Below are 57671 nucleotides of genomic sequence, written 5' to 3' on the forward strand. Positions count from 1 at the left end.
TCCAGCTTCCTTCAGATTCTGCCTCACGACAGACACCCTTGCTCTTGGCTAACGGTAGGCGTTCGCCAGCCCCCGTTCGGGACTTTCACCCTAGAGATGACGCCCATGCTGGGCGTACAACAAAACGCGCACCGATACGAATATCGCTGCGCGTCATCTTACTCTACATACATCTCTTAACAAGGTTGTTCTACCTTAAAACAGTCCTGACAAACCCCATACACTTCCATCCGATGTCCACGAATGTGGAATCCGGTCCGTGATGCCGCCGTTTGCTCTACTTCATCAAGAGCAGGCATCGAGAAGTCAGCAATCTTGCCGCATTTCTCACAAATCGCATGGTAATGATCCGATATATCCGCATCAAAGCGACTGGAGCTATCACCATAAGTTAATTCACGAACAAGTCCCGCCTCAATGAACATCTTGAGATTGTTGTACACCGTTGCTACGCTCATGCTCGGAAACTTAGGCTCAAGCGCTCGGTATATTTCATCTGCAGTTGGATGGGTCATGGCGTCCATCAAAAATGCCAAGATTGCATGACGCTGCGGTGTAATACGCACACCAGACTCTTTAAGATGTTCCAAAGCATGTTCAACCCGCGTCTTCATCCTGACCACCATCCTTTCCCTTATCCTCTTGCACTAGGTTCATTCATCTACATTATAACAATTCTCATCAAATAATTGATTTACATCCATTGTACGACTAATATTTTTCTTTTGTCAATCGCCAATTATGTCAGATGAAACATTCATGGCAAACTATCCCTTGTGCTGTAACAGGATAGAGCCAGACGCCCTTACTCTCAAACCAACTCCACCTTCACCAACGCTGCCAATAACAGCGGACTCCTCAGTACCTAGAAATGAATAGTTCGTCATGATACTCCCTTGAAGCGAATGCAGATCAACATCCATATTCACATCTTGCGGCAGTGCGAGACTGACATCACCCTTCAAATTCTCAATACTCCAATAACCGCTTAGTTGTGAAGAGCTAATAGTAACATTTCCGTTATGAGCTACGGCATGCAGTGTGCTGTTTATTTCATTTAACTCCATATTTCCTTGCTGCACTTGAAGCTCCGCACCGGCCTCTAATCGTTGACCATACACATTCCCTTTCATTGTATACAGGACAGCCATTCCTTTTATATCATTACATTCAATATCGCCTTTTGACGTTGTTGCTTCCACACGATCCAATGCATCTACAATCCTTATATCGCCTTCATTCGCCTGAACATAAATAGGCGCAACTGGCCGCTGCGCATACACATTTCCTTTGTTCACTTGAATATCTAATTCTATAAATTTCTCTTCTGGAATGGTGATCTTAATGTCCAGCTGAAAAGGCTGTCGCGGTTTAATGCTGCCTGTATAGCTTTTACCATCTAGAACAAGTTTATTTGGTGCTGCTTGTTCTAATTTCAAATCAACAGCAGCAGCTGCCACTTCCGCTTCTTGCTGCGTTGCCTCATATACCGTCACAATTGATTCTACTTCAATCGTATCAACTTCAGCCGTCTCAATATAAATGTCACCCGTCTCATGAACAACTGTAAGCTGGTCGATTTCCTCTGCAAGCTGCTGCTCGATGGATTCCTTCGCTATAGGAACCCCACCTTCCAGCACCATCTGCTTCATCATAGAGAAATCAAATTGAATACTTCGAACCCATTGTTGAAAAAGATTAGGCTGTGCAACCAAAAATACACTGACAGCCACAATTAATGATGCACTGATACCCATGAAGTCTACTTTCCACTGTTTCTTCTGTCCGCGCATAAGCAATCCCGTTACTACAACTTCAATGACCCAGCTAATCGGTATAAGCGGCCACCATACTTTTAACCATTTAACATGGGAGTATCCCGTACTCACAGCATCCCATAAAAGCAGCCCACCAATACATACAAGTGATGTTGCAGCAGTAAACCGTCCCGCTCGTATGATTGAAGTGGAGACAATTTGCTTCGTCATCGTCTGCTTCTCGTTTCCTTTAGAAGGATATACAGACCAAAGCCAATGAGAGCAACCGCCCCAAGAAAGGAGCCTACGTATTGAAACATCCAACTTAGCCATGTCGGATCCAAAGCAAACAACACCAGCATTACACCTATCGCCACTAGTAAAACGCCGATCCAAGGCCCTTGCGACATCGGTACAGGAGTTCCATATAGCGCGTGCAAATTAACTTTATCCGTATGCTGCATAGCGTCGAATAGATTAAAGAAATAGATAACAGGCATCAGTAATGACAACAGTACAATTAAAGGTACATTAGTGCCCATATTGGATGTGGAGAAATAAACGACAGCTACAATATCAAGCACTAATAACATAATCATCAATAACCCACGCTGCATGAGTCCTAAGTAGAAATGACCTGCTCCAGGGAATAAGCATGCCAGCAAAATAGCAACAAACTTACTCTTCTTTGGCGGCTTCTGTGCAGCGAAAGGCGGTTCCTGAACATGTCGGTACGGAGTATCTGGAAATCCACTCCACTCCTCCTTACCTTGCCTTGAACGATATGCCAAATCCATCTCATACATACGCTCACGCAAGAAGCGTTCTTCCTCATTCTCTTCCATAAATCGCTTCTGTTTAGACACCCTTCTCGCCTCCTTTCTAAATCTTTAATGATAACAACTTATTTCCATTTATACGACTGGCACTTCTGCTGCTTGGCCCCAGCCATTTTTAAATAATGCTTTGGCACGGTATAATCTCGTCTCAACCGTACGTACCGGCATAGATAGCTGTTCTGCTATCTCTGTATACGAACGGTCTCGCAAATGATACATAACCATAATAGAACGGTATTTTAACGGCATGTTGCGGAGCGTATCTCGCACTTGTTCGCAGCGCTCCTGCTTCAACACATGCTCCTCTGGCAGCTCATCTGAAGCTACAAGCTCATTATCTAAGTTCATCCGATAATCCTCATAAGGAAGGGAATCGGCTTGTAAATGAAACTTCCACTTACGCAATGTATCAATTAACTGATTGCGTGTTAGTCGATACAACCAAGTTGTAAACTTTGCTTCACCACGAAATGTATGAAGCGAGCGATATACTTTTATCCACACATCCTGAGCAATATCCTCAGCGAGATGTCTGTCTTTAACAGTCTGACAAATACAAGTTAACACAAATCGACGATGCCTTTCCACTAAAGTATTCATCGCCTCTTGCTCCCCTGCGATAATTTGTTGAACAAGCTGCTCATCAGATTTATTTTGCTTTATGCTTTCTTGACTATATAATCGAGTATTTAATAGGTTCACGGCGGTTAACATCCTTTCTCTTCTTCCGTACATCGCATTGTCGGTGTTTGCATCGTTCACTTAAGTTACTATTATTGTACGCGGAATCGAAAAGAGCTTAAAACCTGCCGGAGTCTAGTTGTGCTACACAGACTTTAGTCTAGGTAGGCTCCCTCCAAGCGGATAGCATGTAATTATCGCAGCGGCCACTTTACTACTATTCCATAAGCGAATTGCTTCAAAATAAGTCGTTCGCCTATAAAAAAATGGAGCCAGTTCCCCAACGATCATCGGTTGATCCATTGGGACATCTGCTCCACTTTTTTATAAATATATATAAACCACAGCGTTTTAAGCTTGCTTCAGCACATCAACAAGAAGTTCGTTAACAAGCGTAGGGTTAGCCTTCCCTTTCGTCTCACGCATTACTTGACCTACAAGGAAACCAATTGCTCTTTCTTTACCTGCACGGTAATCCTCTACCGATTGTGGATTCGCAGCTACAATCTGCTCAACAATGCCTCTGATTGCACCTTCATCACTAATCTGAACAAGGCCTTTTTCTTCAACGATTACTTGAGGAGCTTTACCGCTCTCCAGCATTTCTTTGAAGACCGTCTTAGCGATCTTGTTGCTGATCGTCCCCTTTTCAATAAGACCGATCATTTCGCCAAGATTTTGACCATTCAACAACACATCATCAATTTCTTTGCTGTTCTGGTTCAAGTAGCCGAGAAGATCGCCCATAATCCAGTTTGCTACGGCTTTAGCATCCTTCGTATAGTTCAAGCTCTCTTCCAACAAATCAGCAAGCTTCTTGGAGGACGTAAGCACATCTGCATCATAGCTAGACAAGCCAAACTCAGATGCATAGCGAGCTTTACGAGCATCAGGCAGCTCAGGGATCGTCGCACGAACGCGCTCTTTCCACTCCTCATCAATATACAGCGTAACAAGATCCGGGTCTGGGAAGTAACGATAGTCATGCGCTTCTTCCTTGCTGCGCATAGACAACGTACGACCTTGTGACTCGTCCCATCTTCTCGTCTCTTGTACAATTGTGCCGCCATCTTCAAGAACATCCGTCTGGCGTTCTACTTCATATTCAGTACCGCGAACAACGCCACGGAAGGAGTTCATGTTCTTCAACTCTGTCTTCGTACCGTATTCTTCTTGACCAACGGGGCGCAAGCTGATGTTTACGTCACAACGAAGGGAACCTTCCTCCATTTTCACGTCAGATACGTCACAATACTGCATAATCGCTCTCAACTTCTGCATGTAAGCTTCTGCTTCCTGTGCAGAACGAATATCCGGGTTGGATACGATCTCTACAAGCGGTGTGCCGACACGGTTGAAGTCCACAAGGGAACCGAATCCACCTTCCATATGCGTCAACTTACCTGCATCTTCTTCAAGATGAAGGCGGTCGATTGTAATTCGTTTCGTCTTACCATCTACTTCAATATCAATCCACCCATTGCGACCAATCGGCTGATCATATTGCGAAATCTGATACGCCTTCGGAGAGTCAGGGTAGAAGTAATTTTTACGGTCAAACTTACTAATATCTGCAATCTCACAGTTTAGTGCCATTGCAGCTTTCATTGCATACTCAACCGCCTGCTTGTTCAATACAGGCAATACGCCTGGATGTCCAAGACAGATCGGGCAAGTGTGTGTATTCGGCGGTGCACCAAAGGATGTGGAGCATCCGCAAAAAATCTTCGAATTCGTGTGCAGCTCTACGTGCACTTCCAATCCGATTACCGTTTCAAATGTAGGCATGTCAGATTCTCCTCCTCTTACAACTGCGGACGCAGCTTATGATGTTCAGTAGCCTGTTCAAACAGATGTGCGGCACGAAGTACAGCCGACTCATCGAATGGCTTACCGATAATTTGCAAGCCAACAGGAAGACCGTCTGCCATTCCACACGGAACGCTAATCGCTGGCACGCCAGCCAAGCTTACCGGAATCGTCAAAATATCGTTCATATACATTTGCAACGGATTGTTGATTTGCTCGCCAATTTTAAATGCAGTCGTTGGAGCAGTTGGGCCGATTAGCAAGTCATACTTTTGGAAAGCTTGATCAAAGTCTTGCTTAATAAGCGTACGAACTTTTTGTGCCTTCAAATAATAAGCATCATAATAACCAGAACTTAGCGCATACGTTCCAAGCATAATACGACGTTTAACTTCAGATCCGAAACCTTCGCTACGGGACTTGAAGTACAAGTCAATTAGGTTGTCAGGGTTCTCTGCACGAACGCCGTAACGAACGCCATCGAAACGAGACAAGTTCGAAGAAGCCTCAGAAGAAGCAAGCAGGTAGTAAGCCGCTACTGCATACTCTGTATGTGGTAGCGAAACCTCTTCCCATGTAGCACCAAGCGACTCAAATGTTTTCAAAGCATCAAGCACAGCTTGTTTGACTTTAGGGTCTACACCTTCACCCATGTACTCTTTAGGAACACCGATACGCAAGCCGCGTACATCGCCTTGCAATGCAGCTGCATAATCAGGAATCTCGACATTGGCAGAAGTTGAATCCATTGTGTCATGGCCCGCAATCGCTTGCAGCACATGTGCTGAATCTTCTACCGTACGCGTCAATGGACCGATTTGGTCAAGTGAAGACGCAAACGCAACGAGACCGAAACGAGATACAAGACCGTACGTTGGCTTCAAACCGACAATACCACAGTATGATGCCGGTTGGCGGATAGATCCACCTGTATCTGAACCCAGTGAGAATGGAACTTGTCCAGCTGCAACAGCCGCTGCCGAACCACCACTGGAACCACCAGGTACACGTTCAACATCCCAAGGGTTACGAGTCACTTGATAAGCCGAGTTCTCATTGGAGCCGCCCATCGCGAACTCGTCCATGTTCAGCTTACCAGCTGTAATTACGCCCGCTTCTTTGAGCTTGCGTGATACAAAAGCATCATGCACAGGTACAAAGTTGTCCAAAAAACGGCTTGCACAAGTGGTGCGCAATCCTTCTGTAATGATGTTGTCTTTAATACCCGCAGGGATACCAGCTAATGCGCCAAGACCTTCCCCTTGTATATATTTATCATCATAGCGACGAGCTTCTGCACGCGCTTGTTCTTCATTTAACGTTAGAAATGCTTGCACGGTTCCATCAGTCGCTGCGATACGCGCGAATACTGCGTCTGTAAGTTCAGTTGCAGACAACGTGCGAGCGCTCAACTGCTGTTTCAGCTCAGCTAATGTATAATCCAATGGCGTCACTTCGAACATCCTCCTTCATTTTCTATACAGGAATAGCCTGTCATCTATGCAATTTACCATAGTAAAACGTTATTCTAGTACAGCAGGTACGCGGAATTGACCGTCTTCTTCCTCTGGCGCGTTCTTCATAACATGCTCTCTGTCTAGAGACGGACGTACTTCATCTTCACGCATTACATTGCGAATTGGCAATACGTGCGTGGTAGGCTGTACATCATCTGTATTCAATTCATTCAACTTATCTGCATATTTCAAAATAGCGTTCAACTGATCCGTATAGCGTTCTTTCTCTTCATCCGTCAGTAGCAAGCGTGCAAGCTTAGCTACATGCTCAACATCATGCAAATTAATGCTCATGGGGATTCATGTCCTCCTTCGTTCGGCAAATAGTCATCCCTTTATTATAGCGAAGAACTGAAAAATCTCAATTCGTGATGGAAAGGATGAGCATATTATGAATACAGTTTGGATCATACTCGGAATCGCTTTACTTTACTTGCTCGTTTTTGTACCGATTCAATATCGTTATCTCGTACACGTAAAGCATCAAAAAAAGACACTCCACATTCATCCCACTTCGGGTTGAATACGATGAGTGTCTTTATTTATGAGCTCTAAATCCAAGCTCTCAAGTTTACTTGTCGGATAAAGTCTTCTGGGGAAAGAGTTTCTGTCTCTTCTTCCTCAGCTACTTCCTCCTGTTCTTCGCCGTGCATCAACTGACGAAACAATGATTCGTTGCGTGTAGCTAATGCATAGTCGATCAACGCTTCCCATTCAATGCGATCCGCTTCTTCTTTAAGTAGCACATCTTCAAGCTCAATGTCTGAACCTGGCACTAAAAAATTACGGTTCGCATGAGGAACCCGGACCACATAATCAAAAGCATTATCCGCATTGCGGTCATATGCAATAATATAGCCGTATTCCCCAATCGGCAATTGTTGCTCGAAACGGTCTGCGACAACGACTACTTTCTCTCCTAATGGCAGCATTGGTATGCCTCCCAGCCGTTTGCTTTTTTCACTATGTTACTAGAAAATCGAGCTGCTGTAAACGTTAGGTATGACGTATCGTAACCAGTTATTTTCCAGAGCATTGTGATGCATATTACTGTATTTGCTTATTTCTATGTAAATATTTTCACCTTAACTTTCTCTCTACTTCGTTTTTCATTTTGCTATAATAGATTCCATACCTTACCAACACGAGGAGAGTTATTCGATGAAACCAACTATTTTATATGTAGAAGACGACTTAGAAATCGGAGAGTGGACCAATCAATTCCTCAAAGACAAAGGCTATGAGGTGGATTGGAGAAAATCGGGCGAGAATGCACTCCACGAGGCAGGCTCATACAGTCTGGTCATACTAGATGTGATGCTGCCTGGTCTAGATGGATTTACCGTTGGTCAGCGTCTAAAGAAAAACGCGCCTCATATTCCCGTTTTAATGTTATCTGCTAGGAGCTCCATTGATGATAAGCTGCAAGGCTTGAATTTTGCAGACGATTATTTGACGAAACCATTCCATCCCGATGAATTGGCTGCAAGAATCGAAATTTTGCTGCGTCGTTATGAAAAGGAAGAAGAGGAATGTATCCCGCTGCACCATATACATATGTATCCGAAGCACAATCGCATTGTCGATAGCCGTACGAACGAGGAACTCACCCTCACAGGTAAGCAGTTTCATATTTTCCGATACATGATCCAGAATGCCAATCAAATTTTGACTAAGGAGCAAATCTACGAAGGCGTATGGGGCGATCCTTACATAGAGGGCGACAAAACGTTGCAAGTCCATATTCGCTATTTGAGGGAGAAAATTGAGCTTGATCCGAGTAAGCCGCTTATTATTGAGACGATACGTGGTATTGGCTACAGGGTAAGACGATGATGAAGATCTCATTTAATAGAAACAAGAAAAATACTTTGAGCGAGATCCAACAGCCCACAAAGTCGAGATGGTGGAAATTCACAGATTCTCGTGTGCGTTGGCGCCACTCTCTGCTTGTTAAATATCTTTCACTCGTCATAACCGCCATGATGCTATTCTTTTTCCTTATGCCTTTGGCTACTATTATTCTTGCCATACCGATGTATTGGAACGATCAACTGAAAGAAAAGGATAATCCGTATGCGAATGGCCATACGCTCATGACGGCATGGTATGCCGATACGAAAAAGCTTCAAGCCAGCAATGAGAAAGCCATTGAAAAGCATCTTGCGGACTGGAAAGCCAAGCTGCCACAAGCATCGATATTTTGGGTAGATGAAAAAGGAATGACGCGCAAGATGCTTCCTGAACAGAAGTTACTGCCCAAACAGTGGACCGCGCAAGATAGTATCAGCTTTATGAAGAAGAGTTTCGAAGGGGATCCATTTACTGTCGTTTCCTTTATAGGTGGCGAAAATGCTAAAGAAGGATTTGTCACTATCCAAATACCGCGGAAGCTAATGACGTATGATGGACAGCAGCCACTGTACACCAGTGAATATGCATTTGCCATTATGATGACCCTGAGTCTCCTATTCGTCCTCTTCTCATGGCGCTTCTTCTATCGAATTCAGCGGCGATTGAAAGAGCTAGAACGAGCGATGGCAATGACAGACGAGCAAGGAATTCCTATAACGATATCGGTATCAAAAGAAGATGAAATTGGCCAATTGCAGCACTCGTTCAATCGAATGACGTCAGAGCTCCGGGCAAGTCGCAAGCGTGAGCAGGAAGAAGAGGAACTGCGCAAGCAATTAATCGCCAACTTGTCTCATGATATTCGGACCCCACTAACAACCATTCGTACGCATGTCCATACGATACAGCAGGAAAATGACGTGCTACAGGAACGAAGCAAGACAAGCTTGCGTGTGATCGTGCAAAAATGTGAAGATCTTGCACATCTCGTTGATAACTTGCTGTCCTACACGCTGCTTTCTGCGAAGCGCTATACGTTCCAACCTCAAGCGGTGGATGTCGTTCGCCTCGCAAGAGAAAGTGCGGCAGCCTGGTACCCGATGTGGGAGAAGCATCAATTTGAGGTTGAAGTTAATCTGCCTTCTGCGCCTATTGTTTGGAATGTCGATCAGATGTGGATGAAGCGCATTCTCGATAATGTGTACCAGAACGTCGTGCGGCATGCAGCATCTGGACGTTATATTCGAATCGAAATGAATGAGCTTCCTAACGGTATGAGCGAACTAGTCATCCAAGACAAAGGACCTGGCATGAAGGTCGCTTCTTCTAATAAAGGGGCCGGTATTGGTCTTAGCATTATTGAAATGATGTTAAAAGAGATGAGTTTGGAACAAGAGGTTTTCAGCAGCAGCAACGGTACATCGTTGGTTATATCTCCGAAACGGGGAAATGTAAAAAATCAGAATATTTAAACTCGATTTAACCTTGAAGTCGCTCTTGTTTAACCTTCAGCCTATAAAGTAGGTTGTGAGGTGATGAACATGAGCGACTTTATCGTTCAGACGAAACAATTAACGAAAACGTACAAAGGCAAAATTGCCGTTGATCAAGTAAACTTACAAATTCAAAAAGGTCAAATCTACGGTTTCCTAGGTTCTAACGGAGCAGGTAAAACAACGACGATTCGTATGTTGCTCGGCCTAATTCAACCAACAGAAGGAGAAGTACATATTTTCGGCAAAAACCTAAAGAAAGACAAGATGTCCATTCTTCGCAAAATAGGTTCACTCGTTGAATATCCGTCTTACTACGGTCACTTGAACGCGATTGAGAACTTAGAAACGATACGCCGTATTATTGACGTACCAAAGTCACGCATTGATGAAGTACTTTCCATTGTACAGCTTACTGCTGATGCAAAGCGCCCTGTAAAAGGCTACTCGCTAGGGATGAAACAGCGCCTTGGTATCGCTGCTGCTCTACTTGGCTCTCCTGAACTGCTCGTGCTGGATGAACCGACAAATGGCTTGGACCCTTCAGGCATATTGGAAATTCGCGAGCTGATTAAAAGCTTGCCGCAGCAATATGGTATTACGGTACTCGTGTCCAGTCACTTGTTGAGTGAAGTGGAGCAAATGGCAACGAATGTTGGTATCATCCAACATGGCCGCATGCTGTTCCAGGACTCCATTGAAACATTAGTACAGCAAGCTAAGCAGCATATTATGCTCTCTGTATCCGAGCCGGAGCGCGCAGCTGCTACTCTAAATGCAGCAGGGATTCGCACCAACCTGGAGTCTGAAGGATTGCTGCACTGCTCCTATGTACCAGATACGAAAATTGCTTCTGCTGTCCATCTACTCGTCCATGACGGACATGATATTTATCGCATTACAGAGAAGCGCGAATCGCTAGAAGATATCTTCCTAGCGATGACGAGAGAGGGGGGCTTCTAATGCTCACACGGGCATTTGCCTCGGACTGGCTTAAGCTACGACATACATGGATTGTTGCACTGGTGTTCTTCGGCCCAGCAGGCGTTATTGGATTGCAAGCAGTAAACTGGGGACTTCGCTATGATTATTTAACTGATCGATACGCAGGAATTCTATGGGAAACGTTATTGAGAGATGTCCATTTCTTATCCGTTCCTGCACTGCTATTAGGAATTACGCTCGTTGCTTCTATGCTTGCAGGGATGGAACATCAGCATGGCTCATGGAAACAAACACTTGCACTGCCTATTCGACGCCGGACTGTCTATATGTCCAAATGGCTTGTTTGTCAGACACTAATGCTGCTAGCTTGTATCCTATTAATGTCAGGTATGCTCCTGCTCGGTTACTTGCTCGGCTTCGGTGGAAATATTCCATGGGACAGCCTACTTGCTCGCAGCTTCTATCCTTGGCTAACAGCAGGTCCAATCTTGGCGCTGCAGCTGTGGCTATCCATCAGTACAGCCAACCAAACGATTCCTCTCTCCATCGGAATCATACTAAGCATTATGAGCTTGTCGGCTGCAGATATGCCTGACTGGATGCCATTAAAATGGCCACTGCTAATGGAAGATTCCTTTTCAACAGAGCTATCAATCGCATTAGGAGTAGGCACAGGGCTGCTCGTTCTCCTCTTCAGTATCATTCACTTTACACGGAAGGACGTGAGTTAAATGAAAGGTATCTTTAAAGTACTACGTTCAGAAGCAGTTAAATTGCGCCATTCTAAGCTCAGCAGCCTGCTCTTAATTAGTCCGCTGCTCTCGCTCTCCGTTGGCGTTATGTATAATGCCCGCAGTGATATGCCATGGCTCGAGATGTACAGTATGATGGCACTATCTCACGCTATATTATTCCTCCCGCTTATGACAGGAATCATTGGCGCACTGATGTGCCGCTATGAACATGCCAATGGCGGTTGGAAGCAAACACTAGCTCTACCTATCTCTCGAACAGATCTATATGTAGGAAAATTTCTAATCATTTGCTTCATGACTTTTACGATGCAGCTATTGTTCTTCTTAGCGGTAGTTGCAGCAGGGATGTTCAAAGGATTTGCAAGTCCAATGCCTATCAAGGAAATTGCCACTTTCGTTATTAGCGGATGGATTGCTACTTTGCCACTTGCTGCTTTGCAATTATTCGTCTCCACGATGTGGGCAAGCTTTGCAGCAGCCCTAACGATTACTGTCATTTTCACATTGCCGAACTTGCTTATTATCCAGTCAGGAGATTATGGCCCTTATTATCCTTGGGCGCAGCCTGGACTTGCTATGCTGCCGATGAGTGATAGTTCCATGAATACGTTAGGTTTAAATATTTCACTGGAGACGTTGTTGTTCGTTATTGGCGGAAGCTTCCTTGTATTTTTCTTGACTGGACTGCTCTATTTCCAACGGAAAGATGTTGCGTAAACCTATGTTAACGACGATTCATGTACATTTCCATTCATGTCTAGCGTTACCTTTACGATTACGTTATGAAATAAGGGATAAGCTAATAGCCAAAAAAGCACGCAAGCCATAAAGGGAGATCCCTTACGGTATGCGTGCTTTTTGCTGTTGAAAATCTAGACTATGTTCGGTTCCACTGTCGGTTTATCGATAGTGTACTCCATCTATTCCGTCTATAGAAACGGGTTATGTTCTTTCTCAAAACCGATCGTTGTTGCCGGTCCGTGACCAGGGTACACATTGACATCATCACCAAGTGTAAACAGCTTCGTACGGATCGAATTAAGCAGTAAGGCATGATCTCCGCCTGTAAGATCAGTACGACCAATCGACATGCGGAACAAAGCATCACCTGCAATGCATTGCTTATCAAAAACAAAGCTGACGCTACCAGGAGAATGACCAGGTGTATGAAGTACAGTTAGCTTTAACCCGATAAGTTCAAGCTCATCCCCATCTTTAAGCAAATGCTCTGCAGGAGCAAAGCTCATTGGACCGCAAATTTGTGGCCAGCGGAGTGAGCCGTTAAGCTCAGGATTCGTCAGCCATTCTTGTTCTTGCTCATGAATATAAACAGGACAACCGTAACGCTCACGAATAAGTCCCAGTCCGCCGATATGATCCAAGTGAGCATGAGTAAGCAATACTGCTTTAACCTGCATGTCCCCAAGTGCTTGGAACAGCGGCTCAGGATTCATACCTGGATCGATGACGATCGCTTCGTTCGTGTCTTGCTCATGAAGAATATATGCATTTGTTTCGAAAGGTCCTAGTGGAATTCCAATGATGCGCAGCATAGCTGTTAAACACCGCCTTTATACGATTTCAAGACTCTCATCAAACTCAGGGTCATTATTCTATTTTAAAAGGATGAGAGCAGTTCACGCAATTCTTTAAGAACTCGTGCTTGATATTCTGTTCCTTCACCATACTGTTCCGTAATCTTTTGACGAGCAATTTTCAAGTTATCTTGGTAGTCTGCTGCTTCGCGATCCGGGTTCGCCTGCTTAAAGGCAATCATATGTGCTTGTACATCGCTAGGACGAGGTCCCCATTGACCAAGTACATGTCCACCCGTATCAGCAATAATAACAATTGGGACCGCACGACCACCCATCGTCAAATATTGATCCATCACTTCGGGGAACTTCTCAACGATAAGCACTTCTGTAGGAATCCCTGCTGCTTCTGTTGCACGGAAAACAACTGGCACGTTGCGGATAACATCTCCACACCAATCTGCCATCAAAATAAGACAACGAAGATCGTCGCGGAATTGAAGCGATTCGAAGAAAGTTTGATCCTCTTCCGTGCTCCATTCAAAACCTTCGTACCAACCTAGAAATGTGTCTTTATTTTTCTCCATGCCATCAATAAACGCTTGTGGCGTAATTCCTTGATCAAGAACAGCTGCAACTGATTTGCTCATATCGGGTTACCCTCTTTCTTCTTAGATATCGTGTATTTAATAACAAAATAAATAATAAGCACGGCTAGAGCTACTAATATAAATGACTGAATATACGGTGCCGCTACCTCATCGATATGATGCCAACGCTCACCCAATACGTATCCCAGATACAAAAAGCCAATTGTCCATGGAATAGCCGCCAGTGTCGTCAACAAAACAAACCTCCATACCGGCATACGACTAATTCCTGCGGGAATCGATATGGCATGACGAACGATCGGGACAAACCTTGCCGTGAAAATAACTCCTGTACCGTACTTATGGAACCACTCTTCAGACTTGTCAATATGTTGCTGACGGATAAGCATGTACTTTCCGTAACGAGCCAAAAAAGGGCGCCCGCCATATCGTGCTATTGCATAGATGACCAACTGAGCTCCAACGCCCCCTACAATTCCAAAAAACAGGGCGGAGAAGTATGAAATATGTCCCTGTTGAATTAAATACCCGCCATAAGCCAGTACAAGTTCACTTGGGATCATTTCCATCATCAGACCGATCATAATTCCAAATCCGCCTAAACTTTGAATCCATTCCAGTACATTCGATACAAATTCATGTAACACGGTCACCATTCGCCTCGGTTTCTCCTCTATATAATCGAGCGTTTAAAAAGCAAGCTTTTCAAACCAACTCACAGAGGTATAAACCCATTTTATTCTAGCATATCTAAGGACATGTCTGCTACTGCTTGTCATCGCTCTCTGCCTGTCCGCATACACTGCAATAGATAAGCAATAAGGAGGAGTCGTATGGCTACTTGGTGGATCGTAACAAAGAAGCATTGGCGGATTGGACTAATTTCTGTTGCTGCTGTTATGTGTGTGACCGCATTTTGGCGCTATGAAACGAATCGTATTCAAGAAAACGCAGCTCAGTCCCAACCTACAGAAAAACGTGTCATCCATATGATTACAAGTGAGGTCAAAGGGAAGACGGAAGACGGCAAAGAGATAGAAGTATATCGCTTTGATCCAGGCACAGTGCCTGCTAATGACGGAGAACTTGTTGAACTGCGAATTCGCGGGGTGAATGGCAAGCAGCATGACTTTTTTATTGAAGGAATGGACATCAGGGGCACGATTTATAAAAATAAAGAAACGGTCGTCACTTTCATCGCTAAAGAAGGAATCTATCCAATCATTTGTGCCAACCATGCAGATGCCGCGCATGAAGGACCTATGATAGGCTATATCGTTGTCGATTAAGACAATTATTCAACGGTAGCAGGACGCATTCTTCCGCATATGTTGTTAGCATCTTGACGTATGAAAGGAGCTTGCCCGCTGTGAAGCCGAAAGAACGTCATACTACTCCTCTTCCGTCGATGCGTAAAATACGCCGTGCCTGTGCAACCGAATTGTATCGAACGGTAAAACGGATGAATGTGTATATTCCTGCACCGCTTGTTGAACAAGGTGAGCAGCTGTATGTAAAAAAAGTTGTTGCTAACCTACTGTTTGTTCATGAACACGGTCAAAATCGCAAAAAACTCTGTGACTGGTGGGATGAGCATGTTGCCCCAGAGCTCTCCGAACTATGGAATGTCGATATCGAAAAATTAAAACAAAACTTCCGTCACACCTTCGGAGGATAACGTGAGCAGCAATTAGGATAAGCGACAAGGTGCTTTTCGCTCCATAAAGGCCCATGCTGTACAGCATGAGCCTTTTCGTTCATCTCATATGGATAGTGAAATAGCGACATCAAGAGAATTCAGAACGAAGCAGTTGTTCTTCTATCTTTCGTTAAACGCTACCCAATAAAGACAAATGCTTCATTTCCAGGTGGTATTACTCTACTTCTGCGGAATTGAACGCCGTTCGCATTAAATGTACGTACGACTAACGGTACATTTGTTGGTGTACCTATGTTTCTAAATTGGACAACACCAAAGTTATCAAATGGCGCAGTAGCAATCAAAACACCGTTAGCGAATGCGCGTGCAGTAAAGCCTCTTGTGTTGAAAGGAATACCGTTGCGCTGAACCCAAACTACCGTAAACCGATTTAAATACGGCCCTTGAAAAACGGTACTCGTCTTGTTTGTTGATTTCGTTGTCTTCTTCGTAGTCGGATTTACCGTTTTGCTAGTTGGTTTTAATTCTTTTAGCGGCGGTTGCTTGGCAGTCGATTTGACGGTTTGCTTTACAGTCTGTTTCACAGTTGGCTTTACGACTTGCTTGGGTGGCTGCTTGCTCATACCATGGACTCCCCCTTATGGCGATTTGTATACCGTATGCTTGTGAGTCTCGCCCTGTATGGACGTTAACCTAGCAAACAAGTAGGTAAAGCAAATTGGGGAAGTGTACCGGATGATTCACGCATTTCGGAATGAGTACCGCTGCGTTCATCTTCTTTTTACGGCCACGTCAATCTCTCGACGGAAGCCGATGCGCGAAGCGCCTCTGGCGTGATGGCGAATTGCTTATCGTTCGCCGGGTTGACAAGCGCCTCCATTCGGCGCACTTCAGCCTTATACTGGCTGAAGCGATCTTGTGTCGCCAAGGCAAGTGTACGCGCCTCGGCGAAGCGCCCTTGCTCCGCCGCCTGATGGCTCATGGCGGCGAGACGTTCGACCGCTTCGGTCTGCAATGCCTTATCGAAGCGGTCTGCTTGTACAGCCGCCTTCCACCAGGCGGCGGCTTCTTCTTCGCGTCCGCTGCGTTCGGACGCGAGCGCTAGCGCGCGATAGAGCGCTTTGCCGCGGCGCTCATAGCGCAAGCCTTCGCGCAGCATGGCGAGCGACTCATCAGGTGGCAGATGCTCCGCTGCTGCTAGCCGTATATCCGTCCTAGCTGGTGATAAGCTTACAGCGAGCCGTAGATAAGCTGGGTTACCAACGTGGTGCCCCACGTTAAATATTATATGACCTGCCACCTGAAGCAAGTTCATAACAACTCCTGTGCCCAACATGATCGTAAGAATTATTGCTAGCAAGCGACGATTCAAGTGGAATCGATTCTTGTGCAGTGGAGTAGGCCGTTGCCGACCCGTCAAAGTTTCATCTCCGTTATCGCTGTATGAAGAGTCGTCATGCGACTGAGTCTTATCATCACATCGCTGTTCAGATACCACTTGGTTACGAATTGGAGTTAGCCAAGCAATAACAAGCCATGCTAAGCTGATCCATATGATTAAACCATATGCCATATCAAAGTCGATTAAGCTATGAAGAACAACAATAAGCACGGCTGCAGCCGCTCCTTGATGCCGCCTCCAAGCTCCTATGATTGCAAAAGCGATCATACCTCCCACAACGAGAGTTCCTGCTATTCCAATATCCAATAGACTATCAACTAATAAACTATGTGCTTCCTTTCCTACATAGGGCTCCTGCTGTATACTCGCAAACTGCTGTCGCCATGCATCTCCACCGTTCCCAAACCACGGGCGTTCCTGCCACAGCCGTAATGCATCTTGATACATAAGTACCCGTGCGGATGCGGTTTCATAATGCCCACCATTTAAACGATCATTCGCCTGCTCTGGTGCAACAGCCCAAGCTAGCCATGCTACGATTAGAATGATAATGCTTGCCCCAACAACGAGCAGCATCCTTCCTTGCTTTACACGGCGTTGAATATAACCGGCAAGTAGCAGCAGTAACGTATTGCTGAGAAGACATCCGAAAAATGCTGTCCATGTTGCATAACGAACAGTATCCGATAGCCATAGCCACGCGGTCGCGAATACAGATAGCAACGCCCAGCTTGCCAGCCACAGCATAAACAGCAACAAGCCTAGCTTCTCTTTTCTAGGTGTCAGCAGCCAAGTCACGAGTAGAACGAAAATGGTAGCGAGCCAAGCTCCCCTAGACTCCGTTAATCCTAAAACCGTCAGATGGAGCAAAATAAGCCCAGTTGCTAGGATAACTTCGTACATCTCGCTGTGCATCAGTTTCATATAAGCATGCTTTATGCCCCGTTGATACGGCTCTTGCAGTTCTTGCGACTGTCGTGAAGATTGGAGCAATGGCAAGCGTCTATATGTATCCAAAAGGTGATAAACGGCAAATGCTCCTGCAATCGTGCCAAGTGTATTCGGGTACTGCAACCACCCACCTAACCGAAACCCAAGCGCCGATATTTCTACATCCGAGCTAAAATAGACTGCCCCCTCAAGTTTTATCCATCCGTATAATTGAAACAATGATCCTGCTGATAGCAGCACACCACATAGTGTCACCAACCTGTGAATCCACTGCTGCCTCTCCTGTTTAACGATGTCATTATGACTTGCAACTCTTGAATCCGTACTGCTGTTGTAGGCGCCAAGTTGTACGAGTACAATAACCCATGCACCCGCTCCTATCCAGCGTATGAATTGCATCCATGTGCCTTGAACACTTGCAGGATTGCTTAACAGTCCAATGACATAAAATAACGCAGCTATGAAAGGAAATAACAGCGGCCACGGTATGTTGACTGCGATACGATTCTTCGTTTCTAGATGCCCTCTATTTATAAGAACTCGTGATACAAGCCATAAAGCTATCGGCATAACTACAAAGGCGGCTCGCATATAATCCCGATCATAAAACCAGCCATAGTCCAGCATACCGCCAAGCAGAAGCCAATATGTACATAACACAAGTACATAATGTTGAATATCGTTACCTCTTACATTCCGAAATACCACTTTCTTTTGTCGTTCCTTTTGATGAATACTACGCATATAACCACCCCCTTCATTACCACATACCGTGCCGTCCTAAGAAATGACACTGTGTGACATTAAACAAAGAAGGCCCTCCATTCGGAAAGGCCTTTACCATCGTCTCCTATTATGTATCGCCCTAATCAAGTTATGATATAACGTTAAACGTGTATAGCATGTTAACTTACAGTCGATTTCTTAGATTGTACATAGACTTCAACTTGTCTACGAATAATAAACGCTCGCAGCGCTCTTGATGATAGATCATCTATGAGCTCCAACGTCCCGCCACACATCAAGCCTGATTCTTTATGTTCTTGACGAATAATATAAACTTCAGCTTGCAATTTGAAGCCTAAGTCCAGCTCCACATTCAGCTTATGGCCTATCTTCCATTCGCAATGAGGCGCAACAAGGAAGCCTACTCCGTTCAAACTAATATCCAACAAATCGATTGCCATTTGTGACAATGGATCTGGCCCATTCCCATGAGCACTTTTAAAAATGCTGGCTACACCACTATTCCTTACTTCAACCCTAGGATGCTCCCGCTTGTCCGCAAATTTTTTCTGATGCTGTGGCGGATTAACAAACAAAAGTGAACCTAAATGTCTTGCTATAACTTTGGTCATAAACGTAAACATGCCCACCGGCGAGTACATCGTGATTTTAACCTGCTCTCCCAGTTCGAACTGTTCATATTCTGGAAGCTCCACTTCCATTAGATCCCCTTCGATATAAGATAGCACACCTGTAGCAACGGTACTTTCCCCCTCTATAACCGTACGGCTATGAAGTAGAACCCGCAATGGCTGCTGACTAGAGGGCGATGACTCTTGTGCTGATGTTTCAAACATGAACGTTGTTCAGCTCCCTTTCCATTCGATTCATCCTATTACTCAAATAGATGACGTCTTATAAATATGTTATCGTCAACACATTATCTATAGTAAAGATTTAGAAGACCAAGATACTTATTTTTCTTGACACTCACGCTTCGTATATTCATTATAATGAAGGTTGCAAAGGAGGTACGCTGTATGGATCATCATTTTACAATAGAACCAATGACCGAGGAAGATGCTGACGACATTTGCTCATGGCAGTATGAGGCGCCATTTGATATATATCGTTTTTTACCGTGGTCAGAAATGAAATTACAGGGTATCGAATTTGGCGATCCCGACCTACGAACATCTCAATATGCATCTGTTCGCTTTGGTAAAGAGCTAGCAGGATTCGCTCAATTTTTCCCGCTTGTAAATGTTACTCGTATTGGGCTTGGCATGCGGCCGCAATGGTGCGGAAACGGGTATGGAGTAGATTTTGTGACTGCGATTGTAAGAGAAGCGCAGCTCCGTGCTCCCGAAAATGAAATCGATTTAGAAGTATTCACATGGAACAAACGAGCGGTTAACGTGTACTTGCGAGCAGGATTTCAAATTACCGATGAATATGAACGACCTACTCCTACTGGAGAAGCCTCGTTCTACTGCATGGTCTACGAACCACCACAATCCAATCCATCTAATGCATGCTGACCTAGTAAAGAGACTTATTACTAAAATAAAGTTGCCCTAACGTAAATACTGCTGAACAGTGTTTTAACAGCGTTATACCTACGATAAGGGCAACCACATCTATCATTGACAACAAACGAATGAGATAGCTTCTTATTAATGACTGCCTGTTCCGAGACCAAGACGATCCCATTCCGATTGCAGCGCACGCTCTAAATATGGGCGAACATGTAAGAACTGCTGATACGCTTGATATTCCGCCCACATTTTGTCCACTTCATCCTGCTTGCGCTTGGCCGCAACTGCACGGATCAGCAGGTTTTTCGGCGTATGCTCAAGATCAATAAATTCAAGCAGTTGTGTGCTATAGCCTACCACATCTAATAACTTAGCGCGGGCAGCATCTGTAGCTAATGCAGCGAAACGCTCTTTTAGTATGCCATGGCGCAGCAATGGCTCCAATTGTGGAGCAGCGACTTGTTGATAAAGCTCATGCTGACAGCAAGGCACTGACAAAATAACGCTTGCTCCCCAACGTACTGCCTTCTCTAAAGCCATGTCTGTCGCTGTATCACAAGCATGCAAAGTGACCACCATATCTACATTGCCAGCCCACTGATACTGAGCAATATCTCCTAGCGCAAAATGAAGTCCATCGTATTGAAGCGTACGGGCAAGCTTCTCGCAGTGCGCGATAACATCTTCCTTTAAATCAAGCCCTGTAATATGAACCTCACGCCCACGCAATACATGTAAATAATGATACAGCGCAAATGTTAGGTACGACTTCCCACATCCAAAGTCAATAATACGAACTGGTCTATCAGCAGGCAGATGGTCCAGCACATCCTCCACCATCTCTATAAAGCGATTGATTTGCCTAAACTTATCGTATTTGGCACCTAAGACGTTACCCGAAGCACTCATAATGCCAAGCTCGACCAAAAAAGCGGCCGGAACCCCATCTTCGATAATGTACTGCTTCTTGCGATTATGAGAAAGATCCACTTGCTTAGACTTTTTATCTGTCTTCGATTTGATGTTGACTTTGTACTTCTTACTAATGAGCACATGATGTTCGCCATCAGTAGTCCGAATCAATGCTTGCTGAAAATGATCGTTAAGCAGTTGCATCAGCTTATCAGCCGCCTCTGTCATCAACGTATTTTCATGTGCTACCTTGTTGGCATAATGATAGGTCAACTGAAGGACAACGCCTTCTCTCAATTGAACCGGCTTAGCTGTAACCTTCGTGCAGCCGGGTTCAGGCTGCTGCCTAACTTGACTAAACACGGCAGAATGCAAGCTGCCAGACTGTATACATTCATTTATTAATTCGCGTAAACGTTCCACTTTTATAGCTCCCAACTTTCCTCTACAACTAAACTTTAGTTTACACGAAAGCCATCTGCATAACCACATTTCTAACAAGGTTCTTGTGCCATAGAGCATCCCAAGCGCTTCTAGATCCAAATAGGCGACCCTTACATGGAAGGATCGCCTGCATAAAGCTATGTGAGGATGAGGATTCATCGATTACCTATATTCCATTGTTCTTTTCGCTGATTACTGTTGAGGTAAGCTTTCCATGAAGCGGCTAATGGCATGAGCCATTCCTTCTGGGTTCTCCATCATACCCATATGCCCAACATCCGGCAGTAGCACTTGCTGTACATGAGAACCTTCTGTAGTAAACAATCGCTCTGCTGGCACGATCTGATCTTGATCGCCTGCTACGAGCAACAGCGGTAATTTGGTAGCAGTCATAACAGCTGTACGATCTTCTCGTTCCCGCATTGCCAGCGCAGCTCCTATCGCACCTTGTGGAGGTGTATGGTAGCCAATCTCCAATGCCTTATGAATAGATTCCTTATGCTGCTCAAGTTTATTTGGATTAAACAGTTTCGGGACAAGCTCATCGACGAATTGCACGATTCCTTGTGCTTGAATTCGTTCAACGGCTTTTAGACGATTTTCTTTAGCCTGTTCTGAATCTGCATAACCTGTAGAGTGAATCAATCCAAACCCATGAAGACGATGCGCAAAGCGCTGCGCAACAGACAAAGTGACATATCCCCCTAGAGAATGGCCAAGCAGTACGAACTTATCTAGCTTCAGCTTGTCCGCTAATACAATAATATCATCTGCCATCTGCTCTATCGTATATGCCCCTTTCGGAGCGGTTGACTTCCCATGACCACGCAAGTCAGGCGTAATCACTCGATATTGCTGTTGTAAATGAGGAACAACGTCTGACCAATATTGTTTATTGCCACAAAAACCATGTAGCAAAATAACAGCCTCTCCCTTACCGCTATCCCCTATATGTAAATGGAATTCCTTTTGAATTTCAATCTTCGTCATCCTGCTCCCTCTTTCCATTCTATATTGTATGCCACGAATCGAAAAAACAGCCAATTTTTGTGTATATTCATAAAAAAATTTCATGAATGCACAGTTGTTGATTCTAGTATGCATAAAAGTTCCATACTTATTGAATATATACACTAACTGCATATCCGATGAAACATAGCTAACGCTAACCTACTCTCCACCTATTGGACTCAGCATACCTAACAAGTAAGGGGGGTGTTGATCATGGAAGGGTTTGAACTGTTTCTCGGCACTTGTACATTCATGATTGGAATGGTTCAACTGATGATCGTGTTATCTGATCGAAACAAAAAGTAGTCCGCTCCGCACAGAACGGACCATTACACGCATTTGGCGGTTTCCCAACTCATGCTTCTGCTAGGCTAAGTCGGATGCCCCACATCCGACTTTTCTATTTAGGCCCACAACTTCAATTTATGGTGGTGGTATCTATTTTATGATTGGATAACAGCACTAATTATGAACGCTCTGTTACAATTGCTACAGTTGAATCTATCGCATCTACAATCTGATCGACCATGCGAACAACTTGGAATAACGAGGTTGTTTGCAGTGTCAGATAAGGCTTCGGCCCACGTTGGTTCACAACAGCCGCTATGCTGTAATGACCGACTGCAGGAAGCGCTGTACCTACAGATTCAGCTGGCTGCAAAGGTTGGTTATTTACGAGAAACTGCCCTACCGAAGAGGGATGACCCAAGCAGGCATCTATCGCCACCACAATCTTCTCACCGTCTATAGAAGCTAAATAGCGCTCCAAGCTAGAAGCATCACACGGATCAGCCAACGTACCGATAACTTGCGTATATCCGAGCTCCTGAAGTTTCGTGCCTACTAAAGGACCTAATGCATCGCCTGTAGAGCGATCCGTGCCAATACATACAAATACGATGCGGTTAGCCTCATACCGACTAACGATTTCCTGCAAGAAGGATACTAAGCCAGCATGCGTACATTTACGAGGCTTACTTATAGGTAAACATTCTTGATGTATAGGATCAAACATGAACTCCCCCCTTAATTTATATACAGCAATTTGTTATAGATAGCATCATAAATAAACGTATGCACTTAATGACGCCTTATTGTACTGTATGACAAGCGTAATTGCCAAGTCGTGCACGAAGTCTTTTACCATGTTACAATACGTTCAACGACGGTTGTTTAACCGATGAGGAGGATCCTAATGAGTGTAGAAGCAGGAACACAAGCAGAAGTAGAAATGATGATTGAGGCAATTAAAGAACGTTTGAAAATGGCAACAGCTGCTGCCATGCAAGCTTCCGCCTTCTCTGTCGATCAATATGAAGATATTAAGGACATTTATGACATCGTCATTAGCAAGCCAAACTTCAGTATTAGTGAAGTAGAAGCACTTGTTCAAGAGCTTGGCAAACTGCGCCGTTCTTAATACAGTACAGAACTGTACGAGGTTTTTTTGATACGAAGGAAAAGAGCTGTCCAACAAGCGGAATCATCTACTTATCGGACAGCTCATTACATGATATTACTACAGTACTACATGCTCACTTCACCTAACAAGCTACGAAGCTGCTGTACTCGCTCTGTATCTACGCCATTCGCCATCAAGCCACCATATCGAACCGAAGAACCGGCATGAACCCATGGAACTCCTGTTTCACGAATGAGTGATTGCACATTGTTGGAGCCGATCCCGCTCCCAGCCACAATATGCAAACCGTTAGAACCTGCATCATTTACAAGCTGCTGCAATTGCACAGCACCCTCCTGAGCAGTGGAATGGCCGCCAGAAGTCAGTACATCCGTAATCGAACGGTGGCGCTTCAATACTTGCAGAGCTTCCAATAGATCGCTCGCTTCGTCAATAGCACGATGGAAGGTGATCGACATACCTTCCGCCTGCTTAACAACTTCTGCAAGCAATTGCTCATCTACTTTTCCTTCCGCATTAAGTGCCCCGAACACAATCGCCTCAGCACCAGCTTGCTTCGCCATTTGAATATCACGCACAATCGTCAGACAATCATCCTTATCATAGACGAATGAACGAGCATGAGGTCTTATCATCACGCGCACCGGGATGTGGGCAGCTTGAACCGTTTGTTCAATTAACGCATAACTAGGAGTTAATCCACCTTCAGCTCCAGCCGTAATCAGCTCAATACGATCTGCACCACCAGCTTGAGCTGCTTTTACATCACTCAGCGTCGTCGCGATTACTTCTAAATGTACTCGATTCATGTTATCCACCTCATAAACCTTATAACTTAAAAACGGTATGGCGCTCTCCAACAATTAACCCTTGGTCATTTTTGATGATAGTTGGGAACGCTTCTTCCAATCGCTGAATCGTTGATTCTTGTTTATAATTTATTTGTCTTAGTAGCTCAGCAATCACATAAGCACATTCTTCATCAGAACCATCTGCAATTTTCACAGCAAAACCTAGCTGCTCCTCTTTCAAAGCAAAGCCAAATACTCCTTTAAATCCACCTTTAGCAACGATGTTGTCATCTTCCATTAACACGGAGTCTAAACGGCCTGTACCACCAACTAACAGCGGATAGCTCGTCATCGCTTGATTAATACGTGTAACTGCTTGTCTTATCGGTTCATCAGCAATTAACGATGGATTGCCTAACTTCAAGTAAGCGGTAGCGATCGCTGGTAATGGAAGTGCGTAGACTGGGAAGCCGCAGCCATCCGTGCCTACTCCTACAATATCAGGCGATACTCCTGCCATTTCGAGAACCGCTTCGGTAATCTGAATTTGAGCTGGATGGGTAGGATGCGTGTACGTATCCAATTCATAACCTTCCTGCTTACACCAAGCCAACACACCAAAATGCTTGCCCGAACAATTATGGAAGCGGCGTTCAGGCTGCCCGCCTCCGCGAATCCAATCATGACGAGATGATTCGTGAAGCGGATAGGAAGGGTGGCAAACTAATGTATCTTGTTCCAGCCCACTAGCCGTCATCATGCCATCAATCGTCTGCATATGCATATCTTCACCACGATGCGAGGACATCATCAAAGCCAACTCTCGATCCCCATAACCATAATGCTCAAGTACCCCGCTTTTTACAACAGGAATCGCCTGTAGCGGCTTGCCTGCTGATCTAAGAAACGTAGGTCTGTTCATATCACCGATGGCATGCAGAAGCGAACCAGATGCATCAACTGCACAGATAGCACCCCAGTGCTCGCATTCTACCCAGCCACCTCGTGTTTCTTCAACTAATCGTTTGTACATGATGCGGCACCCTTTATCTTTATAATCGTAATTATGTTATAATCACTTCTCATTATACCGAATTCACAACGAATTTGCTCTCGCAGATTCTACATACTATCGTTATGTACGTCGGAAAGGATGTAAACGTAATGAGTAATAAATCTACGCAGCAGGCCACCAAACTTACACTAAGTGTGTGGTGGGGTCTTATTACCATTCCACTATTGTTGTTTTTACTGGCTTGGGTAACTAGAAAAGTGTTAAAGCACGTTCTCCTACCAATCGATATTGCCGTCACCGACACGTTAAGGCAATGGGCTACACCAACAGTAACAAATATCGTAACCATCATTACACATATGGCAACCGATTATTTTATTATCTCGCTGGCAGCTGTAATATCAGCCTTGTTCATGCTAGTCTGGAAAAATCGAAAGGCTGCCTTTACGCTCATCCTTGCCCTAGGTGGTGGATATTTGCTTAACGAGACGATGAAGCAAATATTTGCACGAACAAGACCGGATTGGGAGCATTGGGTAATCGCAGACGGTTACAGTTTCCCTAGTGGACATGCTATGGTCGCAGCTGCTTTCTATGGAGTTCTTGCCTATTTACTCGTACAATGGCTTAGAGAAAAGGGAATTAGCTCTAACATAGCAACGACGGGGATAGGATGCCTTGCAAGCATACTTATTATTTGCATCGCTTTAAGCCGAGTTTACTTGGGAGTCCATTATATTACCGATGTTGTAGCAGGCATATTCGCTGGCATGCTGTGGTTTTTTATATGTATTTATGTGTACCGTAGAATTAAATAATAGACCCATCACCAAAAGGCATGTAGACAAATGAATGGATTCAAAATTCTCAGTATTAAACATCGTGATTGTTTCAAATGCACCTCTACCGTGTAAATGCTCCTTAACAACAAATTCGATTATAACGTTAAGGAGAGATGTAAGATGAATACGAACCAATATACGAATCAATCACCCGCTTATAACCACGAGGTAGGATATAACACAACGAATCAAAATAATGGGAACCATTTTGCAAAAGGACTTCTTATTGGCGGACTCGTAGGTGCTGCTGCTGCCCTGTTGTTTGCACCGAAGTCTGGTCGTGAGCTGCGACAAGATATATCCTATAAAGCTCAGTCCGTTGGTGAAATGACAAAAGACGCTGCTTGCGACTTAGGCAATAAAGCAGCTACCATCGTCAAATCCGTAGGGGAAAGAGCTGAAATCGTTGTTACGAATGTAAAAAGTGCTACGCAAGCGATCACTGACCAAGTTCAGGATGCAAAGGACGAAACGGTGCTGCACACCAAAGAAGTTATTGCGGACGCAGCAGATAACATAGCCGCTTCATCTCAAGAAGAACAAAATCCTAGAATCGTTCTCCCCCCTGAAGCTCAACTTCCAGGGTCGATCGTTAAATAGGGAGGCTGCACCGCTATGAACACAACTTCAATAGTAAGCGCCCCAGCGCAGAGGGTGCGCCATGTATTCATTCAGCATGGTTTCACAGGTATTAGCTGCAAGGAAAAAGAGACGTTCGTCCTAGGCTGGATCGATCAAGAGATGGATGAGCTGCGTGCCTCTCATGTGTTCACAGTCCCTGCCATCTATTTACCTGACGGCAAGCTGTTGATCGAAGCTGAGAAGGCATCCTTTTCTGGCTATGGACAAGTTCCTGATAATATCCAGGCCCAAGCTCATGAACAGTTGAACGAAATATTAGCTGCATTAAAAGACGACCGCTCTGTTCCAAGGGAAGAGACACACTCTTACAAGCCATTGGACAGCGAACGGATGCCTTTCCCAGAATCATAATCTCTTTACCAACTATAAAGAAGCTCTAGGCAGCAATCGTGCCCAGAGCTTCTTTGTTTACTTCAATGTTCTATTTATGAATAGGACCGCGAATTTTGGAATACACGATATACCACACTAGCCCAATGACAAGCCAAATTCCGAATATGATCCAGGTTCGGAATGGCAAGTTCACCATCAACAACACACAACTTGCGATCGATAATATCGGAATGAGCGGCATAAATGGCACCACAAATCCGCGTTTCAAATTCGGATGGGAGCGGCGAAGCAAAATAACAGAGAGCCCAACCATAACGAATGTCAGCAGCGCCCCAATGTTAGCGAGGTCAGCTAGTACCTTCAAATCCATAAAGCCTGCAATAAAGGCACTTACACCGCCTATAAACCACAATGCCACCGTTGGAGCATCATTCTTGTTCAGCTTCGTGAAGGATCGCGGAATCAATCCGTCACGACTCATCGTCATCATGACTCTTGTCGCCGCATAAATGTATGCCAACACGACAGCAAGCATGCCGATAACAGCACCAATCGCAATAATACCCGCTACTTCATTTCTACCTACAAGATGAAGAACGTATGCCATCGCTTCTGGCACATTCAACTGTGTATAAGAGGCCATCCCCGTCATAACAACACATACGAATACGTAAATCACTGTACTAATTGCCAAGGAACCGATAATACCTTTTGGTAAATCCCGCTGCGGGTTCTTCGCATCTTCAGCAGAAGTAGAAATGGCATCAAAACCAAGGAAGGCAAAAAATACAGCTGCTGCTCCTGCTAGCACTCCGCTTGTGCCATAAGGCATAAATGGAGTCCAATTCGCAGGCTCTACGTAGAAAGCGCCAACGATAATAAAGAGCAAAATAACCCCTAGCTTTACAAATACCATGATGTTATTAACGGTCTTACTTTCTTTTGTCCCCCGCAATAGCAACCATGTCATAAACAACACCATCAGAATGGCAGGAAGATTCACAATCCCTCCATTAGCAGGAATGGTCATCCATTCAACAGGAATACCTATTCCAAACGAATCTAATATATTGTTCAAATAACCTGTCCAACCACTCGCCACGGCTGAAATCATCAGAACATAAACGGCTAAGAGCGTCCAGCCCATTAAATGAGCCACCAATTCACCTACTGTAATATAGGCGTAAGTATAAGCACTTCCTCCAATCGGAACGGCTGAAGAGATTTCCGCATAGCACAATGCTGCGAATGCGCACACGATACCAGCCAAAATGAAGGAAAGAATTACTGCAGGGCCTGCATCTCTTGCTGCGACCAAGCCTGTAAGTACCATAACGCCTGTCCCGATAATTGCACCCATGCCTAGCAAAGTTAGGTCAAGTGCTCCTAATGTTTTCGAACCTTTTCTGTCATTGCTTTGAGCAAGCAGCTTGTTCACATCTTTTTTACGAAACCAATCTTTCATTGTTGTTTGCTGCACCCCTCTAGATGTCCAACATGTTGTTGTAAGGTCATATTTTATCATGCCCATCTTTTACGAAGAAGCCTACAAATGTTGGGGGTTACCCATCACGAAAAAGCATGCTTGTCCTGTGCATTAGTGCAAGAACAGCATGCTTATGTAGATGTTATAGATTCAAGGGATATTATAATCTGATAATCATTACCAAAATCATCTACAGCGTTCAATGTGAATTGCTTTATCATCATCGAACGAGATCGTGATTCGTCAAAATGTTCTTCAACTTTTCTGTTGCCCTTCGCTGGATGCGCGATACACTCATTTGTGATACACCAAGCTGCTCAGCAACCGTACGTTGCGATAGTCCTTGTTCAAATATAAGCATGAGTACCTTTACTTCTTCTTGCTTTAACTGTTTCATCGCCTCAAGCAAATCCATCTTATGCTCAACGGATTCGTAATCATTCGCTTCCGAACTAATTAATTCCCCTAATGTAGCCGCACTCTCATCCTGAGACAGTGGCGTATCTAACGATACATAATGATAACATTCCCTACCTGCCAACACTTCAACTGTCTCTTCCACAGAAAGCTCCAAGCGGGCAGCAATTTCATCGATACTTGGGGATCGCTCTAATTGAATCGTTAATTCATCGATCGTCTGCTGAACAACTGCACCTTTTTCTTTAATTCTCCTCGGCACCTGGATGTACCAAGACTTGTCTCGCAAATAATTTTTCATATGGCCGATCATACTCTTCATCGCATATGCCTCGAACGGCACTCCCATAAGAGGATCAAACTGCTGTAGCAAGCGAATCATAGCCATATTCCCTACTTGCATCAAATCTTCATACAAATCTGGTCGGTTACGTGATATTTTGCCTGCGGCCATTTTAACCATCGGCTCGTATTTTTGGATGAGAACGGTAGCAATGTCATTGTCGTGGCTTTGTTGATACAGGCGGATTAGTTCATTTGCATCCTCGGTCATTTTAGGATGTGGAATTGTCATTTGGCCTCCCCGATTGCCAGAACCCGCTTCATCATCTTAACTTCCGTACCACGACCGTCTTGACTAGAAATGCTCACATCATCCATTAGTGCCTGCATCAGATAGAAGCCTAATCCACCTGCCTGAACATCATCCAATGACTTATCATGCCATCCTGTTGCATGACCAAATTTGTCATTTGCCATAAAGCTTGATCCTTGATCTCGGATCGTCAGTTCTAATTCATGGTCACCGATATCAAAAATAACATCTACCACGCCGCCTTCTTGGCTATATGCATACAACACCGCGTTGTTACACGCTTCTGAAACGGCTACTTTCATATCTTCAATTTCTTCATAGGAAAATCCGATTCTGCTGGCTATACCATACAAAGTAAGGCGCACCACATCGACATAATCAGCTTGTGCAGGCAAGCTTAACTTCACTTGCTGCTTTGTTTTTACCTCTGCCATGTTTACTTATCCTTTCACCCTCATATTCGCTTTATATTAGCGCTGTGGAATTAAAAACTTAGAAATGCCTGTCACATCAAACAACTTTTGTACATGCGGTGGAACATTCTCCACATAGAAAGGCGCCTGCTCGGCATGCCGGACTTTTAAAATGGAAATGAGTATTCCTATCCCTGTGCTGTCAATGTAAGACAGCTCGCTTAAATCCAATGTCAGTCTAGTGCTAGGGTCTACCGCCAAAGGCTCCATCATTGTACGGAATTCACCTGCTGCTGCCAGATCCAGTTCACCCTGGAGCTTGACACGAATACCGTCTGCTTCATTTAACGTAACTGCTGTAAACTTGTGGCTCATATATTCTCTCCCCTAAATAAACGACATGAATAGTTTCGTTCTGCTCAAATACCTTCATTGCTTTATCTCTTTGTACTTAAACATGCTCCACCATGTTTGAAACACTATATATTACGTTCTTCATCAATAATTTTCGCACGAACGTAAAATTGTACAAATGTTCCTTTTTCACTAGGCAAAATGTTTATTTCCCCGTCCATCGCTTGTACGATTGTTTGGCAAATAGCTAAGCCCAATCCGCTTCCACCATATTTCCTGCTCAAGGATGAATCCAACTGGAAAAATGGCTGAAAAAGACCTGTTTTCTTCCCTTCTGGTATTCCAATCCCTGTGTCCCTTATCTCAAATTGTATCCAACAGTCATCTTGTTCTTGATGAAGCGACAACAGCTTGATCGTTACCTCAATTGAACCTTCTGCTGTAAATTTAACTGCGTTGCCAATTACATTTACTAACACTTGGCGCAATCGCTCCCTATCTCCACTAAGATAAGTCGGAATATGCTCATCTATATCCAAGGATAAGATTACGTTTCTCTGGATGACTTCAGAAGCGAACAAAGCCAACACTTCATGCGCCACTTCATGGATCGAAAATGGATACATGTCCAGCTCAAGCCCACCTGATTCTAGCTTCGTAAAGTCCAAAATGCGATTGAGCGTTTTCACCAGCGAATCGGCACTGTTATAAATATATTTGGCGTAATTTCTCTGTTCTTCCGTCAGATCACTATCAAGCAGCAAATCTACCATACCTAGCACTCCATTCATAGGAGTTCGTATTTCATGACTCATCATCGTAAGAAATTGCGTACGAACGGATGCAGCACGTTCAGCCTCTTCTTTTGCTATTTCGAGCTCTTTATTCATCCGCTCTAGTTCTTCTGTCTTCTGCTGAAGCAGCATTTTCTTCGCCTGCAATCTTTTCTGGGCTTGGAACATCCCTACGAAACTAGCAATCTTCGACTTGAGAATATGAGGGATGAATGGCTTAACCATATAATCAATCCCTCCGGCTGAATAACCAGCAAATAAATGCTCGGTATCCGTATAATTAGCCGATATAAATATGATTGGAATATGCTGCGTCTTCTCACGCGACTTAATCCACTTGGCTGTTTCAATTCCATCCATCCCAGGCATCTGCACATCCAGTACAATGACAGCAAATTGTTCCTTCATCAACTGCCGAAGCGCTTCTTCACCCGATGACGCCGTAACTAAACGGTAATTCTCATCTGACAATACCGCTTCTAGCGCTAACAAGTTCTCAGGATAATCGTCTACCAGCAAAATATTAATAGGCTCTAACGTAGGCATGCTGCCTCCATGCCCCCCTTAATGAATTATCTTATTTTCCGATAGATCTTCTCATTGAAATCTAGCTCTTCATAAGAAGATTCACATTGTGTAAAGTGCAAAGACTCTTTTGAACCAAGTACCAATATACCATTGTGGCTTAAGCTCTCATAGAACAGCCGGTGTACACGATTGCGCAGTTGGTCATTAAAATAAATCATTACATTGCGACAAAACACTACGTTGAACTCATTGAACGACATATCCGTAGCAAGATTATGATCGGCAAAAATCATATTTTCACGCAGAAAAGGATTCAATATGACCGTCCCTTCATCTGTTGCCGAATAGTATTCTGAGAACGAGCGCTTGCCGCCAGCTTCCAAATAATTTTTCGTATACTGTTTCATCTTATCCAAAGAACAGATTCCTTCTTTAGCTGTTTGCAAAGATAGGCTATTCATATCTGTTGCATATAACCGTGTTCGGTCGTATAAGCCTTCTTCTTGAAGAAGAATAGCCATGGAGTACACTTCTTCTCCAGTCGAGCAGCCTGCATGCCAAATACGTATAGAAGAAAGTGACCTCAACTTAGGAACTACTTTCTCCCGAAACGCCTTGAACATGGAAGGATCGCGAAACATTTCTGTCACTGGTATGGACAGATTACGCACAAATCTATCTACACAATCAGGATCAGATAGTACCTTGCCTTGTAATGCTGAAATCGAATGAAGCTGCTCACGAAAAATTTGATGCCATATTCGGCGCTTCAGTGACGGATAAGCATAATCTCTAAAGTCATACCCATACATTCGGTATACACCTTCCAAGAGCAGCTCAATCTCGATTCGCTCACGAACCTCATCTCGATCCGTGCTATTATTATCTACTTCTTGCCTACGTTCATTCACCCGGTCTCGTTATCCCCCTTTCCTACACGTCTTGTCTATGATGTACGTCTACCCATACAAGGCACTTATCATCCTCATGTAAACTTTCATTGGCGAACAATTGCTCCCACGCCACTGAATCATCAACATCTGATTCTGTCTTCACCAATTGTGTCAAATTCGCTATCGCCGTATCTAAAGATTGGACAGTTGACTCTACCAACCCATCCGTATACAGACCAATTCGGAAACGATGTGTACAAGATATTTCCTTGACAGCAATGTGTAGCTCAGGGAACATCCCGACTGGATGACCTGTCGTCTCCATTTGAACCACTTCACCATTATCCATGACAACAATGCCAGGAGGATGGCCTGCATTGGCGTAATGAATGACATCATTCTTCGTGTCTACAATCATGTAAATGGCCGTCATATAATATAGCGTCAAGCTGTCATTCATATAAAGTTGATCAAACTTGGCATTCAACTGCTGCAGCACAATATCAGGAGATGCCTCACTTTTGACTGATGTACGCAATGCGGATGCAATATACATACACAACAATGCTGATGACACACCATGTCCCATCATATCTAAAATAAGTACACCATATTTGCCGTTGCTAAGCGGGAACCATGCATACAAGTCTCCTGCCAGCTCTTCTGAAGGTCGATAAATCGCCTTGATCGTAATGGCTTGATCTTCATACGGCTCGGTTAATACCGATTCTTGAACTTTGGCAGCAAGTCGAAGCTCTTGGCGAATATGGGAATCACGTTCTTTATGCCAATCCTTCTCTTGCTTCAATCGAAGTGCGAGTCTAATCCGAGCCAACAGCTCAATTCGGTTGACAGGCTTGGTCACATAATCAACTGCACCTGCATCCAATGCATCTGCGAGTATGTTCGAATCCGCTACTGCAGTCACCATAATAATCGGAATATCACGTAGATGATTTAACTGCTGTATATGTCTGCAAGCCTGCAAACCGTCGATTTCAGGCATCATCATATCTAGTAAAATAAGATCAACATCCGGCTCTTTTGGATGAGCGTCTTCCACTGCACCTGAATAATCGAGTCCTAATTGCTGGTACATCTCTTGTGCACAAGAAGCCGTAGAAATGTGTTGGTATCCGTCTTTACGCAATATTTCTCGGATAAGCATGACGTTCGTTGGATTATCATCTACAACAAGTATGTTCATAGAAAAATCCTCCTTTCTCTGTTACCCACTATTTATTATGATACACTGCACATCTATATCGGGCTACTTTATCGTTGAATTACATAGACATTAAGCATAATTGCAATGTTATATTACCCCGTCTATTTCAGCATAAAAGACCGACTATCTTATCGCGATAATCGGCCTCCCCTGAGCGTATCTATGATCGATAATCCATGACTGTGTAAAGATACTCAGCAGCTAGTCAGCTAAGATTTCGAGTTAATCGCACGGAACACCTTCCATACTTGCGCTCCTGCATCTACCCACGAATACCAATTTGGCTGACAACTTGCTTGCTGAGGTATTGATGAAGAAGGCGATTCTATCGTTCCCATTGGCGACGAGCTCACAGCCGATTGTTGTTGAGGGCGCCCAGAATGTTGCCGCTTGTCCATTGATGCCTTCCCGCGAAGACCGTTTGCAAATCCAGCGGATACTTCTTTTACTGCCAACGTTACCTCACTTAAAGCCTCACCTGCATGCTGCATCGAATCTGTGATCGGCTCCAGCTTACTTAACTGATGTTGGATACTTGCCGTAACTTCATTCGCATTGCGCGCCACAGCTTGTAGGTCTGTATTTAACGACTCAATCGTACGCTGCACATTTTCAAGGGTAGCGGAAGCACGCTCCAATGACTGATTAGCCGCCTTTAACGTCTGAATCATAAAATAGACGAGTACAACGAATGCGATAGCTGCAATACTAACACTTATTTGTAAAATCATAGACGGTCCCTCTCTTTCAAACATGCTGTAAACGCATGTTCTGTTCATATCCGATGCCATTCTTTAACACGATTGTATAGGATGATTACCCGGTGCATCTTAGGCTGAAACAACTGCAGTACACGATAAACTTGCCTGTTTCAAACTTCTGTAAGTACGGTTATGAATGTGTCAACAAGCGACAAAGGAGAGGGTAAACATGTTAAGATGGGCATTTTTATTTCTAATCATTGCCTTAATTGCAGGTATATTTGGCTTTTTCGGGATTGTGGAGGCCGCTACATCTATCGCTAAGATCGTCTTCTTCATCTTCTTAATTCTGTTTATTGTATCCCTGCTAACAGGGAGAAGGGCATAACGATCTAATGCTACAAGCAACGAACAAGCACGTCTTAGAAGGAAGTAACATAAAAGGGGTATTCGTTAGTCTCGAAAAACTAACGAATACCCCTTTTTCATGAATAGCAGGATTCACGCACATGATGCAGATCCCAAACCACGAATATTTCATTAAAGTCCTTTATTGAACTTCTCACGATCCCAGTGGCCCAACCAACGAGAGGATAGAACCCCCGCCGTCATAGAACCGTTAACATTAACAAGCGTACGTCCCATATCAATAAGCGGCTCAACCGATATGAGCAACCCCGCCAAGGCAACAGGAAGATTCATTGAAGATAAGACGATAAGTGCTGCAAAAGTCGCTCCTCCACCGACACCTGCTACACCAAAGGAACTAATCGCTACGACAGCGACTAATTGTGCTAAAAATCCTAAGTCCAACGGATTAATGCCTGCGCTCGGAGCAATCATAATCGCTAGCATGGCAGGGTAAATACCTGCACATCCATTTTGACCGATTGAAGCTCCAAAGGTAGCACTAAAGTTCGCAAACGATTGTGGTACACCTAAACGATCTACTTGCGTTTCAATATTCATCGGTATTGCACCTGCGCTTGAACGCGATGTGAACGAGAATGCAAGCGTAGATAAAGAACGTTTGAAATATCCGATCGGTGAAATTCCTGATACAGCCAACATAAGTGCATGCACAAGCAGCATCAGCGCTAGCGCAACATATGAAGCAACTACGAACTCTCCCAATTTCAATATTTCTGCGGGAGCAGTTGTAGAAACCACCTTTGTCATCAGAGCAAATACCCCGTACGGCGTCAGCCTTAATACGATCGTCACCATTCTCATCACAACCGCATGCAGTGCATCAATGATAGACATAAACATTTTGCCATGCTCAGGTTTCTTTCGGATTACGCCTAATGCTGCCACCCCGATAAATGCCGCAAAAACAACGACTGCTATCGTAGATGTACGACGTGCTCCCGTCATATCCAAAAACGGATTAACAGGAATGAATTCAAGCACCTGCTGTGGAAGTGTAAGATCTTTTACTTCTTCAACCTTCGTATCCAAATATTCGCCTCGTGCTACTTCCTGTTCTCCAGCTTGAATGTCTATAGAGGATAAGCCAAAGAACAACGAGACAGAGATAGCGATAACAGCTGCGATAGCTGTCGTTCCAACCAAAATACCAATAATCGTAGCACTCATTTTACCGAGGCCCGTTTTCGATTGCACATGGATAATGGCAGAAATAATCGAAACAAAAATGAGAGGGATAACGACCATTTGTAACAACTTCACATATCCCGTTCCCGCGATACTAAGCCAATCATTGACCGATTTTACAACGGAATGATCAACACCGAATATAAGTTGAAGTAAAGCACCGAATCCAACACCGATACCCAATGCTGCAAACACACGCTTTGTAAAAGGCACATGCTTGCGCTGCATTCGGTACAACAGACCGATTAACAGCCCCGCTGCCGCTAAGCATAGCAGCACGATCCATAAGTTTGTCATAACTAACATCTCCTTGCCTTACCAGCATTCTGTATATTGAATTCAAAAATACAATCCGTACTTATTTATCCACTTCTAATGTTAGCATAAGGATGGGCTTGTATTCCTTTCCACGCTGAATCACCTTCGACTTCTTCATTTCCACCTATCTTTTCGTCAATCCAAAGCGGATCGTCCATTGACCTGTTGTTGCTCGAATATCTTCAACTTGAATAAGCGATGGCAAATAAGGACGAAGATCGAACGTAAGCGGCTTCTGCTGCTCCAACCAACGATGAGGTAGTGGAATATGTTTAAGCGTCACGCGTGAAGGCGCCAAGAGCAAAGTCTGTGTCTGCGTGTCCCAATTCACGTCCAAGTAAATATGAAACTCTGCATCAAGCATATCCCACGGACGAAGATGAAGGGTGACATGGATTTGATCGTCCAACAGCTTACTATTCATCCCTTGAACGTTCCATTGAGACCATTCCGGCTTCTGCTGCAGCAACCGCTGAACAAATATAGAAGCGTATTGATTCCATTCTTGCTCTGAAATCGTTATTTCTCGACTGCGTTCTTGGGCAACACGCTTCAGAATAGAAGGGATGTTATCGCCTGGCATGGCTTGCCAACCTATTGGCCTATCTGGCTGGACATAGAAATATAAACAGATTCCGGCCACAATAACCAATAGGAATACACTGATTATGATGCGTAGTAACCACGACCTCTTTTTCTTCGCCAATCCATCTCCTCCAATCTGCTATACACAGCTTTAATCGGCGTTTCAAGAATAGTAAGCTTCCTCATAATGACTTACAATAAGTAAGGAAGTAATATATATGTATTGTATAACCATAAGCAAATATAAACAATACAGAAAAAAGCCCCATCATCCGCTCAACGTTCAAAGCAGTGAGAGACTAATCATGTAAGATGCACACTATTGAATGTAACGTTCATCGTTAGCTACTCGTATCCCTCCAGCGCGAGATGCCGCCCAACCACCTCAGCAGCTCTTAACAGCAATTCCTTCTCACCTTCCACATCTCTCCATAGTACTCGTGGCGAGTCGGCTTTCTTCAATGATATTGGAAGCTCAATCGCGATAAAAACTCTCCATGTGGACTCCATCTTAAGCACCTCGAGTTTACGCATGTATAAGATTCAACCCCGTCAGTTTGGACATATTTTACTCCATTCATGCATTGGAACAAATATAAACTGCCGACGATTACATCTCTTTTTTTTGTACGGGTGCAGGTGCTACTAGGGAGGGCTCTCTATACTTTTCTACAACTCTAGGAAATAGGATAACCTTCTCCAACACAATCGATAACATCGAAAAAACGCTAGCTTCCATAAATAGAACTACATCAAGTTGTAATTTAGGTTCCCAATTCAAATCCCATATCGATATAATGTGATACACCCAAGGATGAATAACTATAAAAGCAACCACATGACTAACAAGATAAACACCAATTATTTTACCGATGACTACAACTGAAAACGTTTGTATACGATTCACATAGGGTCGATGAACCATATAACTCCACACAATTCCACACGCATTACCAACAAAAGTCGCCCATATATAAGGCCACTTAAGTCCGTGTAAAAGTAACATAATAAACCCAATTCCGATGAGCAAATTGCCTACTCCGATTAGGATATAGGTACTTCGTTGTCTCATCTCTCTCTACACGCTTCCTTCCATTACAACCTGAACTAGGATGCATTACTTTCTTAATAACATCATGTTTCGATGTAAAAGTAAAAGGGATGCATTCAATTTTTATCATATCTTTAACTTATGTTTCTGAAACATAATAACTTTATGTTCTATCCGCTCAAAAAAGATAAACAAGCTGGCCCATATGTTATCGGAACCAGCTTGCCGTGTCGAAATTTATGATCTTACTGAATGATTGTAGCTTCTAATTCTGACCATTTGTTATCGAAGTGAGGATGTTGATAAGATGTCATTTTCTCCAAGAGTAAAACCACATCATCTTCGCACACAACTAAATCATGATGGCCCGGCAAATACACAGATGCGATTCATCCTTATCGCTCCCCCATACGTTGTCCGTTGCTTACTCACACTCTATCAGATAAAGTATATTATACAGATGTTGGAACGTAAAAGGAGCAAACATGAACATGACTAAAGTAGAAAGCATTTAACAATTTGAGCAATGGGTTCAACAATTTTATGAGCAACGTCAATGGTCTCAATATAGTCCTTTTATACGCGCTGGATTCATGATGGAAGAAGTAGGAGAACTGGCTAGAGCCATTAGGGCACTTAAATAAGGCGAGACCAACCTGATGAAGAGGCAATGTGTTACGACGATGCTAGAAAGCAGTTAGTTGAAGAACTAGGAGATATTTTAGCTAATATGTTAATTCTGTCTGATAAGTATCATATATCCTTAGATGAAATTATGAATGGGCATGTAACCAAGCTTACTGCTCGATTTGATAAAGAAATTAAGACGTAGAATAATGTTTTCTATCAATATTTTAAATCAAGTAATCGTTCTTATTGCAGCACTCTCACTAGTATTGCTGTTCGTGCCAAGAACTTTACCTGCCTATTTAGCTTCAGTATGTACATGCGTTGTGCCCATCATAGAAGGATTAATAACGAAGCTAACTTACTGTCTTGAAGCTCTTGGCTGCCGGTCATAGCTCTCATTTTCTTTTTCCAGCAATGCCGTTAAATTGTAGTTGGATTCGAACCAAGTGCTAATGACAAGGCTATCCTGCTTCATTGCAAAATCAAAAATCATCTCACCATGGGTCCAATTCTTCTTATGCTTCAACGCTTCGATAGCCATCATGCGGAAAGAGGCGACATGACGCTTCTGCATTCCCTTACGTAACTGAACAACAACACCATCACGACATTCGAGCGGATCATGCTTAACCCCGAACTTACCGATCACATCATTGCGAAGACACACAACTAAAGTCCCACCCGATAATCCTAACAATTCAGGTTCTAACTGTTCGAATACTAGGCTCAATTGTCTAGTAAGACTCATTTCATACACTTTCGGCATTTAAATTCCTCCTTTATAATTTCAATCCATTTTTAGTAGAGAACGGCTCTACACAGGCATTATAAGACATAATTATACAATATACAACATATTTCGAACATTTCTTCTCAGTTTTGTCGAAATTAAACAAATAATAAAAGACCCTTTGTCATTAAGACAAAGGGCCTACGTCACTAAAATGTTTCTGAACGAATAAGTCCAAGTCGCTTCGATTCCACGATAGCTTCTGAACGGGATCGAACACTTAACTTATCAAAAATACGTGTTAAATTGTATTCTACCGTTCGCTGACTCATGTGGAGCTTCACTGCAATCTCTTTATTGCTCAGTCCTTCTGCCACCTCTTGCAAAATATCCTGCTCTCGTTCATTGATAGAAGCTTCTTCAACCGTTCCATCGCTGCGAGTTACCTTCACCTCTCCACGACGAAGCTGCTTAAGTAAAGAAACGGGAATAACCGCTTCCCCACGCATCGCACAATAAATAGAAGTTAGCAGTTGCTCACGAGATACGGTCTTCGAAATAAAACCGGAGACACCATATTGAATGAGCAAGTTAAAATGAGAAATGATATCGTGACCCGTATAAATGATTACACGCCTATCGGGGTCTTCCTGCATCAGTCGCTTCGTAAGCTCCAAACCTGTAATCGTCGGCATATTCAAATCACATAAAATAATATCGAACGATTCCTGCTTGAGTGCTTCTATTGCTTCCATAGCGGAAAGAACGACATGAACACTCATATTGGAATCTTGTTCAATCATCGTCTTTGTTCCTTCCCCTACAGACGGATGATCATCAACTAATAAGATACGAATCTCGCTCATGTTCATTTTCCCCTTTACTGCTAGATAATATAGTTGGCAGCATGATCTGGACTTCGAAACCGTGCCCTTTCTCAGAATGGAACTCTATCTCCCCTTCCAAGCTAATGACTCTTTCACGTATTCCTGACATTCCCATATGACTAAAAGATGATTCCATCTGGTGCAAATCCATACCTATACCATCATCCTGATATGTAAAGTAGACTTGATCATTCTTCTGCCTTAGCTCGATCCATACTTTATTTGCCTGTGCATGCTTCGATGTATTGCGCAGCAGTTCCTGCACAATCCGATACACAGCCGTAATTTGTTCTTCACTGAGCATACTTTGCAGCGGCTCTACATGGAATTGCACGTCGTAGTTCACATGGAGACGCATATGATCGAGCAAAGAATCCAGAGCCTGCTGCAAGCCTAACTCCTTCAATAACGGAGGCCGAAGCTCGTTGCAAGTCTCTCGTATTTGGAAAATAACATCGAGCAACCCTTCCTTAATATCATAGAGCTGCTGCATAGATTCTGAAGACAATTCATACTTGTAATCCGTCAAGAACGTTTCCAGCTTACGGAACCAAATTAATTGATCTTGTAAAGCCGAATCATGCAAGTCAGATGCCAGCCGCCTTCGTTCATTCTCTGAAAGACAGAAGATTAACCGCAGTACCCATGGAGAAGCCCCACGACCCTTTTGCATCTCAGTCTCCAAATCATTCAGCAAATTTTGAATTAAATATAAGTTCTCATTCAAGATGCTTGTATAATTGGCAACGGTCTTAAACCATCTTAGTTCATCCACATTAAATGTGGTATTATTCACTTTGTTGCCAATCCAGATTGCATACAACTGATCGTTACGCCGCCCGATTATGAGACATAATCCATCTTCCAAAGTAACGATATCAGCCACTTTCAAGGAACGACGTCCAAGCAGCAACTTGTGATCCTCTTCGCATAGCTGCATATCTTCAGAATGCTCAATGGAGCCCGCACCCTTATCGATCGTAAAGAAATAGATATCTTCCACCGGCATTAAGGTACGAATTTCTTGAGACAGAGAACGCTCCAAATCATCACGCTTCATGACTTTGGATAGTGCGCTCGAATATCGATCCAGCCCCTCTTGTAACGAGTACATCTGCTTAAATATTTTTGGACGATAGCGATAGTCTATTTGCTCTTTCAAGTAGAGCAGTAGCATCATGCTGCTGTATACAATAATAAAAAATTTGAATCCTACCCAAAAATAAGACGCTGTTTGCAAGCTGATTACTAACAATGTCGTTACAATAAGAGAAGGAATTAACGCTAATGAGGCGTAGTATTTGAAACGGGTCACGACAAAGTCAACGTCAAAGAGCTTCTTCGACGTGAACAAATACAAATAACCTACCGGTAGAGCAATAAGAAAAAGTGTTGTAAAGTGATAGACCACTAACTGTGTTTTAAACAAAATAAGCGGGATTAAATTCAATACCACAAATGGTGTAAACGCTATCGCATGTGATACTAACATAATTTTAAACAAAGGTTTCAGCTTATCATGTCGAGCTTTGCGGTACACGTCGATTAAACAATATAAGCAAAGTCCATAACCTATAATTAAAGTTATATATGTCAAAAATGAACTTGAGTCAAATGTTCTTGAAGAAAAAACATCTGTCACTGCTAGTATGAAATTAATAATAACTACAAGTTCAATAAGTAATAAAGCGATAAACGTATATTTTGATCTATATATGAATTTAATATCATACCTTCGTAAATATACATTCATAAAATAAAGAAATATAAATGGAATAACAGGAAGAAGCCCTGACATTACAAATCTTCCAATGGGATCAATACGAATGGCTAGCGAAGATGCATAGTATGAAAAACCGATCATTAAAAAATACAAAACAAGAATGATTGCTGCCTTATCATGTCTGCACTTCACATATAAGATGATCGATATAATCAAATTAGCAACAAAGAAAAATAACGGTACAATAAAGCCAAAAATTAATTCATTCTCCGGGATTGAATTTATACCCTCTACATCAAATGTATACAGCTTAATGCCTGATTTATGAGAGTCAACTAAAATACTGTCAGCATTTTCTATCCTACCATGCTTAATAAACACATCAGATTCTGCCGCAGGTATACCGTCTACTTCAATGATTCGGTCTCCTACTTGCAAACCATTTTCATACGCTTTTCCCAATGGAGAAACCTCTGTAATTATCACACTTCCAAATTCGTTAGTATCCCCAAATATACCTATTATTGGCACCGTAAAGACGATATACGTAATATAAGCAAAGAACGTGCAGACTACCAGCACGACTGACATGAAAAATGCCTTATGCGCAGTATGCTGATTATCTACACGATCTGTTTTTATCTCCAATTTTGTGAAGCTCCATAGACGTTCTCTGCTGGTTGCTTGCTACCCATAACATCAAAGAGCGCCTTATTCTCTGTTTCACTTAATCCCGCAAACTGCACTTTACCTTGCAAAAAGCTCTCCTTCAGATTGCGGTCCTTTAATAAAGATTGAATGATATCATTTAGCATCATCATACTGTCAATTACCTCCCCATATTTATCTTATACAGTGCCTCACTACTAAATCTAACAGGTAGGTAATACTTTCACTCCGCAATTCGGTGTTGTATTTACCGCAATATTATTGCGGTATTATACTTGCGCGATTTGCAGGATTCTGCAATATCCATATCCCACCTACCTTGCCAGACATTTATTGTAGCGCACATAGGAAAAAATGGGCAACTACAAATCCACGCAATGATTATGCGAAGCCTTCTAGTCACCCATTTATAAAACGTGCTATTTGAATCGTATCGTCGGTAACAGTCCACTCAACAGATGGATTACACTAATTCCCTTCCGCATGCTGCACACGATATGGACTATTCATACGCAGCACTCTCTCCGCACTTCCTGACAACAAATACGCTAACAGATGCTTTACATGCGCACTAATATGGAACAACGGAAGAAGGCCATCTAGAACGCCCATTAAACAGCAACATGCATTCATAGCAGAGGTCGCCCGTGCATCCTGATCTTGCCGCATTCTAGTAATCGCAGACAACAGTCGTTCACCCTTGATTTCAAATTGCGCCGTCGTCTTACTTGACATCGGGTATAAATGTTCAAGCCACAGCGCTTCTACTTCTTCAGCCTGTAGCATTCCTTCCTCTGTAAGCTTCATTACAGCATTAGACAATTCTCTTAAGGCTGCCGACCATCTTCGCAGGAGCTCATCCGGCCCTTCATACAAGCCTGTCTCAGATGAATGCTGGACAACTTCTTGAATGGCTTTGTCAATCAAAGAACCCCACTGTCCATCAGCTTCTTGAAACTGCTTTTGAATAAATTGTTTCTGTTCAGAACGATTCATAAAATCAACATAGCTCGCTGCAATATCTTTATAGATACTGTATCCAGCATGCAATCCATGACTAGGAACTAACATACTAATAGACGCCATCATCCGTACCAGCTGGACGTAACGAGCTTGTCGATTAGAACGTGTACGCTCAATCTCAAGGTGTACCAATTCATATGTATAAGCATAGAAGCTTCGTAGCAATTCAGATAGCAACGGATGCTTCCATAACCCGGAAAAACAATTGTGTTCATATATAGCAACCTGATTATCAGGTTCTAAAGGCACAAGTGGGCCAATTCCTGGACACTCATTCTCCCACTGCTCACATAATTGTAAATATGAGCTTTCATCCAACTTGCGTTGAGAAGGATATTTGGATAAATAGGCTTTTAATCTCTCTTCGATTTGTCGAAAGCAGTGCTCAATAGCCTCTTCCTGCTCAAATTCTACATGTATGGCAATATGAGGACCGAACCTCCAATGCCGCTGCACATAGGCTCGTACGAAGCTACCGCTTGCTTTCATTTGCTGGAGGACAGGTCTAATACCATCAAGTAATAAAGCTTGCTTATCATCTTCATAATAGTAGACTTGCATTGACTTCCACATACGGGGGAACTCCTTTCCTGATCACCTACAGTAAGTTATCCCCTATAAATGAATAGACGATGCTGAAACGGCAGGGGTCACCGTTTACAGCATCGTCACTCTAGTAGCAGAGGGGTCAGTTTTTCAACAGTAAAGGTCGCTAGGGGAGAGGGACGACCTTATCAACTGTTGAATGAGGAGAACCTGACGTAACTGCAAGGTTGTCTTACTTGCATCATATACGATATTTCGGCATTATTCACCGACAACTAGTGTTGTAATTACCACAATAAAATTGCGTTGTTTGTTCGGTGATTATCCGCATTGACGAATTAGGAAAATCATGCTATTTTATAACCAACGGTTAGTAACCAATGGTTATAAAATGTTAATATCTATTTTTATACATGAAAAATAGCTATAGGAGTGATCTCATGAACAAAGCTCAACGATCAGAGTTAACCAAGCAAGCAATACTATCTGCAGCTGCTGATCTTTTCACGAGTACTGGATTTGAGAAGGTTACCATGCGAGAGATTGCCAAGCAGGCAGGATGTTCACACACGGCCATTTATATTTATTTTCAAGATAAAGAAACACTGCTCTTCCAATTAGCTAAACAGCCATTACAACAATTGCAAGACCGCCTGCATGAACTGCAGCAAGACACGAAGCTTGCTCCTGATGCAACGTTGAAGCAAATGGCACTAGCACTCATCCATTTTGGACTTACTCATCGCAGCATGTATCATTTATTTTTCTTTGCTCGCTCATCCAGAGTTGATGAAAAAGAATCTAATTTAGTCATACAGAAGCTTCGGAACAATTTATTCTCTGTACTACGATCATCCATGGCTGACATGATTAACGCTCCAGAGGACGATACGCAAACATTGGCGTTTACACGTGCGTTCTACTATTGTTTACATGGCATTATTACCACGTACCTCGAATCAGATGAATCTGATTCTGAGCTGCATGTTCGGCTGGACGATACGTTTGAATTGACAATCGATCTCTTTCTTGCAGGGATTCGACAGCATATACAACGCTAAATAACGAGACTTAATAGAGAACAACTCAAGGGAGGGTTTCTTATGAAGTTAGAACAAATTTCTACCCATATCTGGTCTTTAAAAACGTGGTTCTTGTTTCCTATGCGAGTATGGCTAGTTAAAGATGAGGTAGGCATTACACTTGTTGATGCTGGCATGCCATTTATGGCTCGCAGCATTCATCGTGCGATCGATCAACTGAATGCAGGTTCTTTGCAGCGCATTCTACTAACTCATGGTCATAGCGATCATGTTGGTTCCGTGCATAAGCTGCACAGCGCTTATAACGTTCCTATATATGCCCATGAACTCGAAATTCCTTATATGGAAGGTAGAATGATATACCCCCGCCGACGTAAAATAGAGCAAAACGTACGACAAGGAATAGCTGCTGCTCTCCCGATGACTGAAACTGGTGAACTGCAATCAATTGCGGGGTTACAGCCGTTTTTGACACCTGGTCATTCTCCTGGACATACCGTGTATATGCATGAGAAAGATGGCGTCCTGCTAGCAGGTGATTTATTTACCTCCAAGCGCGGTCGCTTGAAACGCCCTATGTCCGCCTTTACCGCTAACATGAAAGAAGCGATCGCGAGCGGCGCGATCATCACGCAACTACAACCGAAGCATCTTGAGGTATGCCACGGTGCACCTGTAGCACACCCCGCTTCGCAGTGGGAATCGTATTATACTGAAAGTATACATGATTTTACATAGATTTATGGATGCAAAAAAACCGCTCTTTCAAGCAGATGTGCGCTTGGAAGATGCGGTCTTTTTAGTAGATGAGTAGATGATTAAAGATCTTATATACAGGTGAAATACCATTTCCGTGCCCAATACATCAGGAGGGGCCGCTGCTTCAATTATATAAAGATAGCTTAGGCGTATGATCCGTAAACCGATATAGCTGTGCGGGACGCTGCGAATAACGATTCGAAGTGAGCAGGCCCCCGTTGTCTCCTCGCACTTCCTCAATAAGTCCTTGACGTGTCCGAGTAGAGGTCAGCTTGCGTACAAAATTCGGCTCTTCAAATGTAGGCACGACCGTTTGCAGCACTTGATACAGCTCACTTATCGTAAATGCATCTGGCAAAAACTGCTTTGCAATCGTTGTCGTCATCATCTTCTCGCGAATCATATCCAAAGCATCCTGAATAATTAGACGATGGTCAAATGCTAAGTCCATATTCAGAGCCTCTTCGACCGGAATCAGCTTCAAGTCAGCTGCATCATAAGAAGCACGACGAGCAGCTAGCACTTCCTCCTGAACGAGAGCACAAAATGCATGCGACAATATCCAGCCACGCGGATCTCTACCCGGTGTGCTGTATATATTTAAATATTCAATATGAACATCCGTCACATTGGTCTCTTCTTGCAGCTCGCGGCGAGCACATTCATACAACGTCTCCGTCTCTCTGCAAAAACCGCCTGGCAAGGCCCATTGTCCTGCAAACGGCCAGCGTTTACGTTGAATAAGCAGCACTTCGAGCTGTCGCTTCGGCATCGACTTCTTCACCGTAGGACGCTCCTCAGTCGTGATCGTAAATATGACAATGTCGGCCGGAGCACCATCTGGAGTCCGATAACGATTAGGTGAGTAATTTTTTTCATAATCATCTGATGGTTGCTCTAGTGATGAGGCAGACTGAGATGCTTTCTGCTCTTCTATATGTGATGCCAAATTCTCTGTATCAGATACCTTATGTTCAGACGCACTGGATTGACAAGAGTCAGCTTCGTTACCGTTCATGATTGTATCTATCCCTTCCATATCAAACATCATATCGTCCTACTTGTTCCCTACCATAATAACAGCGGAACGGACTAATAACGTTACCTTCATTTATTATGTATAATTGTCTATTTAATAATATAAATACGACATTTATTATAAACTGTCAACTATTTGCTAGAAATCGCTACCCATATTTTACTTCAATTTACTTCATTCATGCTAATTATAGCGAATCCTCCGTTCAGAACAATGAAAAAGACTTCCCGAATAGATATCTCATTCAGGAAGTCCAGTCCATTCATCCTCAGTCTTTATAAGGATCAAACTCGTCAGCACCAGCCATACAAACCCCAATTGGCTTCAACACATGCATAACATCAATTGTATTTCGATGCGCGTCCAATACCGTTTGCAATTTCCGGTACACGAATGGACTTTCGTCCGTACCTGCTCCACGCAGCTCAACACCAAAATCATGCACGGCCTGCTTCATTTGAGCAGATGTAATTTTGCCGCCAGCACGTTTGCGTGTACGCCAATTCATTTTACCCGCCGCTTCTGTACGGCTCATAACACGGCCCGCTCCGTGAACGGTACTATAAAACGAATCACGATTTTCCTCGGTATCTTTACCTCGTACAATGACCGAAATATCTCCCATACTACCACCAATAAAGCCTAGCTGACCTGGTGCAGAAGGCGTCGCTCCTTTGCGGACTACGATCGTGTCACGCCCGTCATGCGACTCACGCCATGCATAGTTATGATGATTATGTACCTCAAAATCTGCTTCCGTCCCTAGTATGGACAACACCTGATTCATCACATAGTCTCGACCTGCATAAGCATATCGTCCAGCCAATTGCATCGCTCGATAATACATATCGCCAAGCTCATGTTCCAACTCTAACAGTACAGGCGGCTGATCCATCTTCTCTCCTGGAGCCTTACCGAAAAATTCACGTCCCGCTGCCAAGTTAATGAATCCACTCGCCGTCCTATGACCGAAGCCTCGACTTCCAAAATGGTTCCCCACCCAAAGACGTCCCGTTGCTGGTTCCTCAAACAAATCGACGAAATGATTACCGCTGCCCACTGTACCAAGTTGGGAACGAGCCAAAGCTAACATCTTGTCATGCTCCTGCTGTCCGATCGCTCGATAAACAGCCCAATCCGGATCATCAAATAATTCATGTTCCACTCGTTCGTTATTTACACGCCCTACGCCGAATGAGATCGTCCGAGCAATCTGATCCATAACTTTCGAGATGCGTGGCAGTACTTCAGCGGCCATTAAACCTGTTCTTACGGCCTTATTCCCGCAGCCAATATCGTAGCCAACACCAGACGGAGAAATTTGTCCGTCATAGACGACTACTCCACCAATCGGCTGACTGTATCCTTTATGATGATCAGCCATAAGTAAAGACTGAACCACTCTTCCAGTCTCTGCACACGTTTTCGCTTGGGACAGAGCACCCGCGTCTGGATCTCCCCAGACACGGACTCCGTCAATCGTTTGATAATTTTTATTACTGCTTGCTTCCATATAAATATCGGACTCCTATTGCAAAATTTGATTACGAACAGTCACGCTGTAATTTAAATTGTAACGTATCTAGTGCTAAATTCACCATCTGACCAGATTCGTAGGAATCGTAGGATTCCCAACTGCTTCGATCGGCAACGATGCCGAACTCTGAGCGAGGTAGTTCATACTGATTTACAGTTACATATTGTGCAGTCTCCATCGACTTCATCACAGATGGTGATTGTGTTGCCTGTGTACTGTGAACCTCTGTCTTCTTCACCATCGTTGAAGGTTGCTGGTCACAACCGCTCACGTTCACACGCTCCATAAATCGGACAAGTGACTCCTCATTTTCTACTAAACAGAGGCTTTCATGATCAATACGATCATCCCTCCATACAGGGATACGAACAAATGCTACTCGATCTGTAGGATACACGAACAGCAAGTTGCGTGAAGAAGGCTTAAGTTGAATTCGGGATGCTGTACGACCTCCCTTTTCATCGGCTACAACCGTCCATTCCTTTGCTTCAAAAATATCAAACACCCGTGCCGCGCATTCTACACTTTCACTTCCCGAGCGCACATCTGCATCCAACTGCTTCCATACAATATCCTCTTGTCCATGACTGGATACGATTGACCATGTGCGGCCGAATCGTTCTTTCAATAACCCTTGAATCGCCTGCACCGCTTGTGCGTAGCGTTCAAATACCGTTAATCCTGCTTCAAATAATACTAAAACCCGTTCATCAGGGTGTTGTGCATGTAAGTTTGTACTCATTATATTAGGCTCCTTTTAACGCTGCCAACGGCTTGCATACTGCGACTACTTCAGCAAGCCCTGCGCCGACAACGCTCTCGATTATATGTTCAACATTTTTGTATGCTTGTGGTGATTCATCAACGATGCTCTCCAGCATCGGTTGGTTGACTACAATTTCATCTTCTTGACCAACTTTCAATGAGGCAGCAAACTCATCTACCGTCACTACCTGCTTCGTTGCACTTCGTGATCGAACCCGACCAGCCCCGTGGCAGATCGAATAGTAATTGTCGCTGCCACCATCACGCCCTACCATCAGATAAGAGCGGCTGCCCATCGATCCCGGTATTAACGCTGGATGTCCTGTCTCCATATATGGTTTCGGGTTGTCTGGATGATGCGGCGGCAGTGCTCGTGTAGCACCTTTACGATGTACGAACATCCGCTTCCCTTGGTGCATTTCTTCCCATGCGTAGTTATGCATGAGATCATACAGCGTACGCATCTCGACCTTAGTCCCAAATACATCACGAAACGCTTCGCGAATGCCATATGCGATCAGATGTCGATTCACAACCGCATAGTTCAACGCCGAATACATCAAGTTCACATACGATTGTGCAAATGGATGCTCCAACGGCGCAAACGTTAATCTCGGATCTGGTGTACCTTGACCAGACGCACGCATCCATTGCCCCATTGCCTTAATGCCATGCTCACTCACTGCTCCGCCCCAAGCTCGTGATCCAGAATGAATCATAATGACGACTTGCCCATCAAACAGCCCCCAAGCTTCTGCAATATCGCGATTATGCTCATCAAGCTCAATTGCTTGCACTTCGGCAAAATGATTGCCGCTGCCAAGCGTTCCGAGCTGCCTATGCGCTCGATGCCAAATCGGTTCTGGAATTTCATCCAGCACCTTTTCATCGAACGAAAATCTGCCGCATTCCAGATGCGTTAAGGATGTCGTTTTCTTTGGTGTGTAAATGTCTGGCACATACTTGTTTGGCAGTCCGTGCACTCCTTTTTTCAGCACATGTTCCAAACGAATATCTGAAAAATGGCCGCGTTCATGTGTGTTTAAAGGTACGTATTTTCCCATTCGTTTAATCAACTTACGCCGTACCTTTACGTCTTTCAGTTCATCACGATGCATATTCGTCAGATGTACACGCATACCGCAACCAATATCATTACCGACAATAGAAGGGGATACGTAACCATTCTCAGCATTCCATACCGCTGTTGTACCGATACACGTTCCAACGCCGACATGAACATCAGGTGTATAGCTCATATAAGAAGCATTCGGAATCAATAAATTATTGTTCGCCATTTCAAAAACTTTCGCAGGAAGCTCCGTAAATAAAGGCTCACTCGCATAAACGTGTAGTTCTCCTGCTGGGAGAGCGACCGTCCGATAATAAGCAGCTTCCGTCTTAGCAGATATAGATGTATTCCATGTATTCATATATTGATTTCATTCCTCTCACTTAACCCAATAATCTGTTATGCGTACAAAAAAGACCGCAGACTCCTCCGTCTACGGTCTTCCCATTCCTATAAAGGCAGAATTATCCACCTTTAATCCACGCAATTCATCATCATCGATGAAAAAAATGCGACAGGAACATATAAAAAGACCATAGACCTCTCGTCTATGATCTCATGATAATCCGTTCATGTTACGCCGAAGCAAAGCTTACCTCCAAGCTATCATTTCTTCCCTTATCGAGTAAGAAATCACCTTGTTAGTAAACGATACGACTGCGCACCGATTATTCCGTCGAGACCGACGAGAAATATGTGAATGTATGCGGTTGGAGGTTGCCCTGACTGCGATTTCGCAGCCAATTACCAGCACCTTTATCATTTCTGAGTTCATTAAACATAAGCATCATCATGTTATCGTCGGCCTCCTTTCGTGTAATATGGACTTATCATAAAGCGGTATTCCAAACATTGTCAACCCTATTTTTAAAAAACAGGTTTTGACCTATCTTTTTGATCTATCGAATCATGACCATTTTGCGGTTCACCATTCACCAATGAAGCTTGATGGTGTTTCCGGCTCCTATTCCCTGTCAGCCAGCTTCCATATGGCATGAGCTCCATCATCTTGGACAACAGCAGGGAACCCACTGCTACAACTACCCACGTTACGATCGTCACGATAAAATGTTGACCTTCTAGCATCAACGTTCGCGTCCACAAGGCAACTCCTGACAACACAAGCGCATGCACTAAATAAGCTGGGAAGGAATATGTTCCAACCCATTTCAAACAACGGTACAGCATTCCTTGGCGCTTCACGATATTTAGTGCAAACACATACAGAAGCAGCATCTGGGAAACAGCAAGTATAGCGATAGATGGTTTCAAATAGGTCGAGATATTTACATTTACCGGTTCGACACCACCTGCAAACAAACGATAACTACTGTACAGATATGCAGCGCCAAATACCAGCGCACTCCACGGCAGCATCCGCTGTACCCATTTCCTCCATTCTGGTAAACGGTACGCACAGAGTATGCCTAATGCAATATAGAGAACATACATCACTACAAACTTTGTCCGATGTTCTAACATATAAGCGACAGCTTCATTTGCCTCAGGAGCCCATTCAGGTGCAATGCGGTAAGACCAGTCCATTAGCGCGAGATAGAAAAGTGCAATCCCCATCATAAGCAAGATTATCCACTGCTTGCTGTGATTCATCCCCTTATCTTTCGCTACTGCACGTAGTTTTGTTTGTACTTTATGTACAATTTTTAGAAGCAAGGGGAATACGAGATACAATTGGAAAATCATCAAAATAAACCACAGATGATACCCATATGTCGGATTAATAAGCTGCTGTGCAATCTTCGTCCAACCCTCTATCGTAAACATGTCTCCTTGCAAAATAAATGCGCAATAGATCAGAGTCCATAGTGCGAATGGTATAAGCAGCCCTTGTGCCCTCCGCATCAGGAAAGTTCCGTACTTAGCTGTTGAATGACGACTATAAAATAGTAAAACCGTTGATATAAATACGAAGGTAAGCGTACCAAATCGCGTAAAATGATAGAGCAAACTGATAAGAATAGAATCGGTCCGATTGATATCTTCACGAACGATATATTCCCCAATACTGTGCTGCAACACGATTGCCAAAAAGGCGAACGCTCGTAGTATCGTAAGCTCTTCAATTCTCTTTTTCTGCTTTGACCATGTACTGCTTATGCTTGAGCCATTTCCATTTGTACTTTTCTCATTATCTTCCTTGTTTTGCAAAGGAATAACCCCTGCTTCTGTGGTCTCGTCCATCACAGCAATCGCATTTCTCGTTGCATTTATTCGTGGGCTCGATTGGCTCATAGATTCACCCCATTATCACGTTATCTAATTAACATCATACAGCGCATAATGTTATCGATAGAACCTGAAGACAAGATGAAAGTGGCATAAATAAAGTTTCATTAGAGTGCCGCTTCTCGTAAATTGCGTACTGGAGCCCTTCCATTTTAGTCAGCAAAAAAGCCATCAATCAGCCTTACACCGATTAATGACTTCGATTTTACTACCATTTTTCTAATTTATTTATCCAAACTAATTACTTGGGTTCTACTGTCCGAAATTCCTCTTCGAAAATGTCATATAAATTAGCCGGTTCCTGATCTTGGTCAAAATCGAGTATGTTCGTACTTATTGCCAACACATGGCTCCCCCCAACAAGACCGCCAGCTATCGTACCAAATCCATGAATGCCACCGCTATGTCCCCAAACAGAAGCACCATTTGCTAGTTTTGTTTCATAAATGCCTAATCCATATTTTCCAACAGGCGTATCAACTCCCGACAACATTTGTTGTAGAAATTCAGACTTCAACAGCTTACCTCCTAGTAAGGCACTGAAAAATGTATTCAAATCAGGTGCTGTTGAAATCATATCGCCCGCTGCTCCTCCCCATGAAGGATTCAACTCCGTCATATCGATGAACTTACCGGCTAGTTTCATATATCCTCTTGCATGCTGATCCGGAATATAAGAAGAACTTCCTGGTATAAAGGTATCTCCTAACTGAAGTGGGTCAATGATACGTTTCTTAATCTGTTCCCCATATGTCTCACCCGTCACTTGCTTTATAACAAGACCCGCTAAAATATAATTCGTATTAGAATAGCTCCAATTCGTACCCGGAGAAAATAGTGGCGATTCGTTCAATCCGATGCGCACAAGTTCCTCCGGCGTATAGCCACGATATGGATTCTTCACTACTTCATGGGTAACAAATGTTTCTGATGTGTAATTTGCAATTCCACTCGTATGATTCAATAACTGACGAATCGTGATTTTGCTGCCATCATAGCCATTTCCTTGCACAACACCCGGCAACCATTTCTCTACGGAGTCATCCAAATGCAGCTTCCCCTCTTCAGCCAACTGTACAATCACTGTCGCTACGAACGTTTTCGTCACACTTCCAATACGGAAGTGGAAGTCCGGCTTCACTTGCCGTGTGTCGTAGATGCTAGCTTCGCCTGCTGCATAAGCCCATCGCTCGCCATTTCTCATGCCGGCTGCAATGATACCTGGAATGTCCTTATGATTGGCAAGGCGATCAATGACTTGTTTAACAGAGTTCGCGGGCGTTGATTGCAAATAATTTAGATCGCAGTGGTGAGGATTTTGAAGACAATACTGGCTGCTGTAATCATTCGATTGGGCTTGTACATTTCCTTGCACAGGCAGTAATAGCGCAGCCCCAGCCACCATAGCCGTTAGTGTCATCACTTTCACTTTGTATCTATTAACTTTCATTGTTTCTCCTCCTTATTTTGTCGTACCCCCAGAGAACTGCCTCCTACTAACCGGCTAACTATATTTTAGAAGTAGAATGGCAGTTGGCTCCGATGTACGTATTCATTTTTTACATGAATTAGTTGAATTCAACTGCAAACACGGAATTAATAGCATCCATTATAACCTTTACATCTTCATCCGTACTCGGAAGTGCATTTATATTTATAGCCACAATGTGCTTACCATCTGTAGTTCCAAATAATTCACCACTATATCCCTCTATTTCACCATTATGACCCCAAATTACTTGACCGTTCGGCAGCGTCTGCTTGAATATGCCCAGTCCATTATCCGCTCCTTCGCTCCCTATCTTTAACATCTGCCTCAACTGCTCTTGCTTCAACAACTCACCGCCTAAAAGAGCAGATAAAAACGTAGTCAAATCCTGACCTGTAGAAATCATATCTCCTGCTGCGTTTGCGATAGTTGGGTTTATTTCTGTTATATCAAACCATGTATTGTTTCGTGAGATGTATCCTCTTCCATGCTTAGATCCGGGTATGAGGGTGCTACTGCCTGGCAAGAAGGTATCGTTAAGTTGAAGCGGTTCTATAATGCGTTTCTCGATTTGCTGATCATAGGTCTCACCTGTTACTTTTTCAATAATTTGTCCGAGCAGAACATAGTTCGTATTGGAGTAGCTAAAGGAAGTGCCTGGATTAAATAATGGCTTTTCTTTCAACCCCATTTTAACCAATTCCTCTGCCTTAAAAGTAGTTCGGTATAAACTATCTAAGTTGTTAGGATCTTCAAAAAGAATAGCCGTATAGTCACTAATTCCGCTCGTATGATTGAGGAGTTGGCGAATCGTAATCTTGCTGCCATCATAACCGTTTTCCTTGACAACACCTGGTAGCCACTTCTCTACAGAGTCATCCAAATCAAGCTTATTCTCACCCGCCAATTGAAGGATAACTGTCGCTACAAAAGTCTTTGTTATGCTGCCAATACGGAAGCGCGCATCTGACTCCAGCTTACGTCCTGTCTTAATATCTGCTTTACCAGATGCATAGCCTTGAAACTTACCTTGATTATACGTAACCGCAATTACACCTGGAGCGCTCTGCTTCGTTATTCTATCTAACTGCTTTTGTATAAGCTCAGCCTTAGAACTTGCTCCATTGATTTCTTCTTCAATGATGTTGATATGGTCGAGGGCATCTGAATCAGACAGCACATTTGTATTCAATGCGATAACATGTGTGCCTCCTTCAACGCCACCGGCCATCGTAGAAAATCCAGGAATATTGCCCCCATGTCCCCAGAACGAAACACCATTGCTTAATTTGGTCTCATAGATACCTAGTCCATATTGTCCATCTGGTGATTGTACCCCTGTCAACATTTGCTGTAACATCTCGGGCTTCAACAGTTCCCCTCCTAGAAGGGCTTGGAAAAACGTATTCAGATCATCTACGGTTGAGATCATATCTCCAGCCGCGTTCGCAGCAGAAGGATTAAACTCAGTCATATCAACGAACTTACCAGATTGATAGTTATATCCTCTTGCATGTGGTCCAGGTATATGAGAAGAGTTTCCTGGCACTGAAGTTCCACTAAGTTGCAGCGGCTCAATAATACGCTTTTTAATTTGCTGACCATACGTTTCGCCTGTAACCTTCTTAATAATCAATCCAGCAAGCACAGTATTTGTATTGGAGTATTCCCATCTCGTTCCTGGAGAAAATGACGGCTTCATCCTAACTCCTATTCGGACAAGCTCTTCAGCCGTATAGCTCTTATATGGATTGGCTAGCATATCTTTCCCAAATGCTTCATCCGCTGTATAATTCGCGATCCCACTCGAGTGATTCAACAGTTGGCGAATCGTAATTTTACTTGCATCGTAACCGTTGCCCTGCACAACACCTGGTAGCCACTTTTCCACTGTGTCATCTAAGTTCAGCTTCTTCTCCCCAGCAAGCTGTAGGATTACTGTGGCCGTAAATGTTTTCATCGTGCTTCCGATTCGAAAGTGAAAATTCGTCTTTACAGGCTGTTTATCATGAACACTCGCTTCCCCTGACGTATAAGACCACTTTTGACCGTTTTTCGTAACGGCAGCAATTACACCAGGCACATCTTTACGACTGGCAGCTTGATCGATGAGCTTCTTAATAGATTCCCTGTTATGTTGAGAGACATTCACATTCTTATTGCTAGAAGGTTGATAAGTTTTCTCCACTGCGCTCACGTTCTCTGCGTGCAGTATTCCTTGCGCAGGTAGAAGTAGAGTTCCTGCTGTTAATGCAGATAATGTAAGCATGCCCAGTTTGTAACTTTTTGTTCTCAATTTAGGGCGATGTAACCTCATTAAGTTCTCCTCCTTCATTTGACGCACAATTGGAGCCCTGCCTCCTACTTATCTTCTAGTTACGTAACTGCAAAATAGGAGGCAGCCAGTTGCCCCGCTAGCTGATGTGAAACATTTGAATTATGATCAAGCACAGTTAGTGATTTATTTGAATTCCTCTACAAACGCAGAGTACATAGAATCTAGTACAGCCTTTTCTGTTTTAGACGAATCTGGCTGTGAGTTTATACTCAAGACCATAACACGCTCGCCATCTGGCGTTCCGAGTACCAAATTTGAATATCCGTCTATCCCACCATCGTGCCCCCAAAGAACTTGACCATTTGGCAGCTTCATCGGGTAAATGCCTAATCCATATTCTTCACCGTCCGCTGTCTTCACAGCAGTCAACATCTGCTTCAACTGCTCCTCTTTCAATAGCTTGCCGCCGAGCAGAGCAGACATAAAGGTAGACAAATTCTGTCCCGTCGAAATCACTTCTCCTGCTGCGTTCCCCCAAGATGGGTTGATTTGTGTAACATCTTTTAACTTTTTCTGAAAATAAATGTATCCTCTAGCATGCTTAGATCCTGGTATAAGGGTACTACTTCCTGGCAGGAAGGTATCATTAAGATTGAGTGGTTCTATGATACGTTTTTCGATTTGCTGATCATAAGTCTCACCTGTTACCTTTTGTATAAGTTGACCGAGCAGCACATAATTCGTGTTAGAATAATTGGAGACAGCTCC

The 57671-nt window shown here is 43.6% G+C and carries 62 protein-coding genes and 2 pseudogenes (1 of these 64 running past the window's edge); 17 read left to right on the forward strand and 47 right to left on the reverse strand.

Features of this window, described 5'->3' with window-relative positions; genetic code table 11:
• Positions 1-176: 176 nt before the first annotated feature.
• The 8 genes from perR to gatC form a co-directional block, all read right to left on the reverse strand.
• A complete protein-coding gene (gene perR / locus IFO66_RS13860) occupies positions 177-614 on the reverse strand; it encodes a peroxide-responsive transcriptional repressor PerR (RefSeq protein WP_028594853.1) in 438 nt (145 codons plus the stop codon).
• A gap of 153 nt (positions 615-767) precedes the next feature.
• Positions 768-1988, reverse strand: a complete 1221-nt coding sequence (locus tag IFO66_RS13865; RefSeq protein ID WP_192025722.1) for a DUF4097 family beta strand repeat-containing protein — start codon at positions 1986-1988, stop codon at positions 768-770.
• A complete protein-coding gene (locus tag IFO66_RS13870; protein WP_337913068.1) occupies positions 1985-2623 on the reverse strand; it encodes a TM2 domain-containing protein in 639 nt (212 codons plus the stop codon). The genes IFO66_RS13865 and IFO66_RS13870 overlap by 4 nt, the downstream gene beginning before the upstream one ends.
• 48 nt (positions 2624-2671) lie before the next feature.
• Positions 2672-3298, reverse strand: coding sequence for an RNA polymerase sigma factor (locus IFO66_RS13875; RefSeq protein WP_337913070.1), 627 nt, complete (start codon positions 3296-3298; stop codon positions 2672-2674).
• A 123-nt stretch (positions 3299-3421) separates the two neighbouring features.
• The gene (locus IFO66_RS13880; RefSeq protein ID WP_192025724.1) at positions 3422-3580 is read right to left on the reverse strand and encodes a hypothetical protein; all 159 of its coding nucleotides are present in this window, start codon (positions 3578-3580) and stop codon (positions 3422-3424) included.
• Positions 3581-3628: 48 nt separating this feature from the next.
• Positions 3629-5065 carry an Asp-tRNA(Asn)/Glu-tRNA(Gln) amidotransferase subunit GatB gene (gatB, locus tag IFO66_RS13885; RefSeq protein WP_192025725.1) on the reverse strand — a complete coding sequence of 479 codons (1437 nt, stop codon included), beginning with the start codon at positions 5063-5065 and terminating at the stop codon, positions 3629-3631.
• A gap of 17 nt (positions 5066-5082) precedes the next feature.
• The gene (gatA, locus tag IFO66_RS13890; RefSeq protein ID WP_225445765.1) at positions 5083-6549 is read right to left on the reverse strand and encodes an Asp-tRNA(Asn)/Glu-tRNA(Gln) amidotransferase subunit GatA; all 1467 of its coding nucleotides are present in this window, start codon (positions 6547-6549) and stop codon (positions 5083-5085) included.
• Positions 6550-6609: 60 nt separating this feature from the next.
• On the reverse strand, positions 6610-6897 hold the full coding sequence (gatC, locus tag IFO66_RS13895) for an Asp-tRNA(Asn)/Glu-tRNA(Gln) amidotransferase subunit GatC (protein WP_028594859.1): 288 nt from the start codon (positions 6895-6897) through the stop codon (positions 6610-6612).
• A gap of 97 nt (positions 6898-6994) precedes the next feature.
• Between gatC and IFO66_RS24105 the strand changes: the two genes are divergently transcribed.
• Positions 6995-7126: a hypothetical protein gene (locus IFO66_RS24105; RefSeq protein WP_273015427.1), complete on the forward strand. Its 132-nt coding sequence runs from the start codon at positions 6995-6997 to the stop codon at positions 7124-7126.
• Between the two features lie 28 nt (positions 7127-7154).
• Here the strand turns inward: IFO66_RS24105 and IFO66_RS13900 are convergent, their stop codons facing one another.
• Complete coding sequence (locus IFO66_RS13900) at positions 7155-7535, reverse strand: ATPase (RefSeq protein WP_192025726.1); 381 nt, start codon at positions 7533-7535, stop codon at positions 7155-7157.
• A gap of 229 nt (positions 7536-7764) precedes the next feature.
• Between IFO66_RS13900 and IFO66_RS13905 the strand changes: the two genes are divergently transcribed.
• The 5 genes from IFO66_RS13905 to IFO66_RS13925 all read left to right on the forward strand — a co-directional run bounded on the left by IFO66_RS13905 (position 7765) and on the right by IFO66_RS13925 (position 12367).
• Entirely contained in the window at positions 7765-8439 is a 675-nt protein-coding gene (locus IFO66_RS13905) for a response regulator transcription factor (RefSeq protein ID WP_192025727.1), read from the forward strand.
• A complete protein-coding gene (locus IFO66_RS13910; protein ID WP_225445766.1) occupies positions 8436-9929 on the forward strand; it encodes a HAMP domain-containing sensor histidine kinase in 1494 nt (497 codons plus the stop codon). The genes IFO66_RS13905 and IFO66_RS13910 overlap by 4 nt, the downstream gene beginning before the upstream one ends.
• 69 nt (positions 9930-9998) lie before the next feature.
• Positions 9999-10913, forward strand: a complete 915-nt coding sequence (locus tag IFO66_RS13915; RefSeq protein WP_192025821.1) for an ABC transporter ATP-binding protein — start codon at positions 9999-10001, stop codon at positions 10911-10913.
• Entirely contained in the window at positions 10913-11626 is a 714-nt protein-coding gene (locus tag IFO66_RS13920; RefSeq protein WP_192025728.1) for an ABC transporter permease, read from the forward strand. The genes IFO66_RS13915 and IFO66_RS13920 overlap by 1 nt, the downstream gene beginning before the upstream one ends.
• Positions 11627-12367, forward strand: coding sequence for an ABC transporter permease (locus tag IFO66_RS13925; RefSeq protein WP_192025729.1), 741 nt, complete (start codon positions 11627-11629; stop codon positions 12365-12367).
• Positions 12368-12579: 212 nt separating this feature from the next.
• On the opposite strand, the gene IFO66_RS13930 is transcribed toward IFO66_RS13925, so the two are convergent.
• The 3 genes from IFO66_RS13930 to uptA form a co-directional block, all read right to left on the reverse strand.
• The gene (locus IFO66_RS13930; protein ID WP_192025730.1) at positions 12580-13203 is read right to left on the reverse strand and encodes an MBL fold metallo-hydrolase; all 624 of its coding nucleotides are present in this window, start codon (positions 13201-13203) and stop codon (positions 12580-12582) included.
• A gap of 65 nt (positions 13204-13268) precedes the next feature.
• Positions 13269-13835 carry a thioredoxin family protein gene (locus IFO66_RS13935; protein ID WP_192025731.1) on the reverse strand — a complete coding sequence of 189 codons (567 nt, stop codon included), beginning with the start codon at positions 13833-13835 and terminating at the stop codon, positions 13269-13271.
• A complete protein-coding gene (gene uptA, locus IFO66_RS13940; RefSeq protein ID WP_192025732.1) occupies positions 13832-14452 on the reverse strand; it encodes an undecaprenyl phosphate transporter UptA in 621 nt (206 codons plus the stop codon). The genes IFO66_RS13935 and uptA overlap by 4 nt, the downstream gene beginning before the upstream one ends.
• 177 nt (positions 14453-14629) lie before the next feature.
• Between uptA and IFO66_RS13945 the strand changes: the two genes are divergently transcribed.
• Both IFO66_RS13945 and IFO66_RS13950 read left to right on the forward strand, forming a co-directional pair.
• Positions 14630-15085 carry a transcriptional regulator gene (locus IFO66_RS13945; protein ID WP_192025733.1) on the forward strand — a complete coding sequence of 152 codons (456 nt, stop codon included), beginning with the start codon at positions 14630-14632 and terminating at the stop codon, positions 15083-15085.
• An 80-nt stretch (positions 15086-15165) separates the two neighbouring features.
• Positions 15166-15474 carry a dehydrogenase gene (locus IFO66_RS13950; protein WP_420488668.1) on the forward strand — a complete coding sequence of 103 codons (309 nt, stop codon included), beginning with the start codon at positions 15166-15168 and terminating at the stop codon, positions 15472-15474.
• 158 nt (positions 15475-15632) lie between these two features.
• Here IFO66_RS13950 and IFO66_RS13955 read toward each other — a convergent pair whose 3' ends face one another.
• The 3 genes from IFO66_RS13955 to IFO66_RS13965 all read right to left on the reverse strand — a co-directional run bounded on the left by IFO66_RS13955 (position 15633) and on the right by IFO66_RS13965 (position 19392).
• Positions 15633-16079 (reverse strand): hypothetical protein, encoded by a 447-nt coding sequence (locus IFO66_RS13955; protein ID WP_192025734.1) that lies wholly within the window; start codon positions 16077-16079, stop codon positions 15633-15635.
• A gap of 158 nt (positions 16080-16237) precedes the next feature.
• Complete coding sequence (locus IFO66_RS13960) at positions 16238-18553, reverse strand: O-antigen ligase family protein (RefSeq protein ID WP_192025735.1); 2316 nt, start codon at positions 18551-18553, stop codon at positions 16238-16240.
• 161 nt (positions 18554-18714) lie between these two features.
• Positions 18715-19392 carry a PilZ domain-containing protein gene (locus tag IFO66_RS13965; protein ID WP_192025736.1) on the reverse strand — a complete coding sequence of 226 codons (678 nt, stop codon included), beginning with the start codon at positions 19390-19392 and terminating at the stop codon, positions 18715-18717.
• 183 nt (positions 19393-19575) lie between these two features.
• Here IFO66_RS13965 and IFO66_RS13970 point away from each other — a divergent pair, with 183 nt between their 5' ends.
• On the forward strand, positions 19576-20076 hold the full coding sequence (locus IFO66_RS13970; RefSeq protein WP_192025737.1) for a GNAT family N-acetyltransferase: 501 nt from the start codon (positions 19576-19578) through the stop codon (positions 20074-20076).
• A 135-nt stretch (positions 20077-20211) separates the two neighbouring features.
• On the opposite strand, the gene IFO66_RS13975 is transcribed toward IFO66_RS13970, so the two are convergent.
• From IFO66_RS13975 to yyaC, 3 genes are all read right to left on the reverse strand, one after another.
• Complete coding sequence (locus IFO66_RS13975; RefSeq protein WP_337913077.1) at positions 20212-21408, reverse strand: class I SAM-dependent methyltransferase; 1197 nt, start codon at positions 21406-21408, stop codon at positions 20212-20214.
• Between the two features lie 213 nt (positions 21409-21621).
• Positions 21622-22419, reverse strand: coding sequence for an alpha/beta fold hydrolase (locus IFO66_RS13980; RefSeq protein ID WP_192025738.1), 798 nt, complete (start codon positions 22417-22419; stop codon positions 21622-21624).
• 487 nt (positions 22420-22906) lie between these two features.
• Entirely contained in the window at positions 22907-23455 is a 549-nt protein-coding gene (gene yyaC, locus IFO66_RS13985) for a spore protease YyaC (protein WP_192025739.1), read from the reverse strand.
• Positions 23456-23635: 180 nt separating this feature from the next.
• Here yyaC and IFO66_RS13990 point away from each other — a divergent pair, with 180 nt between their 5' ends.
• Positions 23636-23860, forward strand: a complete 225-nt coding sequence (locus IFO66_RS13990) for a DUF1128 family protein (protein WP_192025740.1) — start codon at positions 23636-23638, stop codon at positions 23858-23860.
• Positions 23861-23967: 107 nt separating this feature from the next.
• Here IFO66_RS13990 and IFO66_RS13995 read toward each other — a convergent pair whose 3' ends face one another.
• Positions 23968-24672: a copper homeostasis protein CutC gene (locus tag IFO66_RS13995; RefSeq protein ID WP_192025741.1), complete on the reverse strand. Its 705-nt coding sequence runs from the start codon at positions 24670-24672 to the stop codon at positions 23968-23970.
• Positions 24673-24691: 19 nt separating this feature from the next.
• Positions 24692-25687 (reverse strand): asparaginase, encoded by a 996-nt coding sequence (locus tag IFO66_RS14000; RefSeq protein WP_192025742.1) that lies wholly within the window; start codon positions 25685-25687, stop codon positions 24692-24694.
• 131 nt (positions 25688-25818) lie between these two features.
• Here IFO66_RS14000 and IFO66_RS14005 point away from each other — a divergent pair, with 131 nt between their 5' ends.
• The 3 genes from IFO66_RS14005 (at position 25819) to IFO66_RS14015 (ending at position 27504) form a co-directional block, all read left to right on the forward strand.
• The gene (locus IFO66_RS14005) at positions 25819-26487 is read left to right on the forward strand and encodes a phosphatase PAP2 family protein (protein ID WP_192025743.1); all 669 of its coding nucleotides are present in this window, start codon (positions 25819-25821) and stop codon (positions 26485-26487) included.
• A 144-nt stretch (positions 26488-26631) separates the two neighbouring features.
• The gene (locus IFO66_RS14010; RefSeq protein WP_192025744.1) at positions 26632-27111 is read left to right on the forward strand and encodes a YtxH domain-containing protein; all 480 of its coding nucleotides are present in this window, start codon (positions 26632-26634) and stop codon (positions 27109-27111) included.
• Between the two features lie 15 nt (positions 27112-27126).
• Positions 27127-27504 carry a hypothetical protein gene (locus tag IFO66_RS14015; protein WP_051217412.1) on the forward strand — a complete coding sequence of 126 codons (378 nt, stop codon included), beginning with the start codon at positions 27127-27129 and terminating at the stop codon, positions 27502-27504.
• A gap of 70 nt (positions 27505-27574) precedes the next feature.
• Here IFO66_RS14015 and IFO66_RS14020 read toward each other — a convergent pair whose 3' ends face one another.
• From IFO66_RS14020 to IFO66_RS14055, 8 genes are all read right to left on the reverse strand, one after another.
• The gene (locus IFO66_RS14020; RefSeq protein ID WP_192025745.1) at positions 27575-28951 is read right to left on the reverse strand and encodes an amino acid permease; all 1377 of its coding nucleotides are present in this window, start codon (positions 28949-28951) and stop codon (positions 27575-27577) included.
• Between the two features lie 241 nt (positions 28952-29192).
• Complete coding sequence (locus IFO66_RS14025; protein WP_192025746.1) at positions 29193-29963, reverse strand: sigma-70 family RNA polymerase sigma factor; 771 nt, start codon at positions 29961-29963, stop codon at positions 29193-29195.
• A complete protein-coding gene (gene rsbW, locus IFO66_RS14030) occupies positions 29960-30418 on the reverse strand; it encodes an anti-sigma B factor RsbW (RefSeq protein WP_192025747.1) in 459 nt (152 codons plus the stop codon). Before rsbW ends, IFO66_RS14025 begins: the two co-directional genes overlap by 4 nt.
• A gap of 36 nt (positions 30419-30454) precedes the next feature.
• Positions 30455-30772, reverse strand: coding sequence for an STAS domain-containing protein (locus IFO66_RS14035; RefSeq protein ID WP_192025748.1), 318 nt, complete (start codon positions 30770-30772; stop codon positions 30455-30457).
• Between the two features lie 104 nt (positions 30773-30876).
• Positions 30877-32091, reverse strand: a complete 1215-nt coding sequence (locus IFO66_RS14040) for an ATP-binding protein (protein ID WP_192025749.1) — start codon at positions 32089-32091, stop codon at positions 30877-30879.
• A gap of 26 nt (positions 32092-32117) precedes the next feature.
• Positions 32118-32984 carry a CheR family methyltransferase gene (locus tag IFO66_RS14045; RefSeq protein WP_337913085.1) on the reverse strand — a complete coding sequence of 289 codons (867 nt, stop codon included), beginning with the start codon at positions 32982-32984 and terminating at the stop codon, positions 32118-32120.
• 22 nt (positions 32985-33006) lie between these two features.
• Entirely contained in the window at positions 33007-34173 is a 1167-nt protein-coding gene (locus tag IFO66_RS14050) for a SpoIIE family protein phosphatase (RefSeq protein WP_192025750.1), read from the reverse strand.
• 230 nt (positions 34174-34403) lie between these two features.
• A complete protein-coding gene (locus IFO66_RS14055; protein WP_192025751.1) occupies positions 34404-34925 on the reverse strand; it encodes a DUF948 domain-containing protein in 522 nt (173 codons plus the stop codon).
• A gap of 199 nt (positions 34926-35124) precedes the next feature.
• On the opposite strand from IFO66_RS14055, the gene IFO66_RS14060 reads away from it, so the two are divergent.
• Positions 35125-35283 carry a DUF1328 domain-containing protein gene (locus IFO66_RS14060; protein ID WP_192025752.1) on the forward strand — a complete coding sequence of 53 codons (159 nt, stop codon included), beginning with the start codon at positions 35125-35127 and terminating at the stop codon, positions 35281-35283.
• Positions 35284-35435: 152 nt separating this feature from the next.
• Here IFO66_RS14060 and IFO66_RS14065 read toward each other — a convergent pair whose 3' ends face one another.
• The 4 genes from IFO66_RS14065 to IFO66_RS14080 all read right to left on the reverse strand — a co-directional run bounded on the left by IFO66_RS14065 (position 35436) and on the right by IFO66_RS14080 (position 38487).
• A complete protein-coding gene (locus tag IFO66_RS14065; RefSeq protein ID WP_192025753.1) occupies positions 35436-36809 on the reverse strand; it encodes an L-cystine transporter in 1374 nt (457 codons plus the stop codon).
• A 145-nt stretch (positions 36810-36954) separates the two neighbouring features.
• Positions 36955-37536, reverse strand: coding sequence for a hypothetical protein (locus IFO66_RS14070; protein WP_192025754.1), 582 nt, complete (start codon positions 37534-37536; stop codon positions 36955-36957).
• A 224-nt stretch (positions 37537-37760) separates the two neighbouring features.
• Complete coding sequence (locus tag IFO66_RS14075; RefSeq protein WP_192025755.1) at positions 37761-37949, reverse strand: hypothetical protein; 189 nt, start codon at positions 37947-37949, stop codon at positions 37761-37763.
• 76 nt (positions 37950-38025) lie between these two features.
• Positions 38026-38487 (reverse strand): GtrA family protein, encoded by a 462-nt coding sequence (locus IFO66_RS14080; protein ID WP_192025756.1) that lies wholly within the window; start codon positions 38485-38487, stop codon positions 38026-38028.
• Positions 38488-38987: 500 nt separating this feature from the next.
• On the opposite strand from IFO66_RS14080, the pseudogene IFO66_RS14085 reads away from it, so the two are divergent.
• Positions 38988-39298 (forward strand): annotated as a pseudogene (locus IFO66_RS14085) (MazG nucleotide pyrophosphohydrolase domain-containing protein); the annotation flags it as partial.
• A 156-nt stretch (positions 39299-39454) separates the two neighbouring features.
• Here IFO66_RS14085 and IFO66_RS14090 read toward each other — a convergent pair.
• The 5 genes from IFO66_RS14090 to IFO66_RS14110 all read right to left on the reverse strand — a co-directional run bounded on the left by IFO66_RS14090 (position 39455) and on the right by IFO66_RS14110 (position 44701).
• Positions 39455-39862 carry an O-methyltransferase gene (locus IFO66_RS14090; RefSeq protein ID WP_192025757.1) on the reverse strand — a complete coding sequence of 136 codons (408 nt, stop codon included), beginning with the start codon at positions 39860-39862 and terminating at the stop codon, positions 39455-39457.
• Positions 39863-40035: 173 nt separating this feature from the next.
• Positions 40036-40692 carry a response regulator gene (locus IFO66_RS14095; protein WP_028594892.1) on the reverse strand — a complete coding sequence of 219 codons (657 nt, stop codon included), beginning with the start codon at positions 40690-40692 and terminating at the stop codon, positions 40036-40038.
• Complete coding sequence (locus IFO66_RS14100; RefSeq protein ID WP_192025758.1) at positions 40664-43084, reverse strand: ATP-binding protein; 2421 nt, start codon at positions 43082-43084, stop codon at positions 40664-40666. Before IFO66_RS14100 ends, IFO66_RS14095 begins: the two co-directional genes overlap by 29 nt.
• Entirely contained in the window at positions 43075-43257 is a 183-nt protein-coding gene (gene comX, locus IFO66_RS14105; RefSeq protein ID WP_192025759.1) for a competence pheromone ComX, read from the reverse strand. The genes IFO66_RS14100 and comX overlap by 10 nt, the downstream gene beginning before the upstream one ends.
• A 316-nt stretch (positions 43258-43573) precedes the next feature.
• The gene (locus tag IFO66_RS14110) at positions 43574-44701 is read right to left on the reverse strand and encodes a lantibiotic dehydratase C-terminal domain-containing protein (RefSeq protein WP_192025760.1); all 1128 of its coding nucleotides are present in this window, start codon (positions 44699-44701) and stop codon (positions 43574-43576) included.
• A gap of 413 nt (positions 44702-45114) precedes the next feature.
• Between IFO66_RS14110 and IFO66_RS14115 the strand changes: the two genes are divergently transcribed.
• On the forward strand, positions 45115-45735 hold the full coding sequence (locus tag IFO66_RS14115) for a TetR/AcrR family transcriptional regulator (RefSeq protein WP_192025761.1): 621 nt from the start codon (positions 45115-45117) through the stop codon (positions 45733-45735).
• A 42-nt stretch (positions 45736-45777) separates the two neighbouring features.
• Positions 45778-46455: an MBL fold metallo-hydrolase gene (locus tag IFO66_RS14120; RefSeq protein ID WP_192025762.1), complete on the forward strand. Its 678-nt coding sequence runs from the start codon at positions 45778-45780 to the stop codon at positions 46453-46455.
• A 145-nt stretch (positions 46456-46600) separates the two neighbouring features.
• Here the strand turns inward: IFO66_RS14120 and IFO66_RS14125 are convergent, their stop codons facing one another.
• From IFO66_RS14125 to IFO66_RS14160, 10 genes and pseudogenes are all read right to left on the reverse strand, one after another.
• Positions 46601-47494: an NUDIX domain-containing protein gene (locus IFO66_RS14125; RefSeq protein ID WP_192025763.1), complete on the reverse strand. Its 894-nt coding sequence runs from the start codon at positions 47492-47494 to the stop codon at positions 46601-46603.
• Between the two features lie 289 nt (positions 47495-47783).
• On the reverse strand, positions 47784-49028 hold the full coding sequence (locus tag IFO66_RS14130) for an RtcB family protein (protein WP_192025764.1): 1245 nt from the start codon (positions 49026-49028) through the stop codon (positions 47784-47786).
• A gap of 31 nt (positions 49029-49059) precedes the next feature.
• On the reverse strand, positions 49060-49794 hold the full coding sequence (locus tag IFO66_RS14135) for a hypothetical protein (RefSeq protein WP_192025765.1): 735 nt from the start codon (positions 49792-49794) through the stop codon (positions 49060-49062).
• A gap of 4 nt (positions 49795-49798) precedes the next feature.
• Positions 49799-51250: an RtcB family protein gene (locus IFO66_RS14140; protein ID WP_192025766.1), complete on the reverse strand. Its 1452-nt coding sequence runs from the start codon at positions 51248-51250 to the stop codon at positions 49799-49801.
• A gap of 307 nt (positions 51251-51557) precedes the next feature.
• Positions 51558-51683: a hypothetical protein gene (locus IFO66_RS24110; protein ID WP_273015435.1), complete on the reverse strand. Its 126-nt coding sequence runs from the start codon at positions 51681-51683 to the stop codon at positions 51558-51560.
• Between the two features lie 73 nt (positions 51684-51756).
• Positions 51757-53142, reverse strand: a complete 1386-nt coding sequence (locus tag IFO66_RS14145) for an acyltransferase (protein ID WP_192025767.1) — start codon at positions 53140-53142, stop codon at positions 51757-51759.
• Between the two features lie 235 nt (positions 53143-53377).
• Positions 53378-54586, reverse strand: a complete 1209-nt coding sequence (locus IFO66_RS14150; RefSeq protein ID WP_192025768.1) for a serine hydrolase domain-containing protein — start codon at positions 54584-54586, stop codon at positions 53378-53380.
• Between the two features lie 118 nt (positions 54587-54704).
• Positions 54705-55769 carry a serine hydrolase gene (locus IFO66_RS24470; protein ID WP_475596255.1) on the reverse strand — a complete coding sequence of 355 codons (1065 nt, stop codon included), beginning with the start codon at positions 55767-55769 and terminating at the stop codon, positions 54705-54707.
• Positions 55746-56894, reverse strand: a pseudogene (locus IFO66_RS24475) (serine hydrolase domain-containing protein); the annotation flags it as partial. The pseudogene IFO66_RS24475 and the gene IFO66_RS24470, both read right to left, overlap by 24 nt.
• Positions 56895-57086: 192 nt before the next feature.
• Positions 57087-57671, reverse strand: partial view of a serine hydrolase domain-containing protein gene (locus IFO66_RS14160; RefSeq protein ID WP_192025769.1) — the 3' end only. The gene runs 1638 nt beyond the window's last position; only the last 585 of its 2223 coding nucleotides appear in the window; its start codon lies off the right edge, out of view; the stop codon is at positions 57087-57089.

It is taken from the genome of Paenibacillus arenosi (assembly GCF_014841135.1).
GTDB lineage: Bacteria > Bacillota > Bacilli > Paenibacillales > Paenibacillaceae > Paenibacillus_B > Paenibacillus_B arenosi.

Bases quoted from the DNA above. Each gene is read 5' to 3' on its own strand.
- perR (WP_028594853.1), bottom strand. From the start codon at position 614: ATGAAGACGCGGGTTGAACATGCTTTGGAACATCTTAAAGAGTCTGGT.
- IFO66_RS13865 (WP_192025722.1), bottom strand. From the start codon at position 1,988: ATGACGAAGCAAATTGTCTCCACTTCAATCATACGAGCGGGACGGTTT.
- IFO66_RS13880 (WP_192025724.1), bottom strand. From the start codon at position 3,580: ATGGATCAACCGATGATCGTTGGGGAACTGGCTCCATTTTTTTATAGG.
- gatB (WP_192025725.1), bottom strand. From the start codon at position 5,065: ATGCCTACATTTGAAACGGTAATCGGATTGGAAGTGCACGTAGAGCTG.
- gatA (WP_225445765.1), bottom strand. From the start codon at position 6,549: ATGTTCGAAGTGACGCCATTGGATTATACATTAGCTGAGCTGAAACAG.
- gatC (WP_028594859.1), bottom strand. From the start codon at position 6,897: ATGAGCATTAATTTGCATGATGTTGAGCATGTAGCTAAGCTTGCACGC.
- IFO66_RS24105 (WP_273015427.1), top strand. From the start codon at position 6,995: ATGAATACAGTTTGGATCATACTCGGAATCGCTTTACTTTACTTGCTC.
- IFO66_RS13900 (WP_192025726.1), bottom strand. From the start codon at position 7,535: ATGCTGCCATTAGGAGAGAAAGTAGTCGTTGTCGCAGACCGTTTCGAG.
- IFO66_RS13905 (WP_192025727.1), top strand. From the start codon at position 7,765: ATGAAACCAACTATTTTATATGTAGAAGACGACTTAGAAATCGGAGAG.
- IFO66_RS13910 (WP_225445766.1), top strand. From the start codon at position 8,436: ATGATGAAGATCTCATTTAATAGAAACAAGAAAAATACTTTGAGCGAG.
- IFO66_RS13915 (WP_192025821.1), top strand. From the start codon at position 9,999: ATGAGCGACTTTATCGTTCAGACGAAACAATTAACGAAAACGTACAAA.
- IFO66_RS13920 (WP_192025728.1), top strand. From the start codon at position 10,913: ATGCTCACACGGGCATTTGCCTCGGACTGGCTTAAGCTACGACATACA.
- IFO66_RS13925 (WP_192025729.1), top strand. From the start codon at position 11,627: ATGAAAGGTATCTTTAAAGTACTACGTTCAGAAGCAGTTAAATTGCGC.
- IFO66_RS13930 (WP_192025730.1), bottom strand. From the start codon at position 13,203: ATGCTGCGCATCATTGGAATTCCACTAGGACCTTTCGAAACAAATGCA.
- IFO66_RS13935 (WP_192025731.1), bottom strand. From the start codon at position 13,835: ATGAGCAAATCAGTTGCAGCTGTTCTTGATCAAGGAATTACGCCACAA.
- uptA (WP_192025732.1), bottom strand. From the start codon at position 14,452: ATGGTGACCGTGTTACATGAATTTGTATCGAATGTACTGGAATGGATT.
- IFO66_RS13945 (WP_192025733.1), top strand. From the start codon at position 14,630: ATGGCTACTTGGTGGATCGTAACAAAGAAGCATTGGCGGATTGGACTA.
- IFO66_RS13955 (WP_192025734.1), bottom strand. From the start codon at position 16,079: ATGAGCAAGCAGCCACCCAAGCAAGTCGTAAAGCCAACTGTGAAACAG.
- IFO66_RS13960 (WP_192025735.1), bottom strand. From the start codon at position 18,553: ATGCGTAGTATTCATCAAAAGGAACGACAAAAGAAAGTGGTATTTCGG.
- IFO66_RS13965 (WP_192025736.1), bottom strand. From the start codon at position 19,392: ATGTTTGAAACATCAGCACAAGAGTCATCGCCCTCTAGTCAGCAGCCA.
- IFO66_RS13970 (WP_192025737.1), top strand. From the start codon at position 19,576: ATGGATCATCATTTTACAATAGAACCAATGACCGAGGAAGATGCTGAC.
- IFO66_RS13980 (WP_192025738.1), bottom strand. From the start codon at position 22,419: ATGACGAAGATTGAAATTCAAAAGGAATTCCATTTACATATAGGGGAT.
- yyaC (WP_192025739.1), bottom strand. From the start codon at position 23,455: ATGTTTGATCCTATACATCAAGAATGTTTACCTATAAGTAAGCCTCGT.
- IFO66_RS13990 (WP_192025740.1), top strand. From the start codon at position 23,636: ATGAGTGTAGAAGCAGGAACACAAGCAGAAGTAGAAATGATGATTGAG.
- IFO66_RS13995 (WP_192025741.1), bottom strand. From the start codon at position 24,672: ATGAATCGAGTACATTTAGAAGTAATCGCGACGACGCTGAGTGATGTA.
- IFO66_RS14000 (WP_192025742.1), bottom strand. From the start codon at position 25,687: ATGTACAAACGATTAGTTGAAGAAACACGAGGTGGCTGGGTAGAATGC.
- IFO66_RS14005 (WP_192025743.1), top strand. From the start codon at position 25,819: ATGAGTAATAAATCTACGCAGCAGGCCACCAAACTTACACTAAGTGTG.
- IFO66_RS14010 (WP_192025744.1), top strand. From the start codon at position 26,632: ATGAATACGAACCAATATACGAATCAATCACCCGCTTATAACCACGAG.
- IFO66_RS14015 (WP_051217412.1), top strand. From the start codon at position 27,127: ATGAACACAACTTCAATAGTAAGCGCCCCAGCGCAGAGGGTGCGCCAT.
- IFO66_RS14020 (WP_192025745.1), bottom strand. From the start codon at position 28,951: ATGAAAGATTGGTTTCGTAAAAAAGATGTGAACAAGCTGCTTGCTCAA.
- IFO66_RS14025 (WP_192025746.1), bottom strand. From the start codon at position 29,963: ATGACAATTCCACATCCTAAAATGACCGAGGATGCAAATGAACTAATC.
- rsbW (WP_192025747.1), bottom strand. From the start codon at position 30,418: ATGGCAGAGGTAAAAACAAAGCAGCAAGTGAAGTTAAGCTTGCCTGCA.
- IFO66_RS14035 (WP_192025748.1), bottom strand. From the start codon at position 30,772: ATGAGCCACAAGTTTACAGCAGTTACGTTAAATGAAGCAGACGGTATT.
- IFO66_RS14040 (WP_192025749.1), bottom strand. From the start codon at position 32,091: ATGCCTACGTTAGAGCCTATTAATATTTTGCTGGTAGACGATTATCCT.
- IFO66_RS14050 (WP_192025750.1), bottom strand. From the start codon at position 34,173: ATGAACATACTTGTTGTAGATGATAATCCAACGAACGTCATGCTTATC.
- IFO66_RS14055 (WP_192025751.1), bottom strand. From the start codon at position 34,925: ATGATTTTACAAATAAGTGTTAGTATTGCAGCTATCGCATTCGTTGTA.
- IFO66_RS14060 (WP_192025752.1), top strand. From the start codon at position 35,125: ATGTTAAGATGGGCATTTTTATTTCTAATCATTGCCTTAATTGCAGGT.
- IFO66_RS14065 (WP_192025753.1), bottom strand. From the start codon at position 36,809: ATGACAAACTTATGGATCGTGCTGCTATGCTTAGCGGCAGCGGGGCTG.
- IFO66_RS14075 (WP_192025755.1), bottom strand. From the start codon at position 37,949: ATGCGTAAACTCGAGGTGCTTAAGATGGAGTCCACATGGAGAGTTTTT.
- IFO66_RS14080 (WP_192025756.1), bottom strand. From the start codon at position 38,487: ATGAGACAACGAAGTACCTATATCCTAATCGGAGTAGGCAATTTGCTC.
- IFO66_RS14090 (WP_192025757.1), bottom strand. From the start codon at position 39,862: ATGCCGAAAGTGTATGAAATGAGTCTTACTAGACAATTGAGCCTAGTA.
- IFO66_RS14095 (WP_028594892.1), bottom strand. From the start codon at position 40,692: ATGAGCGAGATTCGTATCTTATTAGTTGATGATCATCCGTCTGTAGGG.
- comX (WP_192025759.1), bottom strand. From the start codon at position 43,257: ATGATGATGCTAAATGATATCATTCAATCTTTATTAAAGGACCGCAAT.
- IFO66_RS14110 (WP_192025760.1), bottom strand. From the start codon at position 44,701: ATGTGGAAGTCAATGCAAGTCTACTATTATGAAGATGATAAGCAAGCT.
- IFO66_RS14115 (WP_192025761.1), top strand. From the start codon at position 45,115: ATGAACAAAGCTCAACGATCAGAGTTAACCAAGCAAGCAATACTATCT.
- IFO66_RS14120 (WP_192025762.1), top strand. From the start codon at position 45,778: ATGAAGTTAGAACAAATTTCTACCCATATCTGGTCTTTAAAAACGTGG.
- IFO66_RS14125 (WP_192025763.1), bottom strand. From the start codon at position 47,494: ATGAACGGTAACGAAGCTGACTCTTGTCAATCCAGTGCGTCTGAACAT.
- IFO66_RS14130 (WP_192025764.1), bottom strand. From the start codon at position 49,028: ATGGAAGCAAGCAGTAATAAAAATTATCAAACGATTGACGGAGTCCGT.
- IFO66_RS14135 (WP_192025765.1), bottom strand. From the start codon at position 49,794: ATGAGTACAAACTTACATGCACAACACCCTGATGAACGGGTTTTAGTA.
- IFO66_RS14140 (WP_192025766.1), bottom strand. From the start codon at position 51,250: ATGAATACATGGAATACATCTATATCTGCTAAGACGGAAGCTGCTTAT.
- IFO66_RS24110 (WP_273015435.1), bottom strand. From the start codon at position 51,683: ATGATGATGCTTATGTTTAATGAACTCAGAAATGATAAAGGTGCTGGT.
- IFO66_RS14145 (WP_192025767.1), bottom strand. From the start codon at position 53,142: ATGAGCCAATCGAGCCCACGAATAAATGCAACGAGAAATGCGATTGCT.
- IFO66_RS14150 (WP_192025768.1), bottom strand. From the start codon at position 54,586: ATGAAAGTTAATAGATACAAAGTGAAAGTGATGACACTAACGGCTATG.